A 57671-nucleotide genomic window follows, 5' to 3' on the forward strand; every position below is an offset into this window, starting at 1 on the left:
GGACGCTTGCGCACCGCCTCCAGCCCCTCGAGGACCGAGAGGTGCCGGGCCGAATAATCGCTGGACGCCATGAGCGCAACCTAACGGCGCCCGCCGACGGCCCCGACCCAGCCACTCCGACGCCGCCGGCACCGCGGCTCGCGCGGCCCGCTCAGGATTGCGCGTTCAGCGAACTGGCAAGGCGTTCCGCGCACGCCGGAAACATCCCCGTGTTTACATGGGACCTCGCACGACACCAGCACGCACGTCAGCAGCACCGAGGAGGCCCCCATGACGCATTCAGCAGATCACGGCGCGCTCGACACCTTCGAGCCGGAATACTCCTTGACCGCCCTCGACCGCTGCGACAGCTGTGGCGCCCAGGCGTACATCCGGGTCCGGCTGGACAAGGGCGAACTCTTCTTCTGCGCCCACCACGGCAACAAGTACCAGGAGAAGCTGGCGGGCATCGCCCACAGCTGGCACGACGAGAGCAGCCGCCTGCTGCAGGAGTCCAAAGCCTGACCTCCTGATCCCAGGTCATCAGTCGCCCGCCCGAGTCCGCTCGGGCGGGCGTTCTGCGTTCGAGGGCTGCTTCTGCCGGGGGAACGGCCGCGGGGGCGCCAGAATGTCGGCTGCGGCCGAAGCCGCCGTACCTCACGGAGACTCCACTGTCCGAAGCGCCCGCGCCTGCTGCGATCAGTGCTGCCGCGACCGGCGCACCCGCGCCGTCCGGCCGCGCGGGACTGCGCCGTGAGGCGCGCATCGACCTGGCCGCCCTGGCGGCGAACCTGCGCGACGCGGTGGCCGCCGGCCGGACGACGCTCGACGCGCGCGCCGACGCGTACGGACACTCGCTGCGGCTCGTCGCGCCCGTGGCGCGCTCGGCCGGCGTCCGCCGGGTGATCGTCACGGACGACACCGACGCCGCGGTGACCGCGCTCGCCGGATACGGGCCCGACGACCTGGTGGTCGGCCGATTCCCGACCCCCGTCCCATTCGACTCGGCGGTGGCCGATTCGGTCGCCCCCGACTCGGTGGTAGGAGACCCGTGGGGCCTGGGGCCGGCTGCCGCCCGACCCGTGATGACGCTGATCGCGGAGGTGATCGCGGTCAAGCACGTCGGCACCGGTGCCGGCGTCTCGTACGGCTACACGTACCGGACGACGGCGCCCACGACGCTGGCCCTCGTCGGACTGGGCTATGCGGACGGCGTCCCGCGGCTCGCCTCCAACCGGGCGACCGTGCTGATCGAGGGCTTCGAACTGCCGATCGTGGGTCGGATCGCCATGGACCAGTTCGTGGTGGATTGCGCCGGCGGCACCCCCACCCTCGGCGCGGAGGTCGTGCTGTTCGGGTCGCCGGACGGCGCACCGACCGCCGCCGCCTGGGCGGCCGCCACCGAACGGCCGGCGACGCACCTGACCGCCGGACTCGGCCGGCGGATCCTGCGGATCGCGACGCATGCCCGCTGAAGCGAGCGCTCGGATCGAGCTGGAGCTCGCAGCGTTCCGCCACAACGTCGCGCTGCTGGCCGAGCTCGTCGCCCCCGCGCGCACCATGATCGCGGTCAAGGCCGACGCCTACGGGCACGGCATGCTGCCCTTCGCGCGGGCCGCCCTCGAGGTGGGCGCCCACGAGCTGGCCGTCCTGGAGGTGCCGGCCGGCCTCGCCCTGCGGCAGGCGGGGATCACGGTGCCGCTGTTCGCCTGGCTGCACGGCCGCGACACCGACTTCGCAGCCGCGATCGCCGCCGACATCGACCTCGGCGTGTCGTCGCTCGCCGAACTCGACGCCGTCCTCGCGGCCGGAGCGGCGACGCCCGCGGCCATCCACTTGAAGATCGACACCGGCCTGCACCGCAACGGCGCGAGCGCCGAGGACTGGCCCGCGCTCGTGACGGCGGCCCGCACGGCCGAGCAGGCGGGGCGGGTGCGCGTCGCCGCCATCTGGTCGCACCTGGCCGATGCCTCCCCCGAGGAGGATGCGGCTGCCCTCGGCGCCCTGCTCGCGGCGGTCCAGGTCGCCCGTGACCTCGGCGTCGAGCCACCGCTGATCCACCTGGCTGCCAGTTCGGCCGGCATCCGCGAGCCCGCAGCCCGCCTCGGCATGGTGCGGTTCGGGATCGCCGCTTACGGCATCTCGCCCTTCGATGACGTGGACGGGGCGGGCCTCGGCCTGCGCCCGGTGATCTCCCTGCACGCGCCGGTCCTGCACGTCGAGCAGGGCGTGGCGACGCTCGGCGTGGGCAGCGCCGACGGGATCCCGCCCTCGGTGGTCGGGCCCTCCCACGGCGGCGCGGCGGTGCTGCTCGCCGGCACCCGCCGGCCGGTGACGGCGATCGGCGTCGACACGATGCAGGTCGGAATCGGCGACGCGCCCATCCGGCCCGGCCAGGAGGCGGTGGTGTTCGGGTCCGGCGGCGCGGGCGAGCCGACAGCGGAGGAGTGGGCGGGCTGGGCGGGCACGATCGGCGACGAGATCGTGGCCCGCGCCAGTGGCCGCATCCCGCGCCGCATCATCCGCTGAGCGGCCCCGCCCACCGAAGCACGTCAGCAGGACCAGGTCTCGACAGCAGGCTGCTGGTCGACCCACGACCTGCTGTCGGGACCCTGTCCTGCTGTCGCGCTCCCCTCGAGCGAGCTGGTCGCTCGTCAGCCGGCGGCGAGACCCAGCCGTCGACGGATCGCCTGCCGCGAACGCCGGGCGAGCGCATCGACCGCGTCGACTCGCGCGTCGCCGGCAGGCAGGACGGCGCCGGCACTCGTCGCTGCATCCTGCAGCAGCCGGTCGGCCCACGCGGGATTCATCGGCAGGAACGGCCCGTGCAGCCCCGTCGCAACGAGCGCCCCCGCGAGCAGTCCCTCCGGAGCATCGCCCTGCGGCCCGGACGCACCCGCGTTGCCGTGTCCGCGCGTGAGCCGCGCCAGCGGCTGCACCCCCGGGTCCAGTCGCGTGACCGCCGCGTGGTTCTCGAAGCCCGCGACCTCGCCCAGCATCGAGTCGCCCGCGACCTCGCCGACGGCCCGCTCGGCGCCGAGCGCCGCCGTGCTCGGATACACGCCGGCGCCGGCAACCACGGATCCGTCCGGCTCGGTCACCGAACGACCGAGCAACTGCCATCCTGCGGCGACGGCCAGGAACGGCACCCCCGTTGCGGCCCATGCGCACAGTCGCTCCGCCCGGGACAGCACGTCGTCGTGCAGCTGCGCGCGAGCGCCGGACGACCCACTGCCGATGTGCACCAGGTGCGCCTCGGCGGGCAGGGGCTCGCCCGGCCCGATCCGCAGCACATCGATTGCCAGGCCGCGCCAGGCCGCGCGACGCTCGAGGGCCAGCACGTTGCCGGAGTCGCCGTTGATGTCCAACTCCCGGGCGTACAGGTGCACGAGCGTGAGCGCACTCACGCGGCGCCCTCCAACTCCAGATGACCGAGCTGCCGGCGGATCAGCATCATCTGCTCGTAGTTGACGAGAATCGTCTTGCGCCCGTGCGCCGGGGTCGGCAGAGCGAGGAAAGCGGCCAGGGCCCGCGTGAGGTCGGGTTCGACCGACGCCACGGGGATGTCGCCGTACGCGAACCGGGTGGCCAACTGCCAGCACTTGGTTCCGGTGAGCACGTCGACGTGGTCGATGGCGGCGAAATCGGTGCCGTAGATCCACGACGGATCCGGCGTCCCCTCGTCGACGGCGACGAACAGTTGCTCCGGCGGCTCGGCGATGGCGTCGAGGTTCACCTGCAGGCTGGGCGGGTTCTTCATCATGAGCAGCTCGATCTGCTCCGCGTCCGCACCCGGCCCGGCGCGCAGCACCTCGCCGCGGCCGTACACGGCCTGCATGGACGCGAGCCCGGTGGCCGCCTCGGCCGGCCGGAACCGGTCGCCGAGCAGCTCGTGCGCCATCGCGACGGCTGCCGCGGCGTCGGCGGCGTAGTGCAGGCCACGAGCCGGCAGGACCACCGACAGCGGCGCTTCGTCGACGACGAGCGTGGCGGTCGCGCCGGACGACTCGGTGACGCGGATCGTGTCGGGAAGGGTGGAGGCCGCACCTCTGTCGGCGAGCGCGGGGTTGTCACCGCGGGCGAGCCACGGCGAGTCCGCCAGCAGGGACGGGTCGAGCCGGAAGGCCGCGAGCGCCGCCCCGCCCCGGGCCCCCGCGGCAAGCCGGACCAGATTGTGGTCGTCACCGTTGACGACCAGGTGCCGGGTGGCCTTCTCGGCGATCGCGGCGAGCATCCGCACCACGCGGTCCGGCTCGTGGAACCGGTTCAGCTGGTCGACCTGCACGTTCACGAGCAGCACGCTGTGCGGCTGCAGCACGCTCGCCAGCCGCGGGCCGTACGCCTCGTCGACTTCCAGGACGGCGATGTCGGCATCCAGCCGGCCGGAGAGTGGCGCCTCCGCCAGCAGAGCGGAGGCGACACCCTGTGGCAGGTTGGCACCGCTCGGATTCGTGAACACCCGCACCCCATGTGCACGCAGCACGCGCACCAGCATGTGTGTGGTCGTCGACTTGCCGTTGGACCCCGACACGAAGACGACGCCGAGGGGCAGTCGCTCCACCGCCCGGCCCAAGAACCGGGGTGCGATCAGCAGCGCGACCCGGCCCGGCATCGCCGAACCGCCGCCCCGGGCGCGCGCGAGGACCCGGACCAGGCGGCCCGCGAGGACCGCCAGGGCCGTGCGCACGGGCGGCCTACTCCAGGTAGTCGCGCAGCGACTGCGACCGCGACGGGTGGCGCAGCTTGGCCATGGTCTTCGACTCGATCTGGCGGATGCGCTCCCGCGTCACGCCGAACGTGTCGCCGATCTGGTCGAGCGTCTTCGGCATGCCGTCGCCCAGACCGAACCGCATGCGGATGACACCGGCTTCGCGCTCCGACAGGGAGTCGAGCAGGCTCTCCAGCTGCTTCTGCAGCATCGTGAAGCCGACCGCGTCGGCCGGCACGACGGCTTCGGTGTCCTCGATCAGGTCGCCGAACTCGCTGTCGCCGTCCTCGCCCAACGGGGTGTGCAGAGAAATGGGCTCGCGGCCGTACTTCTGCACCTCGACGACCTTCTCAGGCGTCATGTCCAGTTCGCGGCTCAACTCCTCGGGCGTGGGCTCGCGGCCCAGGTCCTGCAGCATCTGCCGCTGCACGCGGGCCAGCTTGTTGATCACCTCGACCATGTGCACCGGGATGCGGATGGTGCGGGCCTGGTCGGCCATCGCGCGGGTGATCGCCTGCCGGATCCACCACGTGGCGTAGGTGGAGAACTTGAAGCCCTTGGTGTAGTCGAACTTCTCGACCGCGCGGATCAGGCCCAGGTTGCCCTCCTGGATCAGGTCCAGGAACTGCATTCCGCGCCCGGTATACCTCTTGGCCAGCGAGACGACCAGACGCAGGTTCGCGCCGAGCAGGTGGCTCTTGGCCCGCTGCCCGTCACGGGCGACCCACTTGAGCTCCCGCTCCAACTCGCGGCTGAACGTGCCCGCCTCGGTCTGCAGCTTCTCCTCCGCGAACAGGCCGGACTCGATGCGCATGGCCAGCTCGACCTCTTCGGCCGCGTTCAGCAGTGCGACCTTGCCGATCTGCTTCAGGTAGTCCTTGACCGGGTCGGCGGTGGCACCGGTGATGGCCGTCGAGTAGACCGGCACGTCGTCGTCGTCGACGACCGACAACACCAGTGCGCCACTCGGCAGCGGCGCATCGGCCATGACCGGTGCATCGTCGTCGCTGTCCGGGTCGACGACTGCGACAGGCTCCACGGTGGCGGCCGGCTCGGCGTCGTCGGCGACGGTGTCGCCCTCGACCACCACGTCGGCCACGGCGACATCGACGTCGTCCAGGTCCTCGGGATCGACCGCCTCAGGGTCGACGACCAGGTCCTCGGGGACCTCGTCGGGCGACTCCTGGTCGCCCTCCGGAGCGACCGCAGCAGTGGTGACAGCCCGCTTCGACGCACTGGACGACGCCGTCGTCGCCTTGGCCGCCGTGGTGGCCTTGGCGGCCCGTGGCTTGGTCGTGCGCGGCTTGGTGACGCGCTTCGTCTCGACCGGCGCGGCCGCCTGCGGCTCGGACGGCTCGGCCTGCTCGGTCGTGGGAATCGGATCGGCGAGAACGGATGAACGGGCTGCCATGGTGGTCCCCTAGTGGTCGGTCGAGCGAATGAGATGAGGCCGTCCCCGCCGTCGCGCACGGAGGGCTGTCGCGGGCGGAGGCAGGTGTGCCGGTCGCACGCCATCCCCGAAAGCGGCGTGATCAGACGGTGCGGGACTGTGCCCTACGGGATGTAGGTGCACAACGTGGTGGAGGTGCGGATTGCTGAGGATGCGGATGTCGGGCGCCCAGCCCGAGTTCAGGAGGTTAGGACGCGATCTCCGGAACGCGGATCAAGAAGGGGATCCGCAGCGCGCGTCCGCCTACAATTATACACACCCGGCACGGGCGAGGGGGCGCCGACTGTGACCGGAACCGGGTGCGCCGCCGCGAGGTCGACGCGGGTCGCGGCTGGGTCAGGGACGCTCGTCCTCGCCGGTGCGCCGCAGGGAGAGGAACTTCTCCAGCTCCGCCGCCAGTTCGTCCGCGCTGGGCAGCGCTCCATCGTCGTCGGTGAGCAGCGACCGCCGCGGGTTGCCGGCGAGGTAGGCATCGTGCCGCTCTTCGAGGGTGCGCACCAGGGTGGCGAGCTCCTCGTTGCCGGCGACCTGCTCGTCCACCCGAAGGAAGTACTCCCGAGACTCGGCTCGCAGCTGGTCGGTCGAGAACATCAGGCCGGTCGCCGCCTGGACGACTTCCAGGCTCTTGATCGCCGCGGCCGGCAGCTCGGTGTCCGCCAGGTAGTGCGACACGAGCAGCACGAACTCCGCGACGGGACTGCCGCGCTCCGCCAACCGGTACTCGATCAGGTGCAGGACGTTCGCGGGGACCCGGGTGCTGGGTTTCCAGACGCTCATCGCGTCGATCAGATCCTGCCGGTTGCCGCCGACGGTCACCTCGATAGGGCGCGTGTGCGGCGCCGGCATGGGGATGGCGTGCACCCAGGTCGTGGTGGCGACGCCGAGCCGGTCGAGCAGCCGCAGCAGGGCCCGACTGAAGCGCTCCCACTGGAAGTCCGGCTCGTACCCGGCCAGCAGCAGGAACCCGCGTCCGTTGTCGTCGTGCGCCAGCGACAGCGTCAGGGTGGCCGGCTCGTACGCGCTCAGGTGGTCCTGGTCGAACTCGATGATCGGGCGCCGCGCGCGGTAGTCCAGCAGCTCTTCGGCGTCGAACGTCGCCACGAGCTGCGGCGATGTGTTCGCACGCAGGTACTCGGTCAACTGGCTGATCGCGCCGCCCGCGTCGGAGAAACCGGCGAGCGCCGCGACCAGCGGCAGCCCGGTCGGAACCTGCCCCGCGAGCTCGGTGAGCTCGATCAGGTCGTCCGGCTCTCTCATCCGGCCCATGGTAGGCGCCCCGTCCGACCCCATCGACCCGGTCGTGACCGGCCCCCCGTGCCAGGCGCTCCATGCCAGGCTCCCCGCATGCCGACCGCCCTCGCCGCGCTCCACTCCACGCTCTCGGACGAGCCGCCCGCCGGATTCGCGCTGGACCGCATCGAGAAGGCGGAGGATGCGCTGCGGGTGACGTTCCGTTTCCGGTCCGACCCGGTGCGCTACTCCGCCTCGATCGACGCACCCTCGATCAACAGAGCGTCGACCGCGGCGACCGAGGAGGTGCAGGGCTGGGCGACGGAGGTGCGGTCGCGGCTGGCCGAGGCACTGCAGGACGGTTGGGTGTCCCGGGCGCGCCGAACAGTCACCGACTCGGGCGTGACACTGTCCGTCACGGACTGCGCGACCGTCGTACCGCCCGGGTATCAGCTGGGCGATGTGGCGGTGCGGTCGGCCGCGGGCGGAGCCCGAGAGGACGCCGGCTGGTGGCTTGCGACGGAGGGGTTCACGGTCGCCCCGCTGCAGCGCTCGGCGGCGGTCGGCAGTGTCGTGGCGTGGGTCGCCGGATCGGCCGCCACCGAACTCGCCGCCCCCACACTCGCGCACGCCGCGGTCGTCGTCGACGACGACGGGGCCGCCGTGCTGCACCTGGAAGCGCGGCCCCACGTGGCGTCGTCGCTCGCCACCGCGTGCGCATACCGAGCGCTCCGCACCGCCGCCGAAGCCGGCGTCGAATCCGTCCGCACCTCGCTCGATGCGGTGGCGCTCGCGCCGCTGCACCTGCGGGCGACCGCCGGCCGACCGGCGACGATGCTGCTCGCCGACCTGCCCGTGCCGGACCTCGTCGCCTGAGCCTCCGCCTCCGCCTCCGCCTCCGTCTCCGAAGCTCGCGCTCGTAGGCTCGCGGCATGCCCATCCCGAACGTGGCCGTCTCCGCCGAACCGATCGAGGAGTGGGCTGGCGACGTCCTCGTGATCGGCGTCGGCGTCATCGACGGGCGTCCGTCGCTCGCCGTCGCCGACGAGGTGCGCACCGCCCTCGGTCTGGATGACCTGGACCTGGCGGCGATCGGCGCCGGCGCGACGACCGGCGAGGTCTGGCGTCTGCCGCTGCCGAGCGGCGCCGCGCGCTCGTTGGCCCTCGTGGGTCTCAGCACGCAGCCGCCGGACGTCGACGGGCTGCGCGCCGCCGCGGGCACCGTCACCCGCCGCATCCGCGGTGTGTCGTCGGTCGGCTTCGCGCTGCCCGTCGCCGACGTCATCGCCGCGGAGGCCGTGCTGGAGGGCGCGGCACTCGGCGCGTACACGTACTCGGAGTACCGCAGCACGCCGCCGACAGCCGAGAGCCGATCGGCATCCGACGTCGTGCTGCTCACCGGGCTGCCGGTGCCGCAGGCGGTGCTCGAGAAGGTCGCCGTGACCGCGGAGGTGGTCGCGCTGACGAAGGACCTCGTGAACGCGTCGCCGCTCGACCTGTATCCCGCCACGCTCGCCGACATCGCGGCGCAGCACGCCGAGCAGGCGGGTGTCTCGGTGCGCATCTGGGATGAAGACGCCCTGCGTGGAGAAGGATTCGGCGGGCTGCTGGGCGTCGGCGGCGGGTCGAGCCGGCCCCCTCGACTCGTGCGCCTCGGGTGGGAACCCGAAGGCGCGGCCGCGGCCGTCGCCCTGGTCGGCAAGGGCATCACCTTCGACTCCGGCGGACTCTCTCTGAAGCCGCCCGGCTCGATGGTCGGCATGAAGTACGACATGACCGGCGCCGCGACGGTGCTCGCGGCAGTGCTCGTGGCAGCCCGGCTGCGGCTGCCCGTGCGGGTGACGGCGTGGCTGTGCCTGGCCGAGAACATGCCGTCGGGCACCGCGATCCGCCCGAACGACGTGCTGCGCATCCACGGCGGCACGACCGTGGAGGTGCTGAACACCGATGCGGAGGGACGCCTGGTGCTCGCAGACGGCCTGGTCGCGGCGAGCGCGGAGCATCCCGACCTGATCGTCGACGTCGCCACCCTGACGGGAGCGGCGGCGACGGCGCTCGGCACCCGGACGACCGCGGTGATGGGCGACGCCCGCCTCGCCGCCCGCGTGACGAGCGCGGCGCAGTCCGTCGGGGAACCGGCCTGGCACATGCCGCTCCCCGACGAGTTACGGGCCCTGCTGAAATCCGACGTCGCGGACATCGCCAACGCGAAGCCCGGCAATACCGCCGGCGGCATGCTTCTGGCGGGCGTCTTCCTGCGCGAGTTCGTGGGCCGCAGCCCGGAGGGTGCCCCCATCCCCTGGGCGCACCTGGACATCGCCGCCACTGCGAACAACGCCGGCGCGGCATGGGGCCACATCGGCGCGGGCCCGACGGGCGTGATGGTGCGGACGCTCGTGGCACTGCTCGCCGATGTGGCAGGGCGCTGATCCGTCCGCCCGCCCGCTCCCCCGCTCACGGCGACGCGTCGAATCGGAGCGGTAAGGTCGTCGCGGCGGTTTCGGTGCGCGTCGGACATGCCTCTCGGCAGACCGTGCACACCGCCGCCACCGTGAACAGAAGGAGTTCCCCGACGTGCCCGATCAGTCCTTCGACCTGGTAGTCCTCGGCGGCGGGAGTGGCGGGTACGCCGCTGCGCTGCGCGCCAGCGAACTCGGCATGACCGTCGGGATGATCGAGAAGGACAAGGTCGGCGGCACCTGCCTGCACCGCGGCTGCATCCCGACCAAGGCGCTGCTGCACGCGGCCGAGATCGCCGACGCGGCCCGCGAATCCGAGCACTACGGCATCCGGGCGACACTGGAGGGTGTCGACGTGGCGGGCGTCACCACCTACCGAACGGGCATCGTCGCGAAGAAGCACAAGGGCCTGCAGTCGCTGCTGAAGGCGCGCAACGTCACGACCATCGAGGGTGCGGGCCGGTTGACCTCGGCCACCACCGTGCAGGTGGGCGACTCCGTGATCACCGGCAAGAAGGTCGTGCTGGCGACGGGTTCGTACTCGCGCAGCCTGCCGGGACTCGAACTCGGCGGCCGCATCATCACCTCCGAGCAGGCCCTCGACCTGGAGTACGTGCCTAAAAAGGTCGCCGTGCTCGGCGGCGGTGTGATCGGGGTCGAGTTCGCCAGCGTGTGGAAGTCGTTCGGCGCCGACGTCGTGATCATCGAGGCCCTGCCCCATCTCGTCCCCAACGAGGAGGAGGTGCTGAGCAAGGGTCTGGAGCGCGCCTACCGCCGTCGTGGGATCGAGTACAAGCTGGGCATCCGGTTCTCCTCGGTCACCCAGGACGACTCCGGCGTCGTCGTCACGCTGGAGAACGGCGACACGATCGAGGCGGACCTGCTGCTCGTCGCGGTCGGCCGCGGCCCGTTCACGCAGGATCTGGGCTTCGAGCAGGCAGGCGTTGCGCTCGACCGCGGTTTCGTGACCGTGAACGAGCGCCTGGAGTCGTCGCTGCCCGGCGTGTACGCCGTCGGCGACATCGTCTTCGGGTTGCAGCTGGCCCACCGCAGCTTCCAGCAGGGCATCTTCGTCGCCGAAGAGATCGCGGGGCTGAACCCGGCGATCGTCAGCGACGTGAACGTGCCGCGCATCACCTACTCCGATCCCGAGGTCGCCTCCGTCGGCCTCACCGAGGCGAAGGCCGTCGAGCAGTACGGCCGCGACGAGGTGCAGTCCTACGACTTCAGCCTGGCCGGCAACGCACGGAGCGAGATCCTCGGTACGACCGGCTCCGTCAAGGTGGTCCGCCGCAAGGACGGTCCAGTACTCGGCGTCCACGGCATCGGCTCGCGTATCGGCGAGCTGATCGGCGAGGCGCAGCTGGTCGTGAACTGGGAGGCGTACCCGGAGGACATCGCCCCTTACATCCACGGTCACCCGACCCAGCACGAGGCCCTCGGCGAGGCGTTCCTGGCGCTCGCCGGCAAGCCGCTGCACGCGCTCTGATGACGCCGGAACGACTTGGGCGGGCCGCCGCTTCGAAAGGAACACAGCGATGAGTGAGTCGATCACCCTGCCGGCGCTCGGCGAGAGCGTCACCGAGGGCACGGTGACCCGCTGGTTGAAGCAGGTCGGCGACCAGGTCGAGGTCGACGAGCCGCTGCTCGAGGTCTCCACCGACAAGGTCGACACCGAAATCCCCTCCCCGATCGCCGGTGTGATCGAGGAGATCCTGGTCCAGGAGGACGAGACCGTCGAGGTCGGCGCAGCCCTGGTGCGCATCGGCGACGGATCGGGCTCCGGCACGGACTCGGGTTCCGACGAGCAGACGCAGGCACCGGAACCCGAGGAGGCCGAGCCGGCACCCATCGACTCCTCGCCCCAGCCGGCGCCCGAGCAGGTGCAGCAGGACGAGCCCCAGCAGTCCGGCGACGCTGGCACCTCCTACACCGGTCCCTCGCCCGAGACCGAGTCGGCCGCGCCCGAGGCGCAACCGGCGAATGAGCAGCAGGCGCAGCCGGCGAAGGAGCAGCAGGCGCAGCCGGCGCCCCAGCCCGCCGCGGGCGCCCAGACCGACGTCCCCTCCACCGATGCACCGGTCGGCACCGACGCCGCCTCCGGCAGCGCAGCCGGCGAAGCTCCGGCCGCTCCCCCGGCGCCGGCTCAGCCGGAGCCCGCCCCCGCCGCGACCGTGCCCAGCCCTCCGGCTCCGGCTCCCGCCCCGGCTGCTCCCACTCCCTCCGCTCCGGAGTCGAGCCCGCCCGCCGGCGCACATGCGTCAGCGCCGTACGTCACCCCGATCGTCCGCAAGCTGGCTCACGACCGTGGTGTCGACCTGACACAGCTGCAGGGGTCCGGGATCGGCGGCCGCATCCGCAAGGAGGACGTCCTCGCCGCCGCTGAAGCCGCTGCCCAACCCGCGGCCCCGGCCGAAGCGCCGACGCCCGCCGCGGGATCGGTGCCTGCGAGAGAGCCGTCGCCGCTGCGTGGCACCACCGTGAAGATGTCCCGACTGCGCAAGGTGGTCGCCGAGCGCGCGGTCGTGTCGATGCAGTCCAGCGCGCAGCTGACGACCGTCGTGGAGGCCGACGTCACCGCGGTCGCCGCGTACCGCGACAGCGTGAAGGCAGACTTCCAGGCGAAGACCGGGCTGAAGCTGTCGTTCCTGCCCTTCTTCGCTCTGGCCGCCACGGAGGCGTTGCAGCAGTACCCGATCATCAACGCGACGGTCGACGGCGACTCCATCGTCTACCCGGACACCGAGAACCTCAGCATCGCAGTCGACACCGAGCGGGGACTGCTGACCCCGGTGGTGCGGAACGCCGGATCTCTGTCGATCGCGGAGCTGGCCGGCCAGATCGCCGATCTCGCCTCGCGCACCCGCGAGAACAAGCTGAAGCCCGACGAGCTGGCGGGCGGCACGTTCACGCTCACCAACACCGGCTCGCGCGGCGCCCTGTTCGACACGCCGCTCGTGTTCCTGCCCCAGGTCGCGATCCTCGGCACCGGCATCGTGGCCCGCAAGCCGCTGGTCGTCAAAGCCGACGGCGGGGAGGCGATCGCGATCCGGTCCACGGTGTACCTGGCCCTCAGCTACGACCACCGCATCGTCGATGGCGCGGATGCCGCGAGGTTCCTGGTCTCGGTCAAGCAGCGCCTGGAGGCCGGCGACTTCGCCGCAGACCTCGGTATCTGACCCGCGCACTCGAACCATCCGCGGTCAGCCGGTGGGCAGGATGACGTCCCGCAGCAGCCAGTCGTCGCCCTGACGAACGATCAGCACGGTCGCCCGGCCGATCCCGACTGTGGCGGTCGTCCCGGATACGGCACGCAGCACCGCGGTAGCATCCGGGACCCGGACCGCCTCGACGCCGGCGACCAGCGCGGCCCCGTCGAGCACCGCGACCGGCGAGCCGGACACCTCCAGTGGGCGCAGGCACCGGGCGTCACCGGCGGCGAGGCACGCCGCCCGGAGTGCGACGAGTCGTGTCGCGGCCCTCGTCGGCTGCGCCTCGCCCGATACCGCCGCAGTCGGCACCGACGACGCCCGCGCGCTCGGTGTCACCGCGGGTGTCGAGTGCGATGACGCGGTCACCCGCGGCGGTGCGCCAACCGCCTCCGCTCCACGGCCCGGCAGCAGCACGGTCGCCGCCGCCAGCAGCAGCACCGACGTTCCCGCGATCAACCACAGTCGCGGTCGCACCCGCCGGAGCGGATCGATCACCCGGCGGAGCGCCGCGCTGAGCGCCGTCCTGGCACGGCTCGTCCAGCCGCCGTCGCCGTCGCCGTCGCCTCGCCCCTCCGGACGCTGGGGCGAGGGCAGCGGCGGGGCCGGTGTCGCGGTCGGGGTGGTCGAGGGATCTTCGGTGGGCGGGATGACCCGGCCGGGCGTCTGTTCCGGCGCCCGCCCGGTCGTCGATGCTGCGCCGGCCAGCAGGACCGGCTCGGGCTCCGCCCATCGGAAGAGCTCCCGCACAGCGGTGTCCGGGTCCGCAGCCAGGGCGGGCGCGACTGCTTCACCCCGTCGCATCAGGGCGTTTGCCAGGGTGGCGAGGGCTCGTTCGTCGGCGGCGACGGCCGCGGCGAACCGCGCATCCCGTGCACCCTGCGCCACCACCGCGTCGTCGAACGCGGTGAGCGTCGGGGTGCCGGCCGTGTCGAAGCGCACCGTGCCGGGCCCGACGGCACCGTGTGTGACACCAGCGGCATGCAGCCGACCGAGGGTCTGGATCAGGGGCACGAGCACCGTGACTACCTCGCCCGGCGACAGGCGGCGCTCGGCGAGCAGCTCGCCGAGCGACCACGGCAGCCGTGGCAGCACGAGCACCGGATCGCCGTTCGGCGCGGTGCCGATGTCCAGCACGGCCTCGACGTGCGGCCCGGCGGCCCGGAGGAGCGCCACCACCGGCGGTCCCGCCGACGCCGTACCGCCACCGCGGTCTGCCCGGCGCAGGTGCACGAGAAGACCGTCCGGCCCGGTCGCTGTCGGCGAGCGGGAGCAGGAGGTCGCCTCGCCCCGGTCGGGGTCGTCCCCCAGGTCGTAGCCGACGAGCGATCCGGTCATGTCGGCAGGGTGCCGCAGGCGCAGCCGACGATGGGTGCCGGACCGGAGGATGGGGATAGCTGCGAGCGGCCGCCGGCTGGGAGGGAGCGCCCGCCCGGGCGGTAGGATCGGGCCCCATGGCGCGTTCCACGGCCGTCGCTCAGCCGAAGAAGCCCGGCCGCGTGCGGCAGTTCATCCAGGTCTTCCAGATGACCCGCAAGGCCGACCCGAAGACGACGCTGTGGGTGGCACTCGGCTTCCTCGGCGGCGTGCTCATCGGGGTCGGGATCGGTGTGCTCATCGCGAACGGCAACGCGCTCACGATCGTGCTGTACACGGTGCTGGGCGTCGTCCTCGGGCTGCTCGCGGCCCTCATCATCTTGGGGCAGCTCGCCGAGCGGGCCGCCTACTCGCAGATCGAGGGGCAGGCCGGAGCCGTCGGCGCGGTGCTGCGCACCTCACTGCGGCGCGGCTGGCGCGGCAGCGAACTGCCGGTCGCCGTCAACGGCCGCACCCGTGACGCCGTGTACCGCGCGGTCGGTCGGGCGGGCGTCGTGCTGATCGCCGAGGGCCCCCGCGGGCGCACCCAGCGCATGCTCGACGACGAGCGACGCAAGGTCGTGCGGGTCGCTCCGAACGTGCCCGTGTCGGTGCTGCGCGTCGGCGACGACGAGGGGTCCATCCGACTGCGGCAGATCAGCCGTCGGCTGACGCGGCTGAAGCCGCAGCTCACCCGCTCCGAGGTGCTGGCCGTCGCCAACCGGCTCGAGTCGCTCAGCGGCGGCCTGCCCGTGCCGAAGGGCGTCGACCCGACCCGGATGCGCCCGGTCCGGCGCTGACCATGGCGCAGCGCATGACCGTGCTCGAGGCGGCCGAGGTCCTCGGTGTCGAACCGGACGCCGACCTGCCCGACATCCAACTCGCCTATCGACGGCTCGCCCGAGGCACCCATCCGGATACATCTCCCGATGTCTCCGACTCCGACCGGCACGAGGCGGCTGAGCGGTTCGACCGCATCGTACGGGCGCGGGACGTGCTGGTCGAGCGCAAGCCCGTGGTCGCGATCCGGGTGGAGCCGATCGGCTGGCAACCCCGCGCCGGCGGCATCGGCACCTCGCTGGCGCTGCTCGCGATCCTCGCCTTCCTGCTGCTCGCCATCGTCTCACTCGACGACGCGTACCGGATGGATCCCGCGTCCGATCAACCCGGTCAGAGCCAGCCCACGGTCGTCCCCGACAGCCGCTGAGCGGAGACCGGACCGCCTGCGCAGGCGCCTGTCCAGGTTCGGTTCACGCGCGGGAAACAACGCGGTGATTCGGTCGAAACGGCTGCTCCATAGGGTCAGAGGCGGTTGCCGCACGCAACCACCGCCCCGCAGCTTGGAGACACGCACCACATGCCCACACCGAAGTTCAGTGATTCCTCCGACGTCATCAAGTTCATCAAGGACACCGACGTCAAGTTCCTCGACATCCGCTTCACCGACCTTCCCGGCGTTCAGCAGCACTTCAACATCCCGGCGTCCACGGTCGACGAGGAGTTCTTCTCCGTCGGCCAGCTCTTCGACGGCTCCTCCATCCGCGGGTTCGCGAACATCCACGAGTCCGACATGCAGCTGATCCCCGACATCTCCACCGCGTACGTGGACCCGTTCCGGGTGGAGCGCACGCTGATCCTGATCTTCGACATCTACAACCCGCGCAACGGCGAGATCTACGCCAAGGACCCGCGGCAGATCGCCAAGAAGGCCGAGAAGTACATCGGGTCCACCGGTATCGCGGACACCGCGTTCTTCGCCTCCGAGGCCGAGTTCTACATCTTCGACGAGGTGCGCTACTCCGTCACCCAGGGCGAGAGTTTCTACAAGGTCGACTCGGCCGAGGCGGCGTGGAACTCTGGGCGCGAGGAGGTCGGCGGCAACCTCGGCAACAAGACGCCGTACAAGGGCGGCTACTTCCCCGTCTCCCCCGTCGACAAGCAGGCCGACCTGCGCGACGACATCTCGCTGAAGCTGATCGAGGCGGGCCTGATCCTGGAGCGCGCCCACCACGAGGTCGGCACCGCCGGCCAGGGCGAGATCAACTACCGCTTCGACACGCTCGTCCACGCCGCGGACGACATCCTGAAGTTCAAGTACATCGTCAAGAACACCGCCACGCAGTGGGGCAAGACCGCGACCTTCATGCCGAAGCCGCTGTTCGGCGACAACGGGTCGGGCATGCACACCCACCAGTCGCTCTGGAACGACGGCACGCCGCTGTTCTACGACGAGGCCGGCTACGGCGGGCTGTCCGACCTCGCCCGCTGGTACATCGGCGGCATCTTGAAGCACGCGCCGTCGCTGCTGGCCTTCACCAACCCGACGACCAACTCCTACCGTCGGCTTGTGCCCGGCTACGAGGCCCCGGTCAACCTGGTGTACTCCGCCGGCAACCGGTCGGCCGCCATCCGCATCCCGATCACCGGCACGAACCCCAAGGCGAAGCGCATCGAATTCCGGGCGCCGGACGCCTCGGGCAACCCGTATCTCGCCTTCGCGGCGCAGCTGATGGCGGGCATCGACGGAATCCAGAACCGCATCGAGCCGCACGAGCCCGTCGACAAGGACCTGTACGAGTTGCCGCCCGAGGAGGCGAAGCTGATCCCGCAGGTGCCGGGCTCGCTCGACGCCGTGCTCGACGCGCTCGAGGCCGACCACGACTACCTGACGGCGGGCAACGTGTTCACGCCCGAGGTGATCGAGACCTGGCTGGACTACAAGCGCGAGAAGGAGATCAAGCCCCTCGCCGCCCGCCCGCACCCCTTCGAATACGAGACCTACTACGGCGTCTGAGCCCCCGCTCTCCCCGCTTCCACGCCTGAAGGTTCAGTTCTCGACGCTCCGACGCGTCTCCGCGTCGAGAACTGAACCTCGAGGGGACCCGATCGGCGAAGTCACACCGCGCGCTGCAGGCGCTGGCGGACACGCGCGACGAGCGCGTCGCATCGTGCGCCGTGCAGATCAGCCGCTGACACCCGAATCACCTCCCAGCCCGCATCGCGGAACAGTTCGTATCGCTCGATGTCCGCACGAAACTGCTGTCGCTCCCGGTGCCCATCGCCCTCGTACTCCAGCATCACCCGCTCATGCCGCCAAAGCAGATCCGGCCTGCCGAGGTAGCGTCCAGACGCGTCGTGGACAGGCGCATTCAGCTCCGGCTCGCGGATGCCGGCCCGGACCAGCAGAAGTCGCACCCGCGTCTCGCCCGGCGACAGGACGGGGCGACGTGCCTCATGCAGCGCATTGCGGAGTGCTGCGACTGCCGGCCGCCTGCCTGCTGCGATGCGCTGCCGCAACAGCCGTCGAGTCATGTCGTCGTCGAGCGGCGAGACCGTGAGGAGGTGGTCCGCGAGGATGATGAGCTCGTCGACGGTCAGACGCGGAGCCAGTTGCACCCAGGCTTCCGACGGCGCGCACACCGGCATGTTCTGCACGTCGACCAAGACGGCGGGCGCTGCGAGTCGGTGCCCGACGACGCCGGTCGTGCGCGGCGGCGTGGATGGGCGGACGCAACTGACGTGCAGCGGCTCGACGGCCGACATGCGCACGGGCAACGGCATCTCGTGCATGAGCGCGGCCGTCTCATGGCTGAACGCCTGACCTGGACGCAGACGCACCGCATACGCCCGGCAGCGTTCGAGCAGGGTCTCCGGCACGACCGTCGAGTGCACGCCGTGGTATGGGCGGTGTATGTCCTTCCGATTCAGCCGGCCCTGCGAATATCCGGCTTTCACGACCGCGGAGCGATCGAATGGGAGGGCTCGGAGGGTATCGGGGAGTGGGAGCGGCCGGCGCACCGGGATACTGTTGCGGGCTTCGTGCAGCGGCACGGCCCGTTCTCCACACCGCCCGGTTGGAGGTTCAATTCCTGACGCTGACGCCCGCAGGAGGCGTCAAGAAATGAACCTCGAACGCGACGGGTGTTGACACTTTCGCGCCCGGGAGGCGTCGAAGGGTGAACCTCCAGGTCAGACGTAGAGGCGCTCGAAGACCTGGCGGGCGTGGCGGGTGATGCGCAGGTAGTCCTCCTCCAGCGTCGTCGCCGAGCCGGGCGGGTACTCCAGGATGCGGGCGACGCCCTCCAGGTCGTGGCGGTCGGTCGGCAGCAGGTCGCTCGTCCGGCTGGTCCAGAGCGTGACCGCGGACCGGGTGCGGGACGCGAACAGCCAGGCCTCGCGCAGCACGGCCGCGTCCGCGCGGCCGATCAGCCGCGCCGCGACCGCGGCGTCGAGAGCCCGCAGGGTCGAGGTGGTGCGCAGCGCCGGCACGCGGGCGGCATGGCGCAGCTGCAGCAGCTGGACGAGCCACTCCACGTCCGAGATGCTGCCGCGACCGAGCTTCAGGTGTCGCAGCGGATCCGCACCCTTCGGCAGCCGTTCGGTCTCCACCCGCGCCTTGATGCGCCGCAGCTCGCGCTGCTGGGCGGCGTCGATCCGCCGCGGATAGCGCAGCCGGTCGACGAGCGCCATGAAGTCGCGGACCAGGTCGTGGTCGCCGGCGACGCCCGTCGCCCGCAGCAGCGCCTGCGACTCCCACGTGAGCGACCACCGCTCGTAGTACGCCTGATACGAGCGGAGGGACCGCACGACCGCGCCGTTCCTGCCCTCCGGCCGCAGGTCCAGGTCGAGGTCGAGCGGCAGCCGCGGATCCGTCGTCAGTCGCTGCAGCTCGGCGACCAGGTACTCGGCCTGGCGCTGCGCGGTGTCCGGCGCCATCCCCGCGACCGGCCGGTACACGACGATCACGTCGGCGTCCGAACCGAAGCCCAGCTCCGCACCGCCGTAGCGCCCCATCGCGATGACCGCGAACTCCGGCCACGGCCCGTCATCACGGCGGACGCTGCGCAACGCGCCGGTCAGCGCCATCGTGGTCGTATCGGCGAGCGCCTCCCCCAGCTGCTGCACGGAGATCGTGCCGGCGAGCGCGCCGAGGGCGAGCCGCAGTACCTCGCGGCGCCGTGCCACCCGCAGCGCCGCCGCGGCCCCGTCGCGGTCGGCATGGCGCCGGACCGTCGCCGAGGTCTCCTCCCGCAGCAACGCCGCAGGCCGCGGACGCAGGTCCTCGTCCCGCGCCAGCCACGCCACCGCCTCCGGATACCGGTCCAGCAGGTTCGTGACGAAGCGGGAGGTGGAGAGCACGGTCGTCAACCGGCGGGCGGTCGTCGGCGTGTCCCGCAGCATGCGCAGGTACCAGTCGCTGTCGCCGAGCTGCTCGCTGAGCCGGCGGAAGGCGAGCAGACCCATGTCGGGATCCGGTCCCTCCGCGAACCACTGCAGCAGCACCGGCAGCAGGGTCCGCTGGATCGCGGCGCGGCGTGAGACGCCGCCGGTCAGGGCCGTGATGTGCGCGAGGGCGCTGCGCGGATCGCGGTAGCCGACACCGGCGAGGCGGTCGAGCGCGGAGGCGGTCGTCAGCGCGGCGTCGTCCGGCGAGAGCCGCGCCGTCTCGCCGAGCAGGGGACGGTAGAAGAGTCGCTCGTGCAGCCCGCGGACGCGAGTACGCACTCCGCGCCATCGCTCCACGAGGGAATCCGCGTCGGCTGCCAGTCCGCTCGCGCGGGCCAGCGCGCGCAACTGGGCCGGATCGGTCGGCATCAGGTGCGTGCGCTGCAGCCGGGCCAGCTGCAGGCGGTGCTCCAGCAGCCGCAGGATGCGGTAGTCCTCGCCGAACTCGGCGGCCTCCACTCGGCCGATGTAGCCGTCTCCCGCGAGCGCCCGCAGCGCCGGCAGCGTCGCGCGCTGCCGGATGTCGGCATCCGTGCGTCCGTGCACCAGCTGCAGCAGCTGCACGGTGAATTCGATGTCGCGCAGGCCGCCGGGCCCCAGTTTCAACTGCCGGTCTGCCTCGGCCGCCGGGATGTGTTCGATCACCCGCTCGCGCATGCGCTGGACGGAATGCACGAAATCGCCCTGCGCGGCCGCCTGCCAGACCAGCGGCCGGACCGCGTCCACGTACCGCTCCCCCAACGACGCGTCGCCCGCCAGCGGTCGCGCCTTCAACAGCGCCTGGAACTCCCAGCCGCTGGCCCACCGGCGGTAGTAGGCGACGTGGGAGTCGAGGGTGCGGACGAGCGCGCCGTCTTTGCCCTCGGGCCGGAGAGCGGTATCGACCTGCCAGAGGGCGGGCTCCACGTCCGTCTCGTCCAGCAGCCGCATCGCCGTGATCGCCAGCTTCGTGGCGGTCGCGATCGCCACGTCCGTGGAGAGACCCTCGTTCCCCTCCGCGACGAAGACGACGTCCACGTCGCTCACGTAGTTCAACTCGCGGGCACCCGCCTTGCCGAACCCGATCACCGCCAGTCGCGTGTCGGACACGCGGCGCCGCGCGGCGGCGCTATCCAGGTCACTGCTGTCCAGGTTGGTGCTGTCCAGGTGACTGTCGTCCAGCAGAGCGCTGTCCAGCGGAGTGCCGCCGGAGTGCGTGAAGCCCGCGTGCTGCGTCCGGGCGACGGCGAGCGCAGCCTCGAGCGCGGCAGCGGCCAGGTCGGCGAGACACGCCGAGACCGGCTCGACGACGGCGACCGCGGAGGACTGGGTCAGGTCCCAGGCTGCGATCTGCAGCAGGCGACGCCGGTACCGCACCCGCAGGGCCCGGCGTGCCGCCGCGCCCGTCAGGCGGGCGAAGCCGTGGTCATCGCCCACCGACTCCAGCAGGTCGGACAGCAGTTCGGCGGCCGACGGCAGTCCCGAGGGCATCCGCGTCTCGGATAGCGCCTGCACCTCCTGCGGATGCCGGACGAGGAACTCCGCGAGTCCCGCCGACGCGCCGAGCACCGCGACCAACCGGACGGGACCGGCGCCGTCGTCGCGCAGCGCTCGGGCCAGGCCGCCGGCGTCGCGCTCCAGCAGCCGGAGGAGCCGCGCGACCGCCTCATCGGCGTCGGCGACGGGACGCTCGAACAGCCGCATCAGAACCGGGAGCTCGACTCCGGTCCCCCGCTCCAGCGCAGAGAAGACCGTCGCCGCCTCGTCGAGTCGGGAGAACCCCAGCCGGGCCAGGTCACCGAGCCGCGGCGCCGTCCGGTCCACGCCCGTTGCCGTTACAACAGCTCGAGGTTCGTCGCGAGCTCGTACGGCGTCACCTGGGCGCGGTACTGCTCCCACTCCTTGCGCTTGTTCGCGAGCACGTAGGTGAAGACCTGCTCGCCCAGCGTCTCGGCGACCAACTCGGACTGCTCGGCCAGGTGCACGGCCTCGTTCAGGCTGGCGGGCAGCGGATCGAACCCGAGCGCGCGCCGCTCACCGTCGGAGAGCGACCACACGTCGTCCTCGGCCTCGGGCGGCAGCTCGTAGCCGTGCTCGATCCCCTTCAAACCGGCCGCGAGGATGAGCGCGAACGCGAGGTACGGGTTGGCCGCGGAGTCGATCGCGCGGTACTCGACCCGCGACGAGTTGGTCTTGCCCGGCTTGTAGAGCGGTACCCGCACGAGCGCGGAGCGGTTGTTGTGGCCCCAGCTGACGTAGCTGGGCGCCTCGTCGCCGCCCCAGAGCCGCTTGTAGGAGTTGACGTACTGGTTGGTGATCGCTGTGATCTCGGGGGCGTGCCGCAGCAGTCCGGCGATGAAGTGCCGGCCCAGCTGTGAGAGCTGGTACTCGCCGCCCGGATCGTGGAAGGCGTTCACATCGCCCTCGAACAGCGACAGGTGCGTGTGCATGCCGCTGCCGGGATGTCCGGTGAGGGGCTTCGGCATGAACGTCGCGTGCACGCCCTGCTCGATCGCCACCTCCTTGACCACGGTGCGGAACGTCATCACGTTGTCGGCGGTGGTGAGCGCGTCGGCGTAGCGCAGGTCGATCTCGTTCTGGCCGGGCCCGACCTCGTGGTGGCTGAACTCCACCGAGATGCCGAGGTCCTCCAGCATGCGCACGCTGCGGCGGCGGAAGTCGTGGGCGGTGCCGCCCGGAACGTTGTCGAAGAAGCCGGCGGAGTCGACCGGCTCGGGCCCGTTCGGCCCCACCGTGCTGGACTTCAGCAGGTAGAACTCGATCTCGGGATGCGTGTAGAAGGTGAACCCGCGATCCGCCGCCTTCGCCAGGGTGCGCTTCAGCACGTTGCGGGGGTCGGCGACCGCGGGCTGCCCGTCGGGCGTCGTGATGTCGCAGAACATGCGGGCGGTGGGATCGATCTCGCCCCGCCACGGCAGGATCTGGAACGTGCCGGGATCGGGCTGCGCGAGCACGTCGGCCTCGTGCGATCGCGTGAAGCCCTCGATCGCGGATCCGTCGAAGCCGATCCCCTCGGCGAACGCGCCCTCGACCTCGGCCGGGGCGATCACGATCGACTTCAGGGTGCCGACCACATCGGTGAACCAGAGCCGCACGAACTTGATGCCGCGCTCTTCGATCGTGCGGAGCACGAAGTCACGCTGTTTGTCGACCACGCTCGGTTCTTCTCCTGACCGTCTTCGCGTCGAGGGCGTAAGAAGGCCGTGTCGGACGCCGGATTAGGCTATCCGGTATGCCCAAGCTGCGGATCGCGCTGGCACAGACGAACCCGGTGGTGGGCGACTTCGCGGCGAACACCGCCGCTGCGCTCGACGCGGCGCAGCGGGCACGGGATGCCGGGGCCGACCTGGTGGCGCTCGGCGAGATGGCGCTCTCCGGCTACCCGATCGAGGACCTGGCGACCCGCCCGGCGTTCCTCGCGGCATCCCACGCGCACCTGCTCGAACTGGCCCGCCGGCTGGAGCAAGCCGGCTGCGGCGACCTGCCGGTCGTCATCGGCTTCCCGGACGGGCCCTTCGAGCCCCGGCCGGACGACCCCAGCACGTCGCCCAGGTCGATCGCGCAGAACTGCGCCGCCGTCCTGTTCGGCGGCGGACTGCTGGCACGGCAGGCGAAGTTCCACCTGCCGAACTACTCCGTGTTCGACGAGTACCGCAACTTCATCCCCGGCGACGAGCTGGTCGTGCTGCGCATCGAGGACCCCGCGGGCGGCGACGTGGATGTGGCGCTGGCCGTCTGCGAGGACATCTGGCGCGACGGCGGCCCGGTCAGCCGCGTGGCGTCCGCCGATGCGGGCGTGCTGCTCGTGATCAACGCCTCGCCCTACGAACGCGACAAGGACGACGTGCGCCTGCCGCTCGTCACGCGTCGCGCGACCGAGACCGACGCGGTGGTCGCCTACGTGAACATCGTCGGCGGTCAGGACGACCTGGTCTTCGACGGCGACAGCGTGGTCGTCGATCGCACCGGAACGGTGATCGCCCGCGCGCCGCAGTTCCGCGAGCACCTGCTCGTCGTCGATGTCGACCTCGACCCGGTCAGCGAGCCCAGCGTGGTGGAGGGGGTGCAGCGGTTCAGCGTGCCGAAGCACCGGCGGGAGCGGCCTCCACTACAGCCAGACGTCGCGGTGCCCCCCGACGACCTGCAGCAGGTCTGGGAGGCGCTCGGCCTGGGGCTCGCCGACTACGTCGGAAAGAACGGCTTCCGCTCCGTGATCCTCGGCCTCTCCGGCGGGATCGACTCCTCCGTCATCGCGTCGCTGGCCGTCGACCGGCTCGGCCCCGACCGGGTGTACGGGGTGTCGATGCCCAGCCGCTACTCCTCCGGGCACTCGCGCTCCGACGCCGACGACCTGGCCGAGCGGTTGGGCCTGCACTACCGCACCGAGGCGATCGAGGATCTGGTCGTCCCGTTCGAGTCGCAACTGCACCTGCAGGGCCTCGCCGCCGAGAACATCCAGGCCCGCGCGCGGGCGCTGATCCTGATGGCGCTGTCGAACCAGGAGGGCCACCTGGTGCTGACGACCGGCAACAAGAGCGAGCTGTCCGTCGGCTACTCGACGATCTACGGCGACTCCGTCGGCGGGTTCGCACCGTTGAAGGACGTGCCCAAGATGCTGGTCTGGGAGCTGGCCCGCTGGCGCAACCGGGCTGCGGAGTCACGGGGCGAACGCGCGCCGATCCCCGAGAACTCCATCTCCAAGCCGCCGTCGGCCGAGTTGCGGGTGGATCAGACGGATCAAGAGACCCTGCCCTCGTACGAGGACCTGGACGCGATCCTGGAGCTGTACATCACCGAGCAACGCAGTCGCGAGCAGGTGCTGGCCGCCGGCTACGACGAAAAAGTCGTCGACCAGGTGGTCGAGCTGACCGACCATGCGGAGTGGAAGCGCCGCCAGAGTGCGATCGGCCCCAAGATCTCGCACATGGCCTTCGGCCGCGACCGCCGCCTGCCGATCACCTACCGCCCCGTCGACTGAGCGGCCCGTCACCTCGCTCGCCCGGCGCGCACGGACGGCATCGCTACGCTCGCCGTATGGCAGAGCCCCGCGCGAAGGTGCGCACCCGTCACTTCCTCGACGCCAAACGATCCGGGCACAAGATCACCGGGCTGACCAGCTACGACGTGCAGACAGCCGCGATCTTCGACGCCGCCGGCATCGACTTTCTGCTGGTGGGCGACTCCGCGGGCAATGTGGTGCTCGGCTACGAGACGACCGTGCCCGTGACCGCGGACGAACTGATCCCGCTCGCGCGCGCGGTGGCCGGAGCGGTCAGCCGGGCGTTCGTCGTCGCGGATCTGCCGTTCGGGTCGTACGAGGTCGGCCCCCAGCAGGCGTTGACCACCGCGGTCCGGTTCATGAAGGAGACCGGCGCCCACGCCGTCAAGCTGGAGGGTGGCCGGCGCAGCGCGGAGCAGATCCGCCGCATCGTCGACGCCGGGGTGCCCGTGATGGCGCACATCGGCTTCACGCCGCAGAGCGAGCACGCCCTGGGCGGTCATCGGGTGCAGGGTCGCGGCGACGCCGCCGACGACCTGCTCGCCGACGCGTTGGCCGTGGAGGACGCCGGAGCGTTCTCGGTCGTGCTGGAGATGGTCCCCTCCGCCGCCGCGCAGCGGGTGACCGAAGCGCTGTCGATCCCCACCATCGGCGTCGGCGCAGGGCCCCACGTGGACGGCCAACTGATGGTGTGGACCGACTTCGCCGGCTTCTCCGGCGGCCGCGTGCCCACCTTCGTCAAGCAGTACGCCGACCTGCGCGGTGTGCTGACCGACGCCGTCACCGCCTACCGCGACGACGTGGCGAACGGCAGCTACCCCGCTCCGGAGCACGAGTACCACTGACCGTCGGCGATCGCTGACACTCAGCGCTGTCAGCAGCCGGCGCCGCCGTCAGCGGTCGTCGTCCTCCGCCCAGCGGCGGCTGTTCTCCCGGATTCGGTCCGGCGCCTTCGCCGCCTCCGCCTCCGTCGCGAACGGACCGGCGCGATCGGGCGCGGGCGACACCATGCCGTGCTCCACCTGGCCGGTCCTCGTGTTGTACCACCACTGCTCGTCCGACACGGCATCTCCCTGTGCTCATCAACGGCGTATCCACCGACGCTGTCCACATCGACGCCGCTCTCAAACGGCTCGGATGGAGCGTAATCGGCCTGCACTACTGTGAGCGGCGTGGTTCACGCGATCGGTATCGACATCGGCGGCACGGGCATCAAGGGGGCCCTCGTGGACACCGACAGCGGCCAGCTGTTAAGCGAACGCTTGAAGCAGGCGACACCGCCCGGCGGCGAGCCCGACGACATCGTCGCCGTCGTCAAGACGATCCTCGGCCAGGTCGGCAGTGCCGGCGCCGACGTGCCCATCGGCATCTGCTTCCCCGCCGTCGTCCGCGACGGCCGCACCATGTCCGCCGCGAACGTCTCCAAGAAATGGATCGGCCTCGCCGCCGAGCAGCTGTTCGAGCGCTCCCTGGACCGAGACATCACCTTCGTCAACGACGCCGACGCCGCCGGCTACGCCGAGAGCGAGTTCGGCGCCGCCAAAGACGTGGACGACCTCGTCATCATGACCACCCTCGGCACCGGCATCGGCTCCGCGATCATCTACCGCAACCAGCTCGTCCCCAACGCCGAACTCGGCCACATCGACATCGGCGATCGGCACGACTACGAGAAGTTCGCGGCCTACTCCGCCAAAGAACGCAAAGACCTCACCTGGAAGCAGTGGGCCGGCCGCCTGCAGGAGTACTACGAGACCCTCGAGAAACTGTTCTCCCCCGACCTGATCATCGTCGGCGGCGGCGTCAGCAAGCACGCCGACGAGTTCATGCACTTCCTCAAACTGAAGACCCCCATCGTCGCCGCGACCCTGCGCAACAACGCCGGAATCCTCGGCGCCGCCGCCCTCGCCGCACACGGCTCCGGCGACCGGCCCACCCGCGGCGCCGAGCAGCTCGTCCGCAGCACCAGTACCAACCCGCCCGCCTGAGCCGACCCGTCAAGAGGGCCGAGCAGTCGAGAAGGCCGAGCCGTCCAGATAGCATTCGGAACACGGAATGGGCCGGCAGACGGTCGCGTCGGCCGCCGCTCGAAGAGCGACGACCGCCGAGGAACGTCCGGGCTCCACAGAGCAGGGCGGTGGGTAACACCCACCCGGGGCGACCCGAGAGCAAGTGCAACAGAAAGCAGACCGCCACGGCCGCGCAAGCGACCGGGGTAAGGGTGAAACGGTGGTGTAAGAGACCACCAGAGGCCCGGGTGACCGGGCCTGCTGGGTAAACCTCGCCCGGAGCAAGGTCGAACAGGGACCGACTCGGCTGCTCGCCGATGGTCCCGGGTAGACCGCTGGAGGACTGCGGCAACGTATGTCCCGAGATAGATGGCCGTCACCGCCGCACGCGAGTGCGACGGGACAGAACCCGGCGTATCGCCGGCCCATTCCCATTTCCGCGCCGCCGCTTCTGCGGCGCGGGTCGTGGGCAGTCCGGCACGCCGAGCAAGTCGGCGCACCTCCCGAACCAGCGCGGGCGCGGCGCGGGTCGTGGGCAGGCCGGCACACCGAGCAAGTCGGCAGGCCTCCCGAACCAGCGCACGGCGCGGGTCGGGCCACTCACGTTGGCGGAGTTGCTTCGCGCGGTGGCTGTGGGGTTGCGCGGTAGGTGTTCCTACCGCGGGAGGGCGCAGGTACCGCGCGAGTCGAAGCGGGCGCAGGTCAGGCGGCGAGGCCGAAGACCAGGTTCAGCGTGCCTGCCAGGACCACCGCGCCCAGCAGGTAGGACAGCAGCGAGTGCACCAGCGCCGCACGGCGGATCACGGGTGACCTGATCGCCGTGTCCGAAACCTGGTACGTCATTCCCAGCGAGAAGCCCAGATAGGCGAAATCGAGGTACGCGGGATCCTCGTTCTGGTTGAAGTCGATCCCGCCCTTCGGCGGCGTGTAATAGAGCGCCGCGTACTGCAACGTGAAGATCGTGTGCACCAGGAACCACGACGACACCACGCTGCCCACAGCCAGGGCCGCGCTCGGCACGCGACCGACCGGCGACGGCGGATTCGCCACCAGCAGGGCGACACTCGCCAAGCTGGCCAGACTCGTGATCACCAGGATCGCGTCGGCCCACGGCCGCGTCGGATCCTCTCGGGTGGCGTGCGACGCCGTCTGCGCCGCACTCATCGGCGTCACCGTCACCCAGGTGAACACGAGGAACACCGCCGCCGCGACCGTCCAGCCGAGCACCAGACCGACCGGGACGGAGCGCGCCGACACCCCACCGCCCACGCCGGCCAGCACGCCGATCACCGCCGCGACCAGCATCCGGGCGAGTACCACGGACCGCCGTGCCGGTCGAACCCGCCGTTCAGCCGGCGACGAAGCCACGACGTCCCGTCACTCGGCGTCCGACGCCGGGACGGATCACCGGCCCGAACCGATCGCGGCAACGCACCTACAGCCCGCTCTCGTCGGTGCGCACCAGGATGCAGCCGCTCTCCGGATCGAGCAGCACCGCATCCGGGGCAGCCGCGCGGATCGCCGCCAGATCGGCGCCGGTCAGCTGCACGTTGCTGCCTCCTGACACTCCGCGCCGCAGCAGTGCGGCACCCACGCCGTACCGGGTGCGCTGCCGGTCGTAGAGCGCTACCAGGTCGGCGGGCAGATCGTCGACGAGCGCCAACCGCTCCGCGGAGACGGTCCGTTCCGCGGCTGCAACAGCGGCGAGTGCGTCGTCGCGCGCGCCCTGCAGCGTCGCGACCCGCGCCTCCGCGGCGGCGAGCCCGCCCTGCGCGGCCGCGAGGGCCGCCTCCGCGTCCTCGACCTGCTGCATGACCGCCAGCTCGGCATCTTCGAGCGTGCCTCGCCGGCGCACCAGGGCTGCGATTTCCTGCTCCAGCCCTTGCGCGTCCTTCGGCGATGCGGTCGTCGCCAACCGCTGCCGATCGCGCTGCAGGCGTTGCTCGACGACCGCCACATCGCTCTCGGTACGGCGCAGCGCCGTCTGCAGGTCGTCCAGGGCGCCCCGCCCGTCGGCGACGACCCGCCGCAGTCGGGTGCGCTCCGCGTCCGCGGCCGCGAGTTCGGCGCCGGACTCCAGCCGGCGCCGCTCGGCGGTGAGGCGACCGAGTTCGGAGTCGAACGCCTGCAGGTCGAGCAGTCGCGCCTGCACATCCGGTGGCGCGGTCGGGCTCACCTACGCCACTGTATCCGCGTCGGCCTCGCGGGCCGGCGGCTCCACCGGCCGGGATCGTCCAACGGATAGGGCTACGAGGCCGGTCAGCGCGCCGAGGATCAGGGCGGCGCCCAGGCCGACGGCCAGAGGCGTGCCCGTCACGCCGAGGGCCGTGAGCAGCGGACCGCGCTCGCTGGCAACGACCAGCCCGTCGACGGCGAGCAGACCGACGATCGTGGCGACCAGCAGCCCGATACCTGCTACCGACCCTGCGGCCGGTCGGGAGCGGACCCGGGGTGCCGTGGCCGCGAATCCGGCGAGGGCCGCGAGCGGGACGAGCACGATCGGCGCGTATCGGCCGACGACCTCGCCGGCGTCCACGCCGGCCGCCACCAGACCGAGCGCCACGGCGACGGAAGCGAGCGCGACGGCGGCGCCGGCCGGTCCCCGCGATCCCGGCACCCGCGCCAGGCCCGCGAGCAGGTCGCCGCCGGTCCGGGCGAGTACGGCCACTCCGGCGGCGACGGCGACCAGCGCAGCCACTCCGACCGGCACGGCCAGCTGTGCAGCCGTGGCGTCGACGATGCCGCCGGCCAGCGTGTCTGCGGGTACGGCTCCTACCGCGCCGGCGGAGGCGATCTGCATGACGGTCACCCAGGTCGCCCCGGCTACGAGGGCGGCGATCACGCCGCCGATCAGGGCCGTCCATCGCGAACCGGTCGACGCGATGCGGGCGAGCGCAGCACCGGGACCGCCGCCGAGCAGCAGCACGACCACGGCGAAGACGGCTGCGGCGACCGCGGCGACCGGCTGCACCTCCGGTGCGCCGCCCGCGCGGATGCCGGCGGAGGAGGTGAGCAGCGCGACGAGCAGCAGTGTGACGACGACGCCGAGGAAGCCGACGATCCCGACCACGACGGTCGCGGCCCGGGAGCGGAACAGTGCGCCGATCAGCCCGAACGTGGTGACGGCCAAGACCGCGATGACCGCTGTGACCCCGCCGGGCAGTGACGGCAGCACACCGGTTCGGGTCACGAATGCCGCTGCCAGCTCGTCGGTCGCGAGCAGCAGCAGCCCGACGGCCAGGATCCGCGTGATCACCAGCAGCACCGCCGCGACCGTCCCGAGCGGCGGACCGAGCAGACCCTGAAGCGCGCGCACGACGCCGCCCGAGGCGATCGCGCGGTTCGCGAGGCGGAGCGACCCCGGCAGGGCGAGGACCGCGCCGATCGCGATGCCGACGGCTGCGGTCACGGGCTGCCCGACGGCGGGGTCGCCGAGAAGGAGTCCGAGCAACAGGATCGGCGCGCTGACGAGCACCGTCGCCCACCCGAGCAGCCCGGCCAGCAGCCCGGAGCGCGACGCGATCCGGTCGGCGTCGACGGGGTCCACAACGGCGACCGCGGCTGCGGCACGAACGTCTGCAGCCGAGTCGACCCGGTCGTCCGTCTCGTCCGGGTCGATCGGTTCGGCGGTGTCGCCTAGTGCCGGCGGGGCTGGTGCCGATGGAAGTGGCGCCGGTCGGACCGATATCGGATCCACTGCTACTGGCGGCGGTGCGATGTCCGGCTCAGGGGCGACCCCGTCCTCGGCAGGCGCGGTCGGCACTCCAGGCGCTGATGGCGCTGAGGACACCGACGGCGGACGGATGTCCGGTCGGACGAGTGACCGCACGGCCGCGTCCCGCGGCTCGGCGGCCGCGGGCTCCTCCGCAGCAGGCTCGGCTTCGGATCCGCCCGCTTGGGACACCACGGGCTGCGTGTCGAGACGTGCCGCAGCGACGGCCGTATCCGCATCGGGAACCGGCGCGGGCGCGGGCACCGGCACCGCGGTCGCGGGTTCGCCGTCCGCCCCTGCGGTCGGCGCGCCGTCGTCGGCGGGCTGGCCGATGCGACGGAGCGTGCGCTCCCACTCCTCGTACAGGCTCGGCGGCACGACGAGCGGCCCGGAGTCGACGAGCGGCACGGGCAGATCCGCCCGCTCCGGCGACAGCTCGGCGCGCAACTGGACGGAGATCGGCTCGGTGGGCGGCGGCTCGCTCGGCGAAGCGGTCCGCGGCCCGCTCTCCGTCGGGTCGCTCTCCGTCGGGCCGCTCTGGGTCCGGCCGCTCTCCGTTGGCCCGCTCTGGGCAGCGTGCGCAGAGCGACGCGATGCGGGAACGAGGGGAGCGCGGTCGGCCGCCGCAGCGATCGGGATGGCCTGCGTCACCTCTGACGGCTCGGCGGCGAAGCGAGGATCGTCCGCCGTGGCACGAATGGAGGGCGCGGAGGGGGCAGGCGGAGCGGAGGGAGCGGGGTCCTGCTCCGGATCCGCCTCCGGTTCCACTTGCGGCCCGTCGGCAGTCTGCCGCGAAGTGGAGCGCTCCGAATCCTGGGGCTCCTCTTCATCCGCGTCGTCGTCGAAGGTGATCGGCCGCAGCCGCGGGTCGTTTCTGGGATCGATCAGGGGCAACGGCGCCGTGGAGGTGTACGACTGGATCTGGGCCGCGATGACCGCCGCGAGCTCGTCGTCGTCATGCAACTCGGCCTCGGGGTCGGCCTGCGACCGGGCGGTCGTGCGCGTCACCGACCCGTCGCCCCCCTGCACCACGGCAGCAGCGTACCCAGCCGATCGCCCGCACCCGCGGAAGCCGCGGGTGGGTTGCGCGCCGAGCCCCGCGCAGGTGTGGGCCCTACCGGGCTCGAACCGATGACATCCACGGTGTAAACGTGGCGCTCTACCAACTGAGCTAAAGGCCCCCGCGCGGCCGCGCCGCCGGCTGGAAGGGTAAGCGTACCCAAGCAGTGTCGCGGGAGTTCGTAGGCTTGCGACGGTGACCACCCTCGCTCCTCCGGCCGTCCTGGCCCGCACGCTCGACCGGATCGACGGGCCGGGCGGCGAGGACGGCCTGCAGCGCGACCTGTCCGTGGCGGAGGCGCAGGCGCTGCTCGGTGCGCAGGGCGAGGCGCTCGACCGACTGCTGGCGGCAGCAGCCCGCCTGCGCGACCTCGGCCTGGCCCGCGCAGGGCGCCCGGGCATCATCACCTATTCGCGCAAGGTCTTCCTGCCCATCACCACCCTGTGCCGCGACCGCTGCCACTACTGCGCCTTCGTCGACACCCCCGGCATGCTGCTGCGCAAGGGCGAGCAGGCGTACATGCGGGCCGAGCAGATCCTGGCCGTCGCCCGGCAGGGCGCGGCGCGCGGCTGCAAGGAGGCGCTGTTCACCCTCGGCGACCGGCCCGAGGAGCGCTGGCCCGTCGCCCGCGCCTGGCTGGACGAGCACGGCTACGCCTCCACCCTGGAGTACGTGCGGGCGATGGCCCTGCTCGTGCGGCAGGAGACCGGCCTGCTGCCGCACCTGAATCCCGGTGTGATGTCCGCGGCCGAGCTGGCCCGGCTGAAGCCCGTCGCGCCGTCGATGGGGATGATGCTGGAGACCACCTCCACTCGCCTCTACACCGAGCGCGGCCAGGTGCACTACGGCTCCCCCGACAAGGACCCCGCCCTGCGGCTGCAGGTCATCGAGGACGCCGGCCGGGCGCGCATCCCCTTCACGACGGGCATCCTGGTCGGCATCGGCGAGAGCCTGACCGAGCGGGCGGAGTCGCTGATCGCCCTGCGCGACAGCCACCGCCGGCACGGGCACGTGCAGGAGGTGATCGTGCAGAACTTCCGCGCCAAGCCGCAGACGCCGATGCAGGAGACGCCGGATGCGGATGCCACCGAGTACCTGGCGGCGATCGCGGTGGCGCGCATCGTGCTGGGGCCCGACATGCGCATTCAGGTACCACCGAACCTGGCCGATCCGGACGAGTTGCAGCACCTGCTGCGCGCGGGCGCCGACGACTGGGGCGGCGTCAGCCCCCTGACCGCCGACCACGTGAACCCGGAGCGGCCCTGGCCGCACCTGGACGACCTGGCCGCCGAGACCGCCGCGGGCGGGTTCGCGCTGCGCGAGCGGCTGACGATCCATCCGCGGTACATCGACGTCCAGGGCGGCTGGCTGGACGCGGCGCTCGCTGCGGACGTGCTCGCGCTGGCCGACCCGGACGACCTGCTCGCGACCCGCGCCGCGCCTCCGGCCCAGGCGCTCGCCCTCACACCGGTCCGGCGCGATCACATCGCCGGCGCTCCGGCCGTGCTGACCGACCCGGTGCGCCGCGCGCTGTCGCACGCCGAGGACCGGCCCGAGGCGGTCGACGACGCCGACGCGGCTGCCCTGCTGACCGCGACGGGCGCCGAGCTCGACGCGCTGGCCGGGATCGCGAACGATCTGCGCCGCTATACCGTCGGCGAGGCGGTCAGCTACGTGGTCAATCGCAACATCGCCTCCTCCGCCTTCCGTGCCGACGCCGCCGTCCGCATCCCGTCGCTGGCCGACCTGGGTGCCATGGTGAACGACGCGTGGGCACTCGGAGCCACGGAGATCTGCATGCAGGGCACGGTGCCGGCCGCCCTGCCCGGCGCCACGTACACCGAGCTCGCCGCCGCCGTGAAGGCGTGCCGCCCCGACATCCACCTGCACGCGTTCCGGCCCGCGGACGTGGCTGACGCGGCCGCCCGCACCGGGCGCTCGGAGCGGGACCAGTTGCTCGCCCTGCGCGACGCCGGTGTCGACACGATGCCCGGTACCGGCGTCAAAGTGCTCGACGAGACGGTGCGGCGGCGGGTCGCGCCCGCCGACCTGCCCGTCGAGGACTGGTTGCGCATCGTGACGACCGCGCACGGAGTCGGGCTGCGCTCCAGCTCCGTGCTGTTCGCCGGGCTCGGCGAGAGCGCCGCACAGCGGGTGACGCACCTGCGCACGCTCGCGGCGCTGCAGGAGCGGACGGGCGGCTTCACGGAGTTCGTGCCGATCCCCGCGGGCCCCGAACTGCTGGTCCCGGGCCGGTCGGCGATCGACGAGTACCGGTCCCTGGTCGCCGTCAGCCGCCTGCTGCTGCACGGCCGCATCGACCACATCCAGGTCGCGTGGACCCGCCTCGGGCTGGCCGGAGCGCCCGCCGCGCTGCAGGCCGGCGCCGACGACCTGGGCGGCACCCTGCTCGACGGCGCCGTGCTGCCCGAAGCGGGCGCCGAGTACGGGGTGCGGATGACGGTCGCGGACGCTCGCCGGATCAGCCGCTCCCTGTCGCGGCAACTGCGCCAGCGCACCACCGTGTACGGCGACCCGGGCGCGGAGCGGCGGGCGGCGGCGAGCGCGTGACCGGCCGAACTCCGTGAGCGGCCTGGCGCTCAGCGCCCACGTCCCCGTCGTGCTCGTGCCGGGGCTGTCTGGAGCGCCGACCGAGGACTTCGCCTTCCTCGCGCCCATGCTCGCGCGGCACCGCCGCGTGCTGCCGGTCGACCTGACCGCGCTCACGAACGCGGATTCCGAATCCACGGATTCGCTTATCGACCCCGCGGCCGCGGAGACCGTGATCGCTGCGACGGCCGAGGAGGCGGGCGAACCGGTCGCCCTGGTGGGGGTCTCCGTGGGCGCCGTACTCGCGATGCGCGTGGCTGCCCGGCGGCCCGAGCTGGTGAGCCAGCTGGTCCTCGTGGCCGGCTGGCTCGCGCCGCCGGTCAAGCTGACGGCGTTCGCGGACACGTGGGCACGGCTGCGCCGAGAGCAGTCCGGCGCCCTGAACGCCGTGTCGGCCGCCGCGCTGACGTCCATCGACGGCTTCGAGCGAGCGCGCGGATTGCCCGGCACTCCGGCCACCGACCGCCTGGTCGCGCTGGCAGCGCGCCTGGGAGCGGCGGGCGCCGAGTCGGTGCGGGCGCCGACGCTGGTGATCGCAGCGGACCACGACGAACTCGCCGGCCCGGCGGAGAGCCGACTGCTGTTCGTAACGATCCCCGATGCGCGGCTCGCGACGGTGCCCACCGGGCACGCAGCGCTCGTGGAGCGGCCGGCGGAGGTGCTGCGGCTCGTCGGCGACTTTCTGGAACGGCCGCACCGGCACCCGGCGACGACCCGCATTCCGGCGATGCGCCCATGAGCGCCGGAACGGACACGATCCTGCCCGTCGAGCACGTCGGCACGGTGATCGTCGGAGCCGGATTCGCGGGCCTCGGGATGGGGATCCGGCTGGCCCGTCGAGGCGAGCGATCGTTCGTGATCCTGGAGCGCGCCGAGCAGGTCGGCGGCACCTGGCGGGACAATCGCTACCCGGGCGTCGCCTGCGACATCCCCGCGCAGTTGTACAGCTACTCCTTCCGGCCGAGCGCGGAGTGGTCCGCATCGTTCGCGCCGGGCGCCGAGATCCAGCAGTACCTGCGCACGGCGGCTGCGGAGGAGGGCCTGGCGGCGCACCTGCGCTTCGGCACCGAGCTGCAGGACGCCGCGTGGGACGCCGATGCCGCTCGCTGGCGGCTGCTGACGAGCGGCGGGCGCCTGACCGCGGACGTGCTGGTACTCGCCTGCGGACGCCTGACCGAGCCGCGCATCCCCGACGTCCCGGGCCTCGCCGACTTCCGTGGCGACGTCTTCCACTCCGCCCGCTGGCGCGACGACGTGCCGCTCGCCGAACGGCGGGTCGCGGTGGTGGGCTCCGGCGCCTCCGCCGTGCAGCTCGTCCCGCACGTCGCGGCCGTCGCGGACCACCTGGTCGTCCTGCAGCGCAGCGCCCCCTACCTGGTACCCCGGGGCACCCGCCCCGTCTCCGCCGCCGAGCGCGCGCTGCTGCGGCGCGACCCCGAGGAGGCGCCGCGCCGGCGGGCCGACCAGTTCTGGCGCCTGGAGGAGGGGTTCGCGTCCCGCACCGGCGACGCCACCGGTCGCGCCGCGGCCCGGGAGGTGGCGCTCGGGCACCTGCGGGCGCAGGTCGCCGACCCGTCCCTACGGACCCGGCTGACGCCCGAGTACGAGATCGGCTGCAAGCGGGTGCTGCTCTCCGACGACTACTACCCGGCGCTGCAGAGTCCGTCGGTCACGCTCGTGCCGAGTGCGATCGCGGCGGTGGACGCGACCGCGGTGACCGCCGCCGACGGTTCCCGCCACGAGGTCGACGTGATCGTGCTCGCCACCGGATTCCGCGCCGCGCATCAGCCGTATGCCCGGTTCGTCCGCGGGATCGACGGTGTCAGCCTGGCCGAGCACTGGCGGGACGGCATGACGTCGTTCGCCTCGACCACGGTGGCAGGCTTCCCGAACCTCTTCGTACTCGACGGGCCGAACGGCGGCCTCGGCCACAACTCCGCGGTCTTCATGATCGAGACGCAGATCGAGTACGTGCTCGCCGCACTGGCCCACCGCGCGGCGGTCGGCTCACCGGTGCTGTCGCTGCGACCCGACGCTGAGGCCGCCTACACCGCGGCGCTCGATTCCTCCGCCGCCGCGACGGTCTGGACCACCGGGGGCTGCACCAGCTGGTACCTGGAGCCCGGCAACGGTCGCCTCACCCTGCTGTGGCCCGACTTCGCACACACGTTCCGCGACCGCTTCGGCGACTTCGATCCCGAACCCTATGAAGCCGCCCGCTCTCCGTGGCCCGCGCCGGTCGCCGTCAGGTAGCGGCGATACCATCCGGATCGTCGCGGCGCGCACAACGCGGCGGCACGATCGTTCCGCCCACAACGCGGCGAACACACGGCTCCGCCCACAGAGCGGAAGAAGGGGATGAGCACCCGTGACGGTTCTCGACCAGTTGTCCTTACCCTCCGACGGCCTCGATCGCGACCCGGATGAGACCTCGGAGTGGGTGGAGTCGCTCGATTCCCTGATCGAGCGGGCGGGTCACGAGCGGGCCCGCGAGATCATGCTCAGCCTGCTCGGCCGCTCCCACGAGCAGCACCTCGGCATCCCCATGCTGCCGACCACCGACTATGTCAACACCATCGCCCCCGAGGACGAGCCCGAGTTCCCCGGCGATGAGGACCTGGAGCGCCGCTACCGCGCCTGGATCCGCTGGAACGCCGCCATCACGGTGCATCGCGCCCAACGGCCGGGCATCGCCGTCGGTGGCCACATCTCCACCTACGCCTCCTCCGCCGCGCTCTACGAGGTGGGCTACAACCACTTCTTCCGCGGTCCCGACGCCCCCGGCGGCGGCGACCAGGTGTTCTTCCAGGGTCATGCCTCGCCCGGCATGTACGCCCGCGCGTTCCTCGAGGGCCGGCTGTCCACCGACCAGCTGGACGGCTTCCGGCAGGAGAAGTCCCACGCCGGCGGCGGGCTCTCCTCCTACCCGCACCCGCGGCTGATGCCCGAGTTCTGGCAGTTCCCCACGGTGTCGATGGGTCTCGGCCCGATCAACGCCATCTACCAGGCGCAGCTGGCGAAATACCTGACCAACCGCGGCATCAAGGACGCGTCGGCCGGCCGGGTGTGGGCGTTCCTGGGCGACGGCGAGATGGACGAGGTCGAGAGCCGCGGGCAGTTGCAGATCGCCGCCAACGACGGCCTCGACAACCTGACGTTCGTCATCAACTGCAACCTGCAGCGGCTGGACGGCCCGGTGCGCGGCAACGGCAAGATCATCCAGGAGCTGGAGGCGTTCTTCCGCGGTGCCGGATGGAACGTCATCAAGGTCGTGTGGGGCCGCGAGTGGGACGACCTGCTCGACCGCGACGTGGACGGCGCCCTGCTGCGCCTGATGAACACGACGCCGGACGGCGACTTCCAGACCTACAAGGCGGAGTCGGGGGCCTACGTGCGCGAGCACTTCTTCGGCCGCGACCCGCAGGCGCTCGAACTGGTCAAGGACTACACCGACGCGCAGATCTGGAACCTGAAGCGGGGCGGCCACGACTACCGCAAGGTGTACGCGGCCTACAAGGCGGCCACCGAGCACACCGGCCAGCCCACCGTCATCCTGGCCAAGACCATCAAGGGCTACGGGCTCGGCCCGAACTTCGCGGGGCGGAACGCGACGCACCAGATGAAGAAGCTGACTCTGGACAACCTGAAGCAGTTCCGCGACGAGCTGCGCATCCCCATCACCGACGCGCAGCTGGAGGAGAACCCCTACCTGCCGCCGTATTACCACCCGGGTCAGGACGACCCGGCCATCCGGTACCTGCAGGACCGCCGCGCGAAGCTGGGCGGGTACGTGCCCCAGCGGCGCACCGCGCACGCCGAGTTGACCCTGCCCGAGGCGAAGACCTACGACGTCGTCAAGAAGGGCTCGGGCACCCAGTCGGTCGCCACGACGATGGCGTTCGTCCGCCTGCTGAAGGATCTGGTGCGGGCCAAGGGCTTCGGCGCCCGGGTCGTGCCGATCATCCCCGACGAGGCGCGCACGTTCGGCATCGACGCGTTCTTCCCCACGGCGAAGATCTACAACCCCAAGGGGCAGCACTACACCTCCGTCGACCGCGAACTGTTGCTTGCGTACAAGGAGAGCCCGCAGGGCCAGATCCTGCACGTGGGCATCAACGAGGCGGGCGGGCTGGCAGCATTCACCGCGACGGGTACGTCGTACGCCACGCACGGTGAACCCCTGATCCCGGTCTACGTCTTCTATTCGATGTTCGGCTTCCAGCGCACCGGCGATGCGCTCTGGGCCGCCGGCGACCAGATGGCCCGCGGCTTCCTGATCGGCGCCACCGCCGGCCGCACGACGTTGACCGGCGAGGGCCTGCAGCACGCGGACGGCCACTCCCTGGTGCTGTCCGAGACCAACCCGGCGGTCGTCTCCTACGACCCGGCGTACGGCTACGAGATCGGCCACATCGTCCGCAGCGGCATCGAGCGGATGTACGGCGGCGCCAAGGGCGCCGACGACCATGGGCAGGGCGGCGGCGCCAAGGGCGCCGACGACCATGGGCAGGGCGGCGGCGGCGACCTTGATCCGAACGTCATGTACTACATCACCGTCTACAACGAGCCGATGCCGCAGCCGGCGGAGCCGCAGGACGTGGACGTGGACGGCATCGTCCGCGGCATGCACCTGATCGCTCCGGCGCAGCACGACGGCCCGCGCGCGCAGTTGCTGGCATCCGGGGTCGGCGTGCCGTGGGTGCTCGAAGCGCAGCGGCTGCTGCAGGACGACTGGGGCGTCGCGGCCGACGTGTGGAGCGTCACCTCGTGGGCGGAACTGCGCCGCGACGGGATGACGGCCGAGCGGGACTCGTTCCTGCATCCCGAGCACGGCCGGCGCACGCCGTACGTGACCGAGCGGCTGAACTCGACTGAGGGGCCGATCGTGGCCGTCTCCGACTTCTCGCGGGCCGTGCCGGACCAGATCCGCGCGTACGTGCCGCGCACCTACGCGACGCTGGGCGCCGACGACTTCGGCTTCTCCGACACCCGGGCCGCCGCGCGGCGCTACTTCGCGATCGACGGACCGTCGGTGGTGGTGCGCACCCTGCAGTTGCTGGCCGACCAGGGTTCGGTCGACCACGACGCGCCGCAGCAGGCGATCGAGCGGTACCGTCTGCACGACGTCAGTGCCGGCAGTTCGGGTTCCGCCGGCGGGGAGAGCTGAGCAGCCGTCCCGGTGGCCAGGACCAAGGAGCAGACGCTCGCCTGGCTGCGCACGATCGCCGGTGAACTCGCGACCGCGACGCTGCAGCGGCTGGACGAGACGCTCAGCTGGTACGGCGAGATGCCGCCGGGTAGGCGCAGCGCGGTGGGGCTGGTCGCGCAGGCGGGCATCCGGTCGTTCATCAGCTGGTACGACGATCCGCGTTCCACGCCGTGGATCGCCTCCGACGTCTTCGGCACCGCGCCGAGGGAGTTGCTGCGGTCGGTCAGTCTGACGCAGACGCTGCAACTCATCCGGGTGACGGTCGAGGTCGTGGAGGAGCGGGTGTCGAGCGGCACCGGCGACTCGCTGCGTGAGCCGATCCTGCTGTACTCCCGCGAGATCGCGTTCGCCGCCGCGGACGTGTACGCGCGGGCGGCGGAGGCGCGGGGCCTCTGGGATGCGCGCCTGGAAGCCCTGGTGGTCGACTCGATCCTGACCGGCGAGGCCGACGACCAGCTGCCGAGCCGCATCGCGGCGCTCGGCTGGCACGGGCACGGCGAGGTGGCGGTGCTCGTCGGGACGACCCCGCCGATGCTCGACGTAGACCAGTTGCGCCGCACCGCACGCCACCTGGCCGCGGACGTGCTGATCGGCGTGCAGGGCAACCGCCTGGTGTTGGTCATCGGCCGTGCCGGTGACGGAAATGGGCGGGGTATCGGCCGTGCCGATGACGGAAATGGGCGGGGTATCGGTCGTGCCGATGACGGAAGTCAGCCCAGTATCGGTCGTGCGGGCCCGTCGCGGGAGGACGAGGGCGGGGAGCGCACCGAGCCGGCGTCGTTCCTGGAGATCGCGCGGCACCTGGAGGGCGGTTTCGGCGAGGGTCATGTCGTGCTCGGGCACGCGGTACCCGACCTGGTGGAGGCGTCGCGCAGTGCCCGCGCCGCGCTGGCCGGCTTCGCGGTCGTGCGGGCCTGGCGGCGGGCGCCACGACCGGTGCTCGCAGACGACCTGCTGCCCGAGCGGGCCTTTGCCGGCGACCCGCTCGCTCGGACGACGCTGATCGAGCGCGTCTACAGGCCGTTGCGCGACCATCCGGGCGAGCTGCTCGGCACGCTGTGGACGTACCTGGACAACGGACGCTCGCTGGAGGCGACCGCCCGCGAGTTGTTCATCCATCCGAATACGGTGCGATATCGCCTGAAGCGCATCTCGGAGTTGATCGGCCGCGACGTGACCGCCACCCGCGAGGCCCTGGTGCTGCATGCCGCGCTGATCCTGGGCGTGGTGGGCGAGCCGCCGACCCTGCGCCGCCGCTCCGCTCGCCCCTGACCGAGCGGGCGGGAGCGAGCGGGCAGGATGGTCGACGTGATCGTCGTCGTCGCGCCCGGCCAGGGCGCTCAGTCGCCCGGCTTCCTCGCCCCATGGCTGGAGGATGCCGACGCTCGTGAGCACCTGCACCGCCTGAGCGAGGCGGCCGGCCTCGACCTGGCGCACTTCGGCACCGACGCGGACGCCGACACGATCCGTGCCACCGAGATCGCACAGCCGCTGCTGGTCGCCGCCGCGCTGATCTCGTTCGCGGGCCTGCGGAACGCCGACGCTGCGGCGGTCGCGGGCCACTCGGTCGGCGAGGTGGCGGCGGCGGTGCTCGCGGGCGTCCTGAGCGAGGCGGACGGCATGCGCTTCGTGGCCGCCCGGGGGCGGGCGATGGCGGATGCCGCGGGCCGTGTGGCGACCGGGATGGCCGCGGTCGTCGGTGGTGACGAGCAGGCCGTCGTCGACCGCCTGGCCGAGCTGGATCTCACCCCGGCGAACCGGAACGGTGGGGGTCAGATCGTCGCGGCGGGCGAGCTGCCCGCTCTCGCCGCCCTGCAGGCCGACCCGCCGGCCCGCGCGCGGGTGATCCCCCTCACGGTGGCGGGCGCGTTCCACACCCGCTTCATGGCTCCCGCGGTCGCTCCGCTGACCGAGCTGGCCGCCTCCCTCTCCCCCGCCGATCCGCGCCGTCGACTCTGGACGAACCATGACGGCAGCGAGGTCGACTCGGGCGCCGCCTTCCTGGACCTGCTCGTCGGCCAGGTCGCCTCGCCGGTACGGTGGGACAGCACGATGGAGTCCTTCGCCGCAGCGGGCGTGACCGGCATCATCGAGCTCACCCCGGCGGGCACCCTGACCGGCTTGGCGAAGCGGGCGCTGAAGGGCGTGCCCACCGTCGCGGTGAAGACGCCCGTGGATCTCGCGGCCGCGAACGACCTGCTCGATCGGACAGCATGACCGCACTGCAGCACGCCACGGGCGCCCCCGGTTCCCGCATCTACTCGTACGGGGCAGCGCGCGGCGACCTGGTCGTACCGAACGACGACCTGGTCGAGCCGATCAACTCCTCCGACGAGTGGATCCGGCAGCGCACCGGCGTCGTCGAGCGTCGCCGTGCTTCCGCCGAGGTGAACGCCATCGACCTGGCCGTGACGGCGTCGACGGAGGCGATCCGGTCGGCGGGCATCCGGCCCGACCAGATCGGCGCCGTACTCGTCTCCACGGTCTCGAACACGGTGCAGACCCCGTCGCTCGCATCCCTGCTCGCCGAGCGGATCGGCGCCACTCCCGCACCCGCCTACGACATCTCGGCGGCGTGCGCCGGCTTCACCTACGGCATCGCGCAGGCGGACTCCTTCATCCGGTCGGGCCTGGCGCAGTACGTGCTGGTCGTCGGCGCCGAGAAGCTCTCTCAGTTCGCCAAGCCCACCGACCGGACGATCTCGTTCCTGCTGGGCGACGGCGCCGGCGCCGCGATCGTCGGCCCGGCGGCGGAGTCGGGGATCGGCCCGACGGTGTGGGGCTCGGACGGCGCCAAATGGGATGCGGTCGGCATGGATTCGACGCTCCAGGAGTACCGCGAAGGAGCCGGGCAGGTCGACTGGCCGACCCTCCGCCAGGAGGGCCAGACCGTGTTCCGCTGGGCGGTGTGGGAGATGGCCAAGGTGGCGCAGCAGGCCCTCGAGGTGGCCGGCGTGACCGCCGACCAGCTGGCCGCCTTCATCCCGCATCAGGCGAACATGCGCATCATCGACGAGTTGGCGAAGCAGTTGAAGCTGCCGGCGAGCGTCGCGATCGCCCGCGACATCGCCACGACCGGCAACACCTCCGCCGCGTCCATTCCCCTGGCGACACATGCCCTGCTCGCCGAGCACCCGGAGTTGTCCGGCGGGCTCGCCCTGCAGATCGGCTTCGGCGCCGGGCTCGTCTTCGGCGCGCAGGTCGTCGTCCTGCCCTGAAGGCCGCCCTCCCTGAAGAGCACGGCCGCCTCGCCAATACACTGGCAGCCGTTCATCGCCATCTCCCCCTTTTCCGTACCGCCCCTCGAAGGAGCACGCACCATGGCCCAGTCCACCGAAGAAGTTCTCGCCGGCCTCGCCGAGCTCGTCAGCGACGAGACGGGGATCGCGACGGACACCGTCGAGCTGGACAAGTCGTTCACGGACGACCTCGACATCGACTCGATCTCGATGATGACGATCGTCGTGAACGCCGAGGAGAAGTTCGACGTGAAGATCCCGGACGACGAGGTCAAGAACCTGAAGACCGTCGGCGACGCGGTGCACTTCATCGTCGCCGCGCAGCACTGAACCGCTAGGGGCGAGGAGCCGCATTCCATGGCAGGACAGTCCATCGTCGTCACCGGGATCGGCACGTTCTCGCCGCTCGGCTCCTCTGCGCCCGACACGTGGGCGGCACTGCTAGACGGCGCCTCCGGTGCCCGGCACCTGGACTACCCGTGGGTGGAGGAGTTGGCGCTGCCGGTGACGTTCGCCGCGCAGGCGCATGTGCAGCCGGAGGAGGTGTTGGACCGCATCGAGGCGAAGCGGCTCGACCGCGGCAGTCAGTTCTCGCTGCTGGCCGCGCGGGAGGCGTGGGCGGACGCGGGCGAGCCCGAGGTGGAGCCGGAGCGGCTCGGCGTCGACTGGGCGACCGGCATCGGCGGCGTCTGGACCCTGTTGAACGCGTGGGACACGCTGCGCGAGAAGGGTCCGCGGCGCGTGCTGCCGCTGACGGTGCCGATGCTGATGCCGAACGCGCCGGCCGCGGCGATCGAGCTGGAGTTCGCCGCGCGTGCGGGCGCGCGCACGGTGGTGTCGGCGTGCGCGTCCAGCACCGAGTCGCTGGCCAACGCGTTCGACCACCTGCAGTCGGGGCTCGCGGACGTGATCATCGCGGGCGGCACGGAGGCCAGCATCCATCCGCTGCCGCTGGCTGCGTTCGCCGCGATGCAGGCACTGTCCAAGCGGAACGACGACCCGCCCGCGGCGTCGCGGCCCTACGACTCGAACCGGGACGGGTTCGTGCTGGGCGAGGGAGCGGCGGCGTTGATCCTGGAGACCGAGGCGCACGCCGTCGCGCGGGGCGCGCGGATCTACGCCCGCGTCGTCGGTTCGGCGGTGACGAGCGACGCGCACCACATCACGGCGCCCGACCCGGAGGGCTCGGCGGCGGCGCGCGCGATGATCGCGGCGATCGAGCAGACGGGGCACGCCCGCAGCGATGTGGTGCACATCAACGCGCACGCGACCAGCACGCCCGTGGGTGATATCGCGGAGTACCACGCGCTGCACCGCGTCTTCGGTGACGGCCTGGACGATGTGGTGGTGACGGCGACGAAGGCGTCGACCGGGCATCTGCTGGGTGCTGCCGGAGCGATCGAGGCGATCTTCACGGTGAAGGCGCTTGCCGAGCGCACGGTACCGCCGACGATCAACCTGACGGCGCAGGATCCGGCGATCCCGCTGGACGTGGCGACCTCGCCGCGCGCGCTGCCGCCGGGCGACCTGCTGGCGATCAGCAACTCCTTCGGCTTCGGCGGCCACAACGCCGTCGTCGCCTTCGCGACCGCCTGACCCAGCGCGCTCCGTCCCCAGCACGTCAGGTCCGCGGCATGCCCGTCCGGAGCACGACAGCAGGACAGGGTCCCGACAGCAGGCTGCTGGTCGACCCACAACCTGCCGTAGCGCCCCTGTCCTGCTGAAGAGAAATCGATCGATGTCGAGTGGTGGATACGACAAGCGTCTGTCGCCGCCGCCCTCAGCCGGCCTCGATGTTCACTTCTCGACGCGTCGCGGCGTCGATCACGTGACGATCTGAACCTGCAACCGAACGGCGCTTCGCTGAAGGTTCAGTTCGTGACGCTGTACGGCGGCGGAGGCGTCAGTAACTGAACCTTCACTCCCGCCGCAGCCGACCTGCAAGACGGGAGCCTCGGCCCCCGCGCGGGCGGAGGCGTCAGGAACTGAACCTTCACTCGCGCCGCAGCCGACCTACGAGACGGGAGCCTCGGCCCCCGCGCGGGCCGAGGCGGACAACCCACGACCCGCGCCGCAGCAGCGGCGGCGCGGCAAATGAACACAGTGAAGAGCCCCCGTCCGGTACCCATCCGGTCGGGGGCTCTTCTGTCGCAGATGCTGAGGTTCGAGGGCCGCTACCCTTACAGCCCGAACGCAAGAAAAGCGCATCCGGCGACGTCCTTGACGGTATCCATTGGGCTCCTTCCGGCCCCGGATGACACGCCGCGTGGTGCGGGTCAGACCGCCGATCGGTGGAGCCAGGTGACGGAGTTGGAGCCGATCGCGTGGCGGAAGGGTTCGAGTTCGTCGTCCCAGGCCTGGCCGAGGGCGAGTTGCAGTTCGCGGTGCAGGTCGACGACGCTGCCGCCGGCCGAGTCCATGGCGGCGCGGATGCGATCCTCGGGGATGACGACGTTGCCGGCGGCGTCGGTCTGAGCGTGGAAGATGCCGAGTTCGGGCGTGTGCAGCCAGCGGGCGCCGTCGACGCCACCTGCGGCGTCTTCGGTGACCTCGTAGCGCAGGTGCTCCCAGCCGCGCAGCGCTGATGCGATGGCGGCTCCGGTTCCGGGCGCGCCTTCCCAGTAGAAGTCGGCCCGCTGGGATCCGCGGAGCACGGGCTGCTCGGCCCACGAGAAATTGACGGCGCGGCCGATGGCTCGACCGGCGGCCCACTCGACGTGGGGGCAGAGTGCCCGCGGTGAGGAATGCACGTACAGCACGCCTCGGGCGGCGATGGTGACCATGGTTCTTCCTCCGTTCGATAGGTGCGTCTTCCCCAACGACCTGGTGAACGGATTACCCCCGGTACCACCGGTATGAAATTAGTGCGGCCGCTTACGGCCACTGCGGAAGTATGCCGGACGACACGCCGGAATCACAAGCGTGCAGTTCGCCCTTCGGCGCGCCGCAGCGGACGAATCGACGACACGCCGACGAAGATCGGCGGAGCGAGCAGTACCGAGTATCCATATACCGGGTACATACTTCTCGGCACACACTTCTCGACGATCGGAGACGACCGGTGACGGTACGGCAGAGCCTGCTTGCGATCTTGGACCAATCCCCCTGTTACGGGTATCAGCTGCGGGGTGAGTTCGATGCCCGCACGGGCGGTACCTGGCCGCTGAATGCCGGCCAGGTCTACTCCACGTTGGAGCGGCTGGAGCGGGACGGCCTGATCGCGAGCGACGGTGCGGACGGCGAGGGCCGGGTTCGCTACTCCATCACCCCCACGGGGTCGTCGGAGGTGCGGCACTGGTTGTCGGCGCCCGTGCAGCGGCAGGCGGCGCGCGACGAGCTGGCGATGAAGCTCGCAGTCGCCGCCACCCTGCCGGGAGTGTCGATCGCCGATGTGATCCAGATCCAGCGATCCGCGACGATCGCGACGCTGCAGGAGTTGACCCGCACCAAGGCGGCATCGGTGGCGCCGAACTCGTCCGCCGACCTGGCGTGGTCGCTCGTGGTCGAGTCGATGATCTTCGCGGCGGAGGCGGAGGTGCGCTGGCTGGACCACTCGGAGGCCGCCATCGCCAGGGCGGTGCGGTCCGGCGTCGTCGCCGCGCCGCCGAGCGACGATCTGCCGCGCCGGGGCCGTCCGGCCCGGGCCGTCAGCACTGCCACCGCAACCACCGCAACCACCGCAACCACCGAGGAGAACGCACGATGACCGCCCTACTGCATCTGATCGGGGTCGGCCAGCGCTACGGCACGGGCGAGGCCGCGGTGACCGCGCTCGACGACGTGGATCTGGAGGTCGCCGCGGGCGAGCTGGTCGCGGTGATGGGCGCCTCCGGCTCGGGCAAGTCGTCCCTGCTGACCGTCGCGGGCGGCCTGACCCGCCCGACCAGCGGCGAGGTGCTGATCGACGGCGTCGCCCTGGGCAGCCTGTCGGCCAAGCGGATGGCGGCCTTGCGTCGCACGACGCTCGGCTTCGTATTCCAGGACTACAACCTGGTGCCGACGTTGACCGCCGTCGAGAACGTGGGCCTGCCGCTGGAACTGGACGGCTGGCCCCGCCGGCAGGTGCGCCGCGCCGCCCTGGACGCGCTCGCCTCGGTGGAGCTCTCCGACCGGACCGGCTCCTACCCCGACGATCTCTCCGGCGGCCAGCAGCAACGCGTCGCGATCGCGCGGGCGGTCGTCGGCCCGCGGCGGCTGATCCTGGCGGACGAGCCGACGGGCGCCCTGGACAGCCAGACCGGCGAGACGGTGCTGCGGATGCTGCGCGGGCGGGTGGACGCCGGGGCCGGCGGCATCCTGGTGACGCACGACGCCCGCCACGCGGCGTGGGCGGATCGGATCGTGTTCCTGCGTGACGGCCGCATCATCGACCAGCGTCGGGCGCCGCAGCCCGAGTCCCTGCTCGCGGGTCACCGCTGATGCGCCCCGTCCGTGCCCGCTGGGCGGTCGCCCTGCGGATCGGCCGCCGCAGCGCGCTGCGATCGTGGGGCCGCAGCCTGCTGATCGTGCTGCTGATCGCGATCCCGATCGCGGGACTCGCGGCGGCGGCGCTGGTCGTGCAGAGCAGCATTCCGACCACGGCGGAACGGCTGTCGGCGCAGCTGGGCCGCAGCCAGGCCGTGCTGGAGGTGCGCGGCTACCCCGACCCGGACGCGGTCCAGGACCCGACCGACATGAACCGCTACAGCTTCCCCTCGCAGGAGGGATCGGACGGAGCAGACGAGCAGACCGGAACCTACGCCGACCCGGCCGCCCTGCTGCCGAGCGGCACCCGCATTCTGACCGTCGGCTCCACCAACGCCACATTCCGGACGCCGACCGGCTTCGGCAGCTTGACCGTGACGACCGGTCCGAGTTGGGACCCCGCGCTGCAGGGCCGCTTCGCGCTGCTCAGCGGCCGAGGACCGAAGGCTGCGGACGAGGTCTCCGTATCCCCGGCGGCGCTCACCCGGCTGGGCGTCCGACTGGGCGATACGGTCACGATCAGTCGGCCGATCTCCGCGACCGTCCGGGTGGTCGGGATCGAACGCGACCTGCAGATGCCCTTCGACGACCAGCAGGTGTTCGCACCACAGGCGACGTTCGCCGGAGCCCCGACGACGAACGAGGCGGACGAGACCTTCAGCAAGGTCTACTACCTGCCGGACCACGTGGTCTCGTGGTCGGAGCTGCAGAGCCTGAACAAGCAGGGTGTCGTCGGGCTGTCGCGCACCGTCGCGCTGGATCCGCCACCGACGCCGTCGGTCATCGGCGAGCAGTACGGCGGATCCGACTTCACGGCCGCGATCATCGTCGGCGGCCTCGGCGCCGCGTTCGCCGTGCTCGAAATCGCGCTGCTCGCGGGCGCCGCCTTCGCCGTGGGCGCTCGCCAGCAGCAGCGGATGCTCGCGACCGTCGCCTCCGTGGGCGGCGACCGTTCGGTGCTGGTGCGGATCATCACCGGCGGCGGAGTCGTGCTGGGCGCCGTGGGCGGACTGCTCGGGGTTGCCCTCGGCATCGCCGCCGGAGCGGTGTACCTGCGGATCGTCGACAACGGGAACGTCACCCAGTACCCCGGATTCCACGTGCCGGTCGTCTGGCTGGTGCTGATCGCCGCCTTCGCCGTCGGGGTCGGCTGGCTCGCGGCGGTCGTGCCGGCCCGCGCGGCGGCGAAGCTGGATGTGGTGCGTGCGCTCCGCGGAGCCCGGACGCCGCAGCGCGTCGGAGTACGCCGACCGACGATCGGCCTGCTCCTGCTGATCGTCGGCATCGCCGCCTCCATCGCGGGTGGCGCCATGCTGGCCGCCGTCGAAGGCAGCGACACGGTTGGCCAGTCGAGGTTGTACCAGGTGGGCACGCTGGTGCTGCTGGGCGGCGGTCCGATCCTGGCGCAGATCGGCGCGCTGCTCTGCACCGGCCTGCTGCTGCGCTCCGTCACCCGTCTGCTCACCCGCGCGCCGCTCGGCACACGCCTCGCGGCGCGCGACACCTCCCGCAACCTGGGCCGCACGGTCCCCGCCGTCGCATCGCTGATGACGACCGTGTTCCTGGCCGTCTTCATCATGTGCATCGCAAACGCGAACTCGATCGAGTCGATCCGCACGTACGGCTGGCGGGCGCAGCAGGGGCAGATCATCAGCGCCGTCTCGAGCACGGAGAAGGGCGGACCGTCGGCCGCGACGGGTACCGCCTGGGCCGCTGCGGTGCGCAAGGACCTGCCCGTCTCGAACCTGGCACTCCTCTCGTCCTCCCCGCAGGGTGTCGACGCGGAGAAGCCGTCGGCCCGGAAGCGCGACGCCATCCCGTTCGTCGCCCCGATCGCCGGCGCGGAGAACTGCAGCGGGATCACGGTCGACCGAGTCGGCGCGAAGTGCGGCAGGTTCTCCTCCAGCTACTCCGGTACCTCGACCGCCGTCTGGACCGGCTCCGTCGCCGACCTCGCAGTCCTGCTCGGCAGAGCGCCGAGCACCGCGGCACAGCGGGCGCTCGCGTCGGGCGGTGCGGTGTCGCTGCTGAGCGATCTGGTTCAGGACGGTCACGCGACACTTCAGTGGTTCACGCCGAAGCAGGTCACCGAGAGCCAGGGCGGCGGCGGCATACCGCTGGACCAGGACAACAAGCCGATCCCGCCCGTCCGCTCCAGCCGGCTGCCTGCGGTGGTCGACCTGCCGCGCAATCCTCTGCCGTACTCCCTGTTCGTGTCGCCGGCGACCGCCGCGGCCCTGCACATCCGGACCAGCCCGCAGCAGGTGGTCGCGACGCTCCGGCAGCCGGCCACCGACCGTCAGCTGGATGCGGTCAACAATGAGATGAGCGGCATCTCCGGCCTCCCGGGCTCGTACTTCCTGGAGACGGAGAACGGCCCCCTGGACACCGGCGTGATCTTCGCCTGGTCGGCATTGTTCGCCTGCCTGGTGATCGCCGTGTCGGCCGGTGCGACCGCGATCGGGCTCGCCCGCGTCGACGGCAGAGCGGACGACGCCACACTGCAGGCGGTCGGGTCCTCGCCGCGCATCCGGCGCACCGTCGCGTTCGTCCAGGCGCTGATCGTGTGCGGCCTCGGCGGCCTGATCGGCACGGCCCTGGCGCTAGCGGCCGCCGCCGCGCTCGGGCCGGCGTCGGCGTCGCTGGCCTTCGCGCCGCCGTGGCCGCAGGTGGTGCTGATCGTGGTCGGCATCCCGCTGGTGCTGGCCGCCGGCAGCTGGCTGCTCGTCGGCAATCGCGCCGTGATCGCCAGGCGGCCCGCGATCGGCTGAGTGGAAGGAACGGGTCGTGCGAGTGGATCGCCGTCGGCCGACAGCGTGGTCGGGAACGACGGCGATCCGCTCGTGCACGGATCAGGGGATGAGCGCGATCTTGCCGCCGGGGTGCTGGTCGGCTAGGAACTGCAGCGCCGCGATCGTCTCGGACAAGGGGTAGGTCTTCGCGACCGGGACGACCAGCTTGCCCTCGGCGGCCAGTTGCACCAGATGGGCCCGCACCTCGTCGCGGAAGGCGCCGCTCGCAGCGTCGCCGCCTCCGACGGCCGCGAAGCCGTCCTTCGGCGCCCGCTGGAACGCCGCGATCGTGACCAGCCGGTCCTTCGACACGAGCGCCAGGGACGTATCGACCGCCTCATCGGTGCCGACGCAGTCGTACGCGGCGTCGAACCCGTCGGGCGCCAGCTCGCGCAGGCGCTGCTCCAGCCCCTCGCCGTACGTGGTCGGCTCGCCGCCGAAGCGGCGGACGGTGTCGAAGTTGCGCTCGCTGGCCGTGCCGATCGCCCGCACGCCGATGAGCGCGAGCTGCTGCAGCAGGCTGACGCCGACTGCGCTCGACGCGCCGTGGATCAGCACGGTCTGCCCGGCCTGGGCCGGCACGATGCGCAGCATGTCCGCGGCGGTGGTGCCCACGAGGAACAGGTTGGCGGCGGCCGGAAAGTCGAGGGTGTTCGGCTTCGCGAACACGTCCGAAGCCGGCACCGTGATCAGGTCGGTATAGCCGCCGGTGACGCGGAACGCGAGCACGGCGTCGCCCACCGCACCGCCGCCGGACGCGATCTGCGTCCCCTCGCCGATCGCGCTGATCACGCCGGCCACCTCGTAGCCGAGCGGCAGGGGCAGCTTGGTCTCGTCGCGGCCTCGGTAGCCGCCGATCCCCTTGAAGTCGGTGGGGTTCACGCCCGCGGCGCGCACCTCGATGGTCACCTGCCCATCACCCGCCGGGGGCACCTCGTCGTGGTAGGCCTGGATCTGGTCTGGGCCGCCGTACTGGGCGGCCTTCATCTGTACTGGCATGCCTCCATCCAAGTCCCGCCGCACTGCCGGTTCCCTGGATGCCGACGGCGTCCCCGCGCACGCAGCGGCTACTGCATCACCATCCCGCCGCTCACGTCGAGCGCCTGCCCCGTGAAGTAGGAGCCGCCGTCGGAGACGAGGAACCGCGTGATCGCGGCGACGTCGTCGGGGGTGCCCAACCGGCCGAGCGGAGAGAGGGCCGTCCAGGCCTCGACGTCGTGCGCCGACCGGGTGGCGGCGCCCATCTCGGTCAGCACGTAGCCGGGGCAGAGGGCGTTCACGGTGATGCCATGCGGTCCCCACTCGGTGGCGCCGGCACGCGTGAGTGCCACCACGGCCGCCTTCGACGCCGCGTAATGCGCCTCGCCGGCGCCGCCGCGCTTCGCAGCCATGCTGGCGATGTTGACGATGCGGCCTGGCGTGCCTCGCTCGATCATGTCCGCCGCCGCGCTCTGCATCGTCAGCAAGGTGCCGCGGGCGTTGATGCGCAGCACCCGGTCCCAGTCGTCGGCGTCGATGTCGATGAGCGGCCCCTTGCCCAGGATGCCGGCGCTGTTCACCAGCACGCCGACGCCGCCCAGGTCGGCGATCGCCTCGGCCATCGCGGCGCGGGCGCTCGCGACGTCGCCGACGTCCGCCTGCACGAAGACGCCGCCGATCGCCGCCGCGGTCGACCGTCCGGGCTCGTCCAGCAGGTCGAGGATCGCGACGCGGTAGCCGTCGGCGGCCAGGCCGCGGGCGATCTCGGCGCCGATGCCGCGCGCGCCGCCCGTGACGATGGCGGTCCGCAGCGCCGTCACGCCTGAATCCGTCCGTGCGTCCACCCGTCGGCGGACCGCGCGTAGTGAACCCGCCGGTTGAGCGAGCCCGCTCCCGGTTCCCAGAACGTGGCCGAGTCCGGGCGGACGCGGAACCACGCCCAATACGCGGGACGCGGAAGGGGATCTGCGCGGGAGGCGAGGTCGTCGAACGCCGCCCGCTGCGCCTGCTCGTCGTCGAGGGCGCGCCCGTGGAAGGACACGCTGCGCGCCGCCTGCACCACCCGCGGCTCCGCCCGGAATCTGCGGTCGTTCTCGTCGTCCGCGGCGATCTCGACGACGCCGGAGAGGTTGACCGAGCGTTCGACGCCGGGCCAGTAGACCGAGACGGCGGCCCGTCCGGTGGCCGCGATCTCGACTCCCTTGCGACTGCCGAGGTTGGTGCAGAACACGAGGGCATCCGGCTCGATCTCGAGCAGTTGGACGATGCGGCTGGACGGCGCTCCGGTGCGGTCCGCGGTGGCCAGGGTCACGTACTCGGGCGTGACGACGCCGAGCGCGCGGGCCGTGGCGTACCACTCCCGCAACAGTTGCAGCGGTCGATCGGGCAGGTCGCCGACGACGGAGGCGAACGTCGGGGAGTGCGGGCTCCGGGATTCCAGAGCGGTCGCCGTTCCGACTTCCTGGGTCATGACTGCCCTTCCCTGTACTGCCGCGCCGACCGCCCGGGCGACACCGACCGGTGGCGCCCGGCACCAGTATCGCTCCCCACGGCGACGCAGAATAACGATTTACGAGGTCGAAACACGCCGTCATTCGACGGTCACATGGGGATGGTTGGCTGCCGTAAATCGATTCGCTCCACACCGAGCGAGTCGACCTGCACTGCCGCGGTATGGGTACCGCACCGTCACGACCTCGTCGCCGATCGAACCGGCTCGAATCGAAGGAGAGCAGCAATGCGCACGACCAACCGGGCCAGGCGAGTCGCCGGCGCCGTCCTCGGGGCCCTGACCCTGGTCGCTCTCAGCGCCTGCGCCGGGCAGTCCTCACCCGCCGGCCCCGCGTCCGGCAGCAGCGCCGCATCCGGCCTGATCAGCGCGGACCGGTGCGCGAAGAACAAGGCGGCCGGCAGCATCACGTTCCTGACGAGCTACGCCTATGCGGCCAGCACGGGCATCCTCGATCCGGTCGTCGCGGCGCAGCGCGGCTATTTCAAGGACCTCTGCCTCGACGTGCGCATCCAGCCGGGGTCCACCAACGCCCAGCTGGTGAGCGCCGGCAAAGCGCAGCTGGCGGGCCTCGGCAGCGCCAGCGATGTGATGACCGCGGCAAGCGCCGGAGCGAAGATCACGGGGATCGCGACGTACGGCAACACCCCGGCCATCACGCTGATGTCGCTGGCCGACAGCGGCATCACCTCGTTGAAGGACTTCTCGGGCAAGACGCTCGGCTACAAGGACGCGATCCCTCCGCAGATCCAGTCGATGCTCGAGACCGCCGGCGTGACGGGGGTCAAGTGGGTGTCGGTGGGATACGACCCGATCATCCTGGCGCAGAAGAAGGTCGACGGGCTGACCGCCTACATCTCCAACGAGCCGCACGCGCTGGCGGTCAAGGGCGTCAAGGTCACGCAGTGGGATCCGGGCTCGTACGGGATCAAGTCGACGTTCAATACGCAGATCGTGAACACCGAGTGGGGCAAGGCCAACCCGACCGCGGTCGAGGACTTCCTGCGGGCCTCGCTGCACGCCTACCAGTGGATCAACGCGTCGAGCGCGAACCTCGACACCGCGATCGGCTACGCCGCGACCCTCTCCACGGCCGGCTACGACAAGCCCGGCTCGGTGTTCCGCTGGAAGACCGAGGTGGCGCTGATCGCGAAGAGCCAGCCGAGCGGAACCGCCCTCGGCCAGCAGAGCGTCGCGCAGTGGACGCCGGAGGCGCAGGCGCTCGTGAAATACAAGATCCTGAAGACGGCGCCGACGGTCGCGAACGACCTGACCACGACCTACATCGATGCGATCTACCGAGACGGCACCCTCGTCTGGCCTGCGGGGTGAGGGCCTGGGTCCAGTCGGCGTTCGGCGGGCCGGAGGTGCGGCGGCTCGACGAGGTCGACCCGCCCCGGCTTCGGCCGGACGAGGTACTCGTGCGGGTCGCGGCCGTCGCGCTGAACCGGCTCGACCTGCTGCAGCGGGAGGCGCCGGTCGTGCAGACGTTCCAGCTCCCCCACATCGCCGGCATGGACATCGTCGGCACGGTCGCCGGGTCGGGCGGCGGCGCGGCGGCGCCGGATGCGCCGACAGTCGGCAGCGTCGTGCTGGTCGATCCCGTGGTCAGCTGCGAGCACTGCGACTTTTGTCTCGCCGACCTGCCGATGTACTGCCGGCACCTGCGCACCATCGGCTCGTCCCGGCCGGGCGGATTGGCCGAACTGGTCGCGGTTCCGGCGCGCAACCTGCACCGGCTCGACGTGCGCGCAGACGATCTGGAGGCGCTGGTCGCGTTCGCATCGGTCCCGGTCGCCTCCGTCACCGCCTGGCATGCTCTGCACGGCGCCGGCTCGATGCGCGAGGGCGAGACGGTCGTCGTCCCGGGCGCCGGCTCGGGCCTCGGCACCGCGGGCGTGCAGCTGGCGAAGCAGGCGGGCTGCCGCACCGTCTCGCTCATCGGAGCGGCCGGCAAGCGGAAGGCGGCCGAACGGCTGGGTGCGGACCTGGTCGTCGACCGGCGATCGACCGACTGGGTCGAGGCGGTGCGGGAGTTCACGCAGGGACGCGGGGCAGACCTCGTCTGGGACCACGTCGGCGGAGCATTCCTGCAGCAGGCGATCGACGCGACCCGCGTCGGGGGCCGAATCGTGCTGTCGGGCACGACCGCGGGCGGCACCTCCACGATCGCGAACACGAGCGTCTTCCACTGGGGCCGCACCCTCGTCGGGCACGGCGGGTACTCGCGGCCCGAGATGGCGGCCACCATCGACGCGTACGTGCGCGGAGCGATCGAGCCGGTCGTCGACAGCGTCTGGGCCTTCGAGGAGCTGCCGGCGGCCGAGGCGCGACTGGAGTCGGGCGACTTCTTCGGCAAGATCGTCGTCATGGGATCCGACCTGCCCACGCCCGCGGCCTCCCGATGACCGGGGTCGGATCGGCCGATGCGGTCGCGGTGCGCGGCGTCGGCAAGTCGTTCGACGGCCGAGCCGGCGCCACGCGTGCCCTCGACGCCATCGACCTGACCGTGGGCGAGGGCGAGTTCCTCACCCTGTTCGGCCCGTCCGGTTGCGGCAAGTCCACGCTGCTACGGCTCATCGCGGGGCTCGATCAACCCTCGGAGGGCGTGATCCACGTGCTCGGCTCGGTCCCGGCGCAGGCGTCCAAGCGCAAGCAGATCGCATGGGTGCCCCAGAACCCCGCGCTGCTGCCCTGGCTGTCGATCCGGCGCAACGCCGAGCTGCCGTACCGGATCAATCGCCGCGCCGACGTGGATCCCGCCCCGGGACGCAGCCCGGAGCGAGCCGAAACCGTGCTCGCCGAGCTCGGCCTCGGCGATTTCCTGGACCACCTGCCCGGGCAGCTCTCGGGCGGGATGCGCCAGCGGGTGGCGATCGCTCGCGCATTCGTGCAGGGCGCACCCATCATGCTGATGGACGAGCCGTTCTCGGCGCTGGACGAATTGACGCGCGACACCCTGCGGCTGCGGCTGCTCTCGCTCTGGAGCGCGTATCGGCGGTCGGTGGTCTTCGTGACGCACTCCGCAGCGGAGGCGGTACTGCTCTCGGACCGTGTCGTCGTGATGTCGCCGCGGCCCGGTCGGGTGGCCGCGGTGATCGAGGTCGACTTCGACCGCCCGAGGGATGCGGAGCTCGAGGACACCCCCCGGTTCGCGGCCAAGGTCGCCGAGGTCAAGCGGGCCCTCCGGCTCGGCGGCGGAAGCGACGCGCCATGAGCACGTCGGAGGCGACGTCCGGTCGGCACGTCGGCGGCATCGCCCTGACGGTGCTCGCGCCACTGGTGCTGTTCGTCCTGATCGCGGTGCTCTGGGAGCTCGTGGCCGTCGCCAATTCCAGCCTGCTCCCGCCGCTGCAGACCGTGTTCGCCGAGCTGGTGTCGCGGCCGCTGTTCTATCTGTCGAACCTCTCCTCCACCCTCATCGCCGCGGTGGCCGGCTTCGTGATCGGCGGGATCGTCGCGATCGTGCTCGCCGTCGCGGTGGTCTACGTGCGTGTGCTGCGCGCCGCGATCCTGCCGCTCGCCCTGCTGGTCAACGTGACTCCGATCGTCGCGATCGCTCCGGCACTGGTCGTCGCCTTCGGGTTCAACGCGGTTCCGCACATCGTGGTCGCCGCGCTCAGCGCGTTCTTCCCGGTACTCATCAACGCGATCTCGGGGCTGACGGCGGTCGACCGGGAAGCGCTCGACGTCTTCCGCGCCATGTCCGGCTCGCCGTTCGAGATCTTCGTGCACCTGCGGGTCCCCTCCAGCCTGCGCTACGTGTTCGCGGGCGCCCGACTCTCGGTGACCGCCGCAATGGTCGGGGCGGTGGTGTCGGAGTTCACCGGGACGGTGAGCGGGATCGGCGCCGTGATCATCACCGCGACGCAGTATCTGAACCTGGCGCAGATGTGGGTCGGCATCCTGTTCGCGGCGGTGGCCACCCTGCTGCTCCTGCTGCTCGTCGGCTTCGTCGAGCGTCTGGTCGTGCGCTGGTGACGACGCGCAGCATCCGATTGATCGAGGTGGCCCTGCGAGCCGGCGTCAGCGTCGCCACGGCGAGCAACGCGCTGAGCGGCAACCGGTACGTGAGCCCGGACTTCGTGGAACGGGTGGTGCGGGCCGCCGAGGAGCTCGACTACCGGGGGAACCACAGCGCGCGGTCGCTGCGCACCGGCCGGCTGAACACGATCGGGCTCGTCGTGCCGGACGTGACGAACCCGTTCTTCGCCGAGATCGTCCGCAGCATCGAGCGGTTCGCCGCCGAGACCGACCGCTCCGTGGTGCTCAGCAACACCGACTTCGAGCCGGCGCGGGAGTCGACCGCGCTGTCGAGCCTGCGGTCGTCCACGGACGGGCTGCTGCTGCTGTCGACCGGCCCCGATCTGCCGGCGGTGCGCGCGCTTGTCGAGTTCGGTCTTCCCGTGGTCGCCCTCGACGAGATCGTGGAGGTGGCCGGTGTCGGCGGGGTGTACTCCGACAACGAGGCGGGCGGCCGGCTGGCGGCGCGCCACCTGGTCGAGCGCGGCGCGAAGGTGCCCGGCCTGATCGAGGGCCCGCCGAAGCTGCCGACGGCCGCGCTGCGCCGACGCGGCTTCGAGGCCGAGCTGCACCGACTCGGCGCGCGGCTCGATCCGGCCCACGTCGTTCAACAGCCCTATTCGCTCGACGGCGGCCGCGCGGGTACCCGCGCGCTGCTGGCCGGCGGGCAGGTCGACGCGATCTTCGCCTCGACGGACATGCAGGCGATCGGCGCGGTATTCGAGAGTGAGGATCTGGGCTACGGGGTGCCGGATGAGGTGCTCGTCTGCGGATTCGACGGGATCAGCTGGTCCGGCCGCATCCGCCCCTCGCTCACCACGCTCCAGCAGGATGTCTCGGGACTCGCCGGGCAGGCCTTCGATCTGCTGGTCGCGATGATGGAGACCGGCTCGCCGGCTCGCGACGTGATCCTGCCGGTGCAGTTGATGCCCCGGGAGTCGACGGCACGTCGAGTGGCTGGCTGAGCGCCGCTGGTCGTGCTCGCGTCGCCGGCGTCGGGGCCTGGCCGCCCGGCTCAGCCGGCGTCGGAGTAGCGGTCGACGATCGCGGTGTCGAGCGGGAAGTCGATGGGAAAGTGGCCGAACAGGGTGCGACCCGCGGTCACCGCCGCCTGTTCGACGGCCTGCGCCGCCTGCTGCGCCAGGTGCGCCGGGGTGTGCACGATCACCTCGTCGTGCAGGAAGTACACCAGGTGGGGCTGTTCGGCGGTATCCGGAGCGATCGCCGCCAGCCGCGTGCGCAGGTCGGCGAGCCAGCAGAGCGCCCATTCGGCGGCGCTGCCCTGCACGATGAAGTTGCGGGTGAAGCGGCCCCGGTCGCGGGCGATCGAGCGGGCGCGCTGCGCGGGTATGTCGTCGCCGCTCGGTTCGATACCCGGCCGGAAGGCGGCGGCGTGCACGCCCTGCGGCGGCGGGGCGGTGCGGCCGAGCAGTGTGCTGACCACCCCGC

The 57671-nt window shown here is 71.7% G+C and carries 48 protein-coding genes, 1 tRNA gene and 1 other RNA gene (2 of these 50 running past the window's edge); 31 read left to right on the forward strand and 19 right to left on the reverse strand.

Annotated features, from left to right (window positions below; genetic code table 11):
- Positions 1-71 carry the 5' end (the start) of a type IIA DNA topoisomerase subunit B gene (locus ACFE7H_RS06055; RefSeq protein WP_375400312.1) on the reverse strand. It extends 2008 nt beyond the left edge of the window, so 71 of the gene's 2079 nt are visible here — the first part of the coding sequence; it begins with the start codon at positions 69-71; its stop codon lies off the left edge, out of view.
- A gap of 199 nt (positions 72-270) precedes the next feature.
- On the opposite strand from ACFE7H_RS06055, the gene ACFE7H_RS06060 reads away from it, so the two are divergent.
- From ACFE7H_RS06060 to ACFE7H_RS06070, 3 genes are all read left to right on the forward strand, one after another.
- Entirely contained in the window at positions 271-504 is a 234-nt protein-coding gene (locus tag ACFE7H_RS06060; protein ID WP_375400313.1) for a hypothetical protein, read from the forward strand.
- A gap of 278 nt (positions 505-782) precedes the next feature.
- On the forward strand, positions 783-1454 hold the full coding sequence (locus ACFE7H_RS06065) for an alanine racemase (protein WP_375400314.1): 672 nt from the start codon (positions 783-785) through the stop codon (positions 1452-1454).
- The gene (locus ACFE7H_RS06070; protein WP_375400315.1) at positions 1444-2508 is read left to right on the forward strand and encodes an alanine racemase; all 1065 of its coding nucleotides are present in this window, start codon (positions 1444-1446) and stop codon (positions 2506-2508) included. Before ACFE7H_RS06065 ends, ACFE7H_RS06070 begins: the two co-directional genes overlap by 11 nt.
- 125 nt (positions 2509-2633) lie before the next feature.
- Here the strand turns inward: ACFE7H_RS06070 and ACFE7H_RS06075 are convergent, their stop codons facing one another.
- The 4 genes from ACFE7H_RS06075 to ACFE7H_RS06090 form a co-directional block, all read right to left on the reverse strand.
- Positions 2634-3386, reverse strand: a complete 753-nt coding sequence (locus tag ACFE7H_RS06075) for a type 1 glutamine amidotransferase (RefSeq protein ID WP_375400316.1) — start codon at positions 3384-3386, stop codon at positions 2634-2636.
- Complete coding sequence (locus ACFE7H_RS06080) at positions 3383-4666, reverse strand: Mur ligase family protein (protein WP_375400317.1); 1284 nt, start codon at positions 4664-4666, stop codon at positions 3383-3385. The genes ACFE7H_RS06075 and ACFE7H_RS06080 overlap by 4 nt, the downstream gene beginning before the upstream one ends.
- 7 nt (positions 4667-4673) lie before the next feature.
- Positions 4674-6098, reverse strand: coding sequence for an RNA polymerase sigma factor (locus tag ACFE7H_RS06085; RefSeq protein ID WP_375400318.1), 1425 nt, complete (start codon positions 6096-6098; stop codon positions 4674-4676).
- A gap of 375 nt (positions 6099-6473) precedes the next feature.
- Positions 6474-7394 carry a proteasome assembly chaperone family protein gene (locus ACFE7H_RS06090; protein WP_375400319.1) on the reverse strand — a complete coding sequence of 307 codons (921 nt, stop codon included), beginning with the start codon at positions 7392-7394 and terminating at the stop codon, positions 6474-6476.
- A gap of 87 nt (positions 7395-7481) precedes the next feature.
- Here ACFE7H_RS06090 and ACFE7H_RS06095 point away from each other — a divergent pair, with 87 nt between their 5' ends.
- The 4 genes from ACFE7H_RS06095 to sucB all read left to right on the forward strand — a co-directional run bounded on the left by ACFE7H_RS06095 (position 7482) and on the right by sucB (position 13005).
- Complete coding sequence (locus tag ACFE7H_RS06095; RefSeq protein WP_375400320.1) at positions 7482-8243, forward strand: hypothetical protein; 762 nt, start codon at positions 7482-7484, stop codon at positions 8241-8243.
- A 56-nt stretch (positions 8244-8299) separates the two neighbouring features.
- The gene (locus ACFE7H_RS06100; RefSeq protein WP_375400321.1) at positions 8300-9796 is read left to right on the forward strand and encodes a leucyl aminopeptidase; all 1497 of its coding nucleotides are present in this window, start codon (positions 8300-8302) and stop codon (positions 9794-9796) included.
- A 145-nt stretch (positions 9797-9941) separates the two neighbouring features.
- Positions 9942-11315: a dihydrolipoyl dehydrogenase gene (lpdA, locus tag ACFE7H_RS06105; protein WP_375400322.1), complete on the forward strand. Its 1374-nt coding sequence runs from the start codon at positions 9942-9944 to the stop codon at positions 11313-11315.
- Positions 11316-11364: 49 nt separating this feature from the next.
- Positions 11365-13005 carry a 2-oxoglutarate dehydrogenase, E2 component, dihydrolipoamide succinyltransferase gene (sucB, locus tag ACFE7H_RS06110; RefSeq protein WP_375400323.1) on the forward strand — a complete coding sequence of 547 codons (1641 nt, stop codon included), beginning with the start codon at positions 11365-11367 and terminating at the stop codon, positions 13003-13005.
- A 24-nt stretch (positions 13006-13029) separates the two neighbouring features.
- Here the strand turns inward: sucB and ACFE7H_RS06115 are convergent, their stop codons facing one another.
- Positions 13030-14373, reverse strand: coding sequence for a hypothetical protein (locus ACFE7H_RS06115; protein ID WP_375400324.1), 1344 nt, complete (start codon positions 14371-14373; stop codon positions 13030-13032).
- 116 nt (positions 14374-14489) lie between these two features.
- Between ACFE7H_RS06115 and ACFE7H_RS06120 the strand changes: the two genes are divergently transcribed.
- The 3 genes from ACFE7H_RS06120 (at position 14490) to glnA (ending at position 17185) form a co-directional block, all read left to right on the forward strand.
- The gene (locus tag ACFE7H_RS06120; protein ID WP_375400325.1) at positions 14490-15191 is read left to right on the forward strand and encodes a DUF4191 family protein; all 702 of its coding nucleotides are present in this window, start codon (positions 14490-14492) and stop codon (positions 15189-15191) included.
- Between the two features lie 14 nt (positions 15192-15205).
- A complete protein-coding gene (locus tag ACFE7H_RS06125) occupies positions 15206-15598 on the forward strand; it encodes a J domain-containing protein (RefSeq protein ID WP_375400326.1) in 393 nt (130 codons plus the stop codon).
- Between the two features lie 150 nt (positions 15599-15748).
- Positions 15749-17185, forward strand: coding sequence for a type I glutamate--ammonia ligase (glnA, locus tag ACFE7H_RS06130; RefSeq protein WP_375400327.1), 1437 nt, complete (start codon positions 15749-15751; stop codon positions 17183-17185).
- 101 nt (positions 17186-17286) lie between these two features.
- On the opposite strand, the gene ACFE7H_RS06135 is transcribed toward glnA, so the two are convergent.
- From ACFE7H_RS06135 to ACFE7H_RS06145, 3 genes are all read right to left on the reverse strand, one after another.
- Entirely contained in the window at positions 17287-18048 is a 762-nt protein-coding gene (locus tag ACFE7H_RS06135; RefSeq protein WP_375400328.1) for a hypothetical protein, read from the reverse strand.
- Between the two features lie 312 nt (positions 18049-18360).
- Positions 18361-21420 carry a bifunctional [glutamine synthetase] adenylyltransferase/[glutamine synthetase]-adenylyl-L-tyrosine phosphorylase gene (locus ACFE7H_RS06140; protein WP_375400329.1) on the reverse strand — a complete coding sequence of 1020 codons (3060 nt, stop codon included), beginning with the start codon at positions 21418-21420 and terminating at the stop codon, positions 18361-18363.
- Between the two features lie 11 nt (positions 21421-21431).
- A complete protein-coding gene (locus tag ACFE7H_RS06145) occupies positions 21432-22772 on the reverse strand; it encodes a glutamine synthetase family protein (protein WP_375400330.1) in 1341 nt (446 codons plus the stop codon).
- A gap of 77 nt (positions 22773-22849) precedes the next feature.
- Between ACFE7H_RS06145 and ACFE7H_RS06150 the strand changes: the two genes are divergently transcribed.
- Positions 22850-24595 carry an NAD+ synthase gene (locus ACFE7H_RS06150; protein WP_375400331.1) on the forward strand — a complete coding sequence of 582 codons (1746 nt, stop codon included), beginning with the start codon at positions 22850-22852 and terminating at the stop codon, positions 24593-24595.
- 56 nt (positions 24596-24651) lie between these two features.
- Positions 24652-25461 (forward strand): 3-methyl-2-oxobutanoate hydroxymethyltransferase, encoded by an 810-nt coding sequence (gene panB / locus ACFE7H_RS06155; RefSeq protein ID WP_375400332.1) that lies wholly within the window; start codon positions 24652-24654, stop codon positions 25459-25461.
- 48 nt (positions 25462-25509) lie between these two features.
- Here panB and ACFE7H_RS06160 read toward each other — a convergent pair whose 3' ends face one another.
- On the reverse strand, positions 25510-25680 hold the full coding sequence (locus ACFE7H_RS06160) for an SPOR domain-containing protein (RefSeq protein ID WP_375400333.1): 171 nt from the start codon (positions 25678-25680) through the stop codon (positions 25510-25512).
- 108 nt (positions 25681-25788) lie between these two features.
- Between ACFE7H_RS06160 and ppgK the strand changes: the two genes are divergently transcribed.
- Together ppgK and rnpB are read left to right on the forward strand one after the other, a co-directional pair.
- On the forward strand, positions 25789-26604 hold the full coding sequence (gene ppgK / locus ACFE7H_RS06165; protein ID WP_375400334.1) for a polyphosphate--glucose phosphotransferase: 816 nt from the start codon (positions 25789-25791) through the stop codon (positions 26602-26604).
- 67 nt (positions 26605-26671) lie between these two features.
- Positions 26672-27058, forward strand: an RNA gene (rnpB, locus tag ACFE7H_RS06170) — RNase P RNA component class A.
- A gap of 269 nt (positions 27059-27327) precedes the next feature.
- Here rnpB and ACFE7H_RS06175 read toward each other — a convergent pair.
- The 4 genes from ACFE7H_RS06175 to ACFE7H_RS06190 all read right to left on the reverse strand — a co-directional run bounded on the left by ACFE7H_RS06175 (position 27328) and on the right by ACFE7H_RS06190 (position 31518).
- A complete protein-coding gene (locus ACFE7H_RS06175; RefSeq protein WP_375400335.1) occupies positions 27328-27945 on the reverse strand; it encodes a DUF1345 domain-containing protein in 618 nt (205 codons plus the stop codon).
- A 115-nt stretch (positions 27946-28060) separates the two neighbouring features.
- A complete protein-coding gene (locus ACFE7H_RS06180; protein ID WP_375400336.1) occupies positions 28061-28801 on the reverse strand; it encodes a zinc ribbon domain-containing protein in 741 nt (246 codons plus the stop codon).
- On the reverse strand, positions 28802-31369 hold the full coding sequence (locus ACFE7H_RS06185) for a hypothetical protein (RefSeq protein ID WP_375400337.1): 2568 nt from the start codon (positions 31367-31369) through the stop codon (positions 28802-28804).
- Positions 31370-31445: 76 nt separating this feature from the next.
- Positions 31446-31518 (reverse strand) — tRNA-Val (locus ACFE7H_RS06190).
- A 74-nt stretch (positions 31519-31592) separates the two neighbouring features.
- On the opposite strand from ACFE7H_RS06190, the gene cofG reads away from it, so the two are divergent.
- The 9 genes from cofG (at position 31593) to ACFE7H_RS06235 (ending at position 44051) form a co-directional block, all read left to right on the forward strand.
- Positions 31593-33968, forward strand: a complete 2376-nt coding sequence (gene cofG, locus ACFE7H_RS06195) for a 7,8-didemethyl-8-hydroxy-5-deazariboflavin synthase CofG (protein WP_375400338.1) — start codon at positions 31593-31595, stop codon at positions 33966-33968.
- 13 nt (positions 33969-33981) lie between these two features.
- The gene (locus ACFE7H_RS06200) at positions 33982-34746 is read left to right on the forward strand and encodes an alpha/beta fold hydrolase (RefSeq protein WP_375400339.1); all 765 of its coding nucleotides are present in this window, start codon (positions 33982-33984) and stop codon (positions 34744-34746) included.
- The gene (locus ACFE7H_RS06205) at positions 34743-36260 is read left to right on the forward strand and encodes a flavin-containing monooxygenase (RefSeq protein ID WP_375400340.1); all 1518 of its coding nucleotides are present in this window, start codon (positions 34743-34745) and stop codon (positions 36258-36260) included. Before ACFE7H_RS06200 ends, ACFE7H_RS06205 begins: the two co-directional genes overlap by 4 nt.
- Before the next feature lie 115 nt (positions 36261-36375).
- Positions 36376-39174 (forward strand): pyruvate dehydrogenase (acetyl-transferring), homodimeric type, encoded by a 2799-nt coding sequence (gene aceE, locus ACFE7H_RS06210; RefSeq protein ID WP_375400341.1) that lies wholly within the window; start codon positions 36376-36378, stop codon positions 39172-39174.
- Positions 39175-39186: 12 nt separating this feature from the next.
- Complete coding sequence (locus ACFE7H_RS06215; protein ID WP_375400342.1) at positions 39187-40488, forward strand: PucR family transcriptional regulator; 1302 nt, start codon at positions 39187-39189, stop codon at positions 40486-40488.
- A 36-nt stretch (positions 40489-40524) separates the two neighbouring features.
- Positions 40525-41433, forward strand: coding sequence for an ACP S-malonyltransferase (locus ACFE7H_RS06220; protein ID WP_375400380.1), 909 nt, complete (start codon positions 40525-40527; stop codon positions 41431-41433).
- On the forward strand, positions 41430-42434 hold the full coding sequence (locus ACFE7H_RS06225; RefSeq protein WP_375400343.1) for a beta-ketoacyl-ACP synthase III: 1005 nt from the start codon (positions 41430-41432) through the stop codon (positions 42432-42434). The genes ACFE7H_RS06220 and ACFE7H_RS06225 overlap by 4 nt, the downstream gene beginning before the upstream one ends.
- Before the next feature lie 102 nt (positions 42435-42536).
- Positions 42537-42785 (forward strand): acyl carrier protein, encoded by a 249-nt coding sequence (locus ACFE7H_RS06230; protein WP_375400344.1) that lies wholly within the window; start codon positions 42537-42539, stop codon positions 42783-42785.
- 27 nt (positions 42786-42812) lie between these two features.
- Positions 42813-44051: a beta-ketoacyl-[acyl-carrier-protein] synthase family protein gene (locus tag ACFE7H_RS06235; protein ID WP_375400345.1), complete on the forward strand. Its 1239-nt coding sequence runs from the start codon at positions 42813-42815 to the stop codon at positions 44049-44051.
- Between the two features lie 680 nt (positions 44052-44731).
- Here the strand turns inward: ACFE7H_RS06235 and ACFE7H_RS06240 are convergent.
- Positions 44732-45238 (reverse strand): DUF3145 domain-containing protein, encoded by a 507-nt coding sequence (locus ACFE7H_RS06240; RefSeq protein ID WP_375400346.1) that lies wholly within the window; start codon positions 45236-45238, stop codon positions 44732-44734.
- Between the two features lie 308 nt (positions 45239-45546).
- On the opposite strand from ACFE7H_RS06240, the gene ACFE7H_RS06245 reads away from it, so the two are divergent.
- From ACFE7H_RS06245 to ACFE7H_RS06255, 3 genes are read left to right on the forward strand one after another with little or no spacing between them, the layout of a single operon-like run.
- A complete protein-coding gene (locus ACFE7H_RS06245; protein WP_375400347.1) occupies positions 45547-46161 on the forward strand; it encodes a PadR family transcriptional regulator in 615 nt (204 codons plus the stop codon).
- Positions 46158-46874: an ABC transporter ATP-binding protein gene (locus ACFE7H_RS06250; protein ID WP_375400348.1), complete on the forward strand. Its 717-nt coding sequence runs from the start codon at positions 46158-46160 to the stop codon at positions 46872-46874. Before ACFE7H_RS06245 ends, ACFE7H_RS06250 begins: the two co-directional genes overlap by 4 nt.
- Complete coding sequence (locus ACFE7H_RS06255; RefSeq protein ID WP_375400349.1) at positions 46874-49690, forward strand: hypothetical protein; 2817 nt, start codon at positions 46874-46876, stop codon at positions 49688-49690. The genes ACFE7H_RS06250 and ACFE7H_RS06255 overlap by 1 nt, the downstream gene beginning before the upstream one ends.
- 81 nt (positions 49691-49771) lie before the next feature.
- On the opposite strand, the gene ACFE7H_RS06260 is transcribed toward ACFE7H_RS06255, so the two are convergent.
- The 3 genes from ACFE7H_RS06260 to ACFE7H_RS06270 form a co-directional block, all read right to left on the reverse strand.
- Entirely contained in the window at positions 49772-50710 is a 939-nt protein-coding gene (locus ACFE7H_RS06260; protein ID WP_375400350.1) for an NADP-dependent oxidoreductase, read from the reverse strand.
- 68 nt (positions 50711-50778) lie between these two features.
- The gene (locus ACFE7H_RS06265; RefSeq protein ID WP_375400351.1) at positions 50779-51510 is read right to left on the reverse strand and encodes an SDR family NAD(P)-dependent oxidoreductase; all 732 of its coding nucleotides are present in this window, start codon (positions 51508-51510) and stop codon (positions 50779-50781) included.
- Entirely contained in the window at positions 51507-52160 is a 654-nt protein-coding gene (locus ACFE7H_RS06270) for a pyridoxal 5'-phosphate synthase (protein WP_375400352.1), read from the reverse strand. The genes ACFE7H_RS06265 and ACFE7H_RS06270 overlap by 4 nt, the downstream gene beginning before the upstream one ends.
- Before the next feature lie 267 nt (positions 52161-52427).
- On the opposite strand from ACFE7H_RS06270, the gene ACFE7H_RS06275 reads away from it, so the two are divergent.
- The 5 genes from ACFE7H_RS06275 to ACFE7H_RS06295 are packed head-to-tail and all read left to right on the forward strand — an operon-like array spanning position 52428 to position 57187.
- Complete coding sequence (locus tag ACFE7H_RS06275; protein WP_375400353.1) at positions 52428-53531, forward strand: ABC transporter substrate-binding protein; 1104 nt, start codon at positions 52428-52430, stop codon at positions 53529-53531.
- Positions 53528-54607, forward strand: a complete 1080-nt coding sequence (locus tag ACFE7H_RS06280; protein ID WP_375400354.1) for a zinc-binding dehydrogenase — start codon at positions 53528-53530, stop codon at positions 54605-54607. The genes ACFE7H_RS06275 and ACFE7H_RS06280 overlap by 4 nt, the downstream gene beginning before the upstream one ends.
- Positions 54604-55416 carry an ABC transporter ATP-binding protein gene (locus ACFE7H_RS06285; protein ID WP_375400355.1) on the forward strand — a complete coding sequence of 271 codons (813 nt, stop codon included), beginning with the start codon at positions 54604-54606 and terminating at the stop codon, positions 55414-55416. The genes ACFE7H_RS06280 and ACFE7H_RS06285 overlap by 4 nt, the downstream gene beginning before the upstream one ends.
- Positions 55413-56180 carry an ABC transporter permease gene (locus ACFE7H_RS06290; RefSeq protein ID WP_375400356.1) on the forward strand — a complete coding sequence of 256 codons (768 nt, stop codon included), beginning with the start codon at positions 55413-55415 and terminating at the stop codon, positions 56178-56180. The genes ACFE7H_RS06285 and ACFE7H_RS06290 overlap by 4 nt, the downstream gene beginning before the upstream one ends.
- Positions 56177-57187 carry a LacI family DNA-binding transcriptional regulator gene (locus ACFE7H_RS06295; protein ID WP_375400357.1) on the forward strand — a complete coding sequence of 337 codons (1011 nt, stop codon included), beginning with the start codon at positions 56177-56179 and terminating at the stop codon, positions 57185-57187. The genes ACFE7H_RS06290 and ACFE7H_RS06295 overlap by 4 nt, the downstream gene beginning before the upstream one ends.
- A 50-nt stretch (positions 57188-57237) precedes the next feature.
- On the opposite strand, the gene ACFE7H_RS06300 is transcribed toward ACFE7H_RS06295, so the two are convergent.
- Positions 57238-57671, reverse strand: partial view of a bifunctional 3'-5' exonuclease/DNA polymerase gene (locus ACFE7H_RS06300; protein ID WP_375400358.1) — the final stretch only. Its footprint extends 1267 nt past the window's final position; only the last 434 of its 1701 coding nucleotides appear in the window; its start codon lies off the right edge, out of view; its stop codon occupies positions 57238-57240.

This window comes from uncultured Amnibacterium sp. (genome assembly GCF_964250715.1).
In the GTDB taxonomy this organism is placed as follows: Bacteria; Actinomycetota; Actinomycetes; order Actinomycetales; family Microbacteriaceae; genus Amnibacterium.

Coding starts and splice junctions, on each gene's coding strand:
- ACFE7H_RS06255 (WP_375400349.1), top strand. CDS start 46,874: ATGCGCCCCGTCCGTGCCCGCTGGGCGGTCGCCCTGCGGATCGGCCGC.
- ACFE7H_RS06125 (WP_375400326.1), top strand. CDS start 15,206: ATGACCGTGCTCGAGGCGGCCGAGGTCCTCGGTGTCGAACCGGACGCC.
- panB (WP_375400332.1), top strand. CDS start 24,652: ATGGCAGAGCCCCGCGCGAAGGTGCGCACCCGTCACTTCCTCGACGCC.
- ACFE7H_RS06085 (WP_375400318.1), bottom strand. CDS start 6,098: ATGGCAGCCCGTTCATCCGTTCTCGCCGATCCGATTCCCACGACCGAG.
- ACFE7H_RS06070 (WP_375400315.1), top strand. CDS start 1,444: ATGCCCGCTGAAGCGAGCGCTCGGATCGAGCTGGAGCTCGCAGCGTTC.
- sucB (WP_375400323.1), top strand. CDS start 11,365: ATGAGTGAGTCGATCACCCTGCCGGCGCTCGGCGAGAGCGTCACCGAG.
- ACFE7H_RS06240 (WP_375400346.1), bottom strand. CDS start 45,238: ATGGTCACCATCGCCGCCCGAGGCGTGCTGTACGTGCATTCCTCACCG.
- ACFE7H_RS06270 (WP_375400352.1), bottom strand. CDS start 52,160: ATGACCCAGGAAGTCGGAACGGCGACCGCTCTGGAATCCCGGAGCCCG.
- ACFE7H_RS06290 (WP_375400356.1), top strand. CDS start 55,413: ATGAGCACGTCGGAGGCGACGTCCGGTCGGCACGTCGGCGGCATCGCC.
- ACFE7H_RS06285 (WP_375400355.1), top strand. CDS start 54,604: ATGACCGGGGTCGGATCGGCCGATGCGGTCGCGGTGCGCGGCGTCGGC.
- ACFE7H_RS06230 (WP_375400344.1), top strand. CDS start 42,537: ATGGCCCAGTCCACCGAAGAAGTTCTCGCCGGCCTCGCCGAGCTCGTC.
- ACFE7H_RS06275 (WP_375400353.1), top strand. CDS start 52,428: ATGCGCACGACCAACCGGGCCAGGCGAGTCGCCGGCGCCGTCCTCGGG.
- ACFE7H_RS06100 (WP_375400321.1), top strand. CDS start 8,300: ATGCCCATCCCGAACGTGGCCGTCTCCGCCGAACCGATCGAGGAGTGG.
- ACFE7H_RS06095 (WP_375400320.1), top strand. CDS start 7,482: ATGCCGACCGCCCTCGCCGCGCTCCACTCCACGCTCTCGGACGAGCCG.
- ACFE7H_RS06205 (WP_375400340.1), top strand. CDS start 34,743: ATGAGCGCCGGAACGGACACGATCCTGCCCGTCGAGCACGTCGGCACG.
- glnA (WP_375400327.1), top strand. CDS start 15,749: ATGCCCACACCGAAGTTCAGTGATTCCTCCGACGTCATCAAGTTCATC.
- ACFE7H_RS06115 (WP_375400324.1), bottom strand. CDS start 14,373: ATGACCGGATCGCTCGTCGGCTACGACCTGGGGGACGACCCCGACCGG.
- ACFE7H_RS06260 (WP_375400350.1), bottom strand. CDS start 50,710: ATGCCAGTACAGATGAAGGCCGCCCAGTACGGCGGCCCAGACCAGATC.
- ACFE7H_RS06090 (WP_375400319.1), bottom strand. CDS start 7,394: ATGAGAGAGCCGGACGACCTGATCGAGCTCACCGAGCTCGCGGGGCAG.
- ACFE7H_RS06060 (WP_375400313.1), top strand. CDS start 271: ATGACGCATTCAGCAGATCACGGCGCGCTCGACACCTTCGAGCCGGAA.
- ACFE7H_RS06250 (WP_375400348.1), top strand. CDS start 46,158: ATGACCGCCCTACTGCATCTGATCGGGGTCGGCCAGCGCTACGGCACG.
- ACFE7H_RS06120 (WP_375400325.1), top strand. CDS start 14,490: ATGGCGCGTTCCACGGCCGTCGCTCAGCCGAAGAAGCCCGGCCGCGTG.
- ACFE7H_RS06225 (WP_375400343.1), top strand. CDS start 41,430: ATGACCGCACTGCAGCACGCCACGGGCGCCCCCGGTTCCCGCATCTAC.
- ACFE7H_RS06150 (WP_375400331.1), top strand. CDS start 22,850: ATGCCCAAGCTGCGGATCGCGCTGGCACAGACGAACCCGGTGGTGGGC.
- ACFE7H_RS06235 (WP_375400345.1), top strand. CDS start 42,813: ATGGCAGGACAGTCCATCGTCGTCACCGGGATCGGCACGTTCTCGCCG.